The organism is Mesorhizobium album, assembly GCF_033977205.1.
Lineage (GTDB): Bacteria > Pseudomonadota > Alphaproteobacteria > Rhizobiales > Rhizobiaceae > Mesorhizobium > Mesorhizobium album.
On record NZ_JAVIIW010000016.1, the window covers coordinates 1 to 57671 of the forward strand.

Here is a 57671-nt window from a genome sequence, read left to right on the forward strand (position 1 = left end):
TCGCCTCTCATTACGACTCCTCAGGCGGCCAAAACAGCGCGCTGGCACAAGAGCTCGCCGCAAAGCTGGGCGCCCGCCTGAAGCCGGTGCTGATGGCCCAGCAGGACAACACCTATGATTGCGGCGTCTTCGTCCTCGACGCCACCCGGGCGCTGACCGCACGCCTGGCTGAAGCCGAACCGCCCACCGGCCGGCCGCTCCACCTCGACACCCTCGTCGCCGACCGCCAGGCCTTGCTGGACCGCCTCAGGTCGCTTATCGGCTCCGGTCCATGAAGCGACTCGGATCTGCAGCGGCGGCACGACGATGAAGATCAGCATGCCCCACAGGAAGACGATGGCCACGGCTACCGCGGCAATCGCACCGGGCTTGGTAAAGACGACAAACAGCAGGGCCATGGCGAGGAGCGTGGCGATCACACGTCGGCATCAGCTTCCAGTCTGCCGCCGATGATGTTGCCGATGGTCATGCCGGCGCCGAACAAGAGCAGCACCCAGGTCACGGTCGCCGTCGACAGGCCGGAAACGTCGATCCGATACGGCTTGATGTAGGTGAAGACGGCGAAGAGGCTGGCCGAGGCCAGCGAGGCGATCGCGCTGACGAAATGTTGGCGAGAACTTCGGCGGTTTTTTTCGCCACTAGCCGTTGGCCACGGCCTCACATGCCTGCGCCCGCGAGCGCCAATGGCCGGCACGCGGCTGAGCGATCTCATACGCATCGCATGTCTGCGCCACATGCTGGCCTCTGATGCCATACTGCCTTGCGATTTCGGTCATCGGTTTCGACCAGACCAGATCGTAGGGCTCGGCCCGCGTCATTCTCAGCACGTATCTTCCTCTCGTATCAATCGCCAGCAACGTGAGCCAGCCTCTCGGCAATTTAGACGCGCTTGGCCTTACCTCCGCCTAAATGAAGATTTCGTGGATGCGCTCGGGCCGCGCCATTCATCCAAACGGAACGACACGACGTAGAGGAATATCCGCCCTAATTTTTCTTACCCCAGGTAGCCGGGAAAGGACTTCCCGGTGGATCTCTTCGTAGCCCCGGATGTCTTTTACGCAGACGTATAGAAGGTAATCCGTCTTGCCGCTCACCGCATAGCATTCTTCGATTTCAGGGTGCTTTCGAAGAGAATTTTCGAAGCGCTCGACCGTGTGTGAGCTAACGGCCTCCAACTCGATCCGGACCGGGATTTTGCTACCGGTTGTCAAATTTCTCTCTCCGGTTTTTCCAACTTAAACACCTCATGGAGTCAGCCGCGGTTTCAGCGGGATCGAGCCGCGGGGAGAAAACCGCTGTGCGGGGTTGACCCACGCTTTCTATTCGAACCCAAACTGCCGACGACAGTATGTCTCCCTTTGAAGTTGCGCGAAGACCTCTCGTATAGCCAGGCCTACACCTGGCTTGCAAGTCGCCCGACGATCGCCCGCGCAAACATGTCGTACCTGGCATAGTCACGATCCGATGAATTCACGTCGAATGACGACGTTGTCGCCGGGGGAGGGCGAATATCCTCTTTGGCCATCGGGGCAGTACGGTGCCACAGATGACGGCCCGGATTGCTGGCATGGGGGCGCGATTTCATCCCGCGCCTGGCTGCAACCTCGTCGGATCATGAATACGATCGCTTTATTGAGAAGGAGGGGCCAAAAGCGTAGCGATGGATGACCAGCCAGGGGCAACTCCAAGAAAGTTGAGCAAGGTTTTCCGTCCGCGGCGTTCTGCCGAAGGCGTGACGTGGTCATGAAATAACCTTCTGACCACCTCGACATCAGCGTACCGCGGTTGAAGTAGATAGCGAGCCGATCGCCGGCATCGCCAGAGGCGACCAGCGGTCCCGTCCGATCCGAGCGGCTCGCAGCGTCGGGGACAAAGGCCTTGGCACAGATTGCCAAATGTTTGGTTTGGCCAGCAATGTTGCCGCGTGTCTTGGTTTTGCCATTGGCCCGGCTTCGGGGCGGTCGCGCTTCGCCAATCCTGTCGACGTCGGCAAGCCATCGGCCATACTTCGCAGCCCCACTGGCGTCATCAGATTGCCCGCGATTGCCACCACGCCGCAGCGGCCCGGGGAGGGGGCCTTGTTGCAGTAAGCGGGCTTCGTCGTGCCGCGCTCCTCCTTCAATCGCCACCTTCTCATCGCACCGAACTCGATGCTGCCAGAGGTAAAATCGTGCGGCTCTGACATGGATCAGGGCAAACAGGCCGCGACTGCGTAATTGATGCGACGCGGATTGGCGTCCGCCGGAATTTCCAGATCGGGACTTGCGATGAAATTTGGCACAGAGATCGTCCTTCTAGGCCTTTTTGCTTTTGGCGCCCTCGTAGCCGCCGGCTTCGGTGTGGATGAACCATTTCGCCAGCACATGTGGGTTTTGTTCTTCGCCGTGGCTGGCTTCAACGCGATGCTGATGCGCAACACCGAGTTCAAGCCCGCGGCGCCGATCGACCCTTCCGCCTACATGGATGGACCGATCCGCTACGGGGCCATCGCAACGGTGTTCTGGGGTGTCATCGGCATGCTGGTCGGCGTGGTCATTGCGCTCCAGCTTGCATTCCCTCACCTCAATATCGAGCCCTGGTTCAATTTCGGCCGGTTGCGGCCGCTTCATACCTCCGGCGTCATCTTCGCCTTCGGCGGCAACGCGCTGCTTTGCACGTCCTTGTATGTGGTCCAGCGTACGTGCCGCGCGCGCCTCTTCGGCGGCAACCTCGCCTGGTTCGTCTTCTGGGGTTACCAGCTCTTCATCGTCATGGCCGCGACCGGCTATCTGCTGGGCATCACGGAGAGCCGCGAATATGCCGAGCCGGAATGGTACGTCGACATCTGGCTGACAATCGTGTGGGTCGCGTACCTGATCCTTTTCCTTGGCACCATCCTGAAGCGCAAGGAACCGCATATCTACGTCGCCAACTGGTTCTACCTCTCCTTCATCGTCACCATTGCGATGCTGCATGTGGTCAACAACCTGTCGATGCCGGTCTCTTTCCTGGGGTCCAAGAGCTACTCCGCCTTCTCAGGTGTTCAGGATGCGCTGACGCAGTGGTGGTACGGGCACAATGCCGTCGGCTTCTTCCTGACGGCCGGCTTCCTCGGCATGATGTATTACTTCGTGCCCAAGCAGGCGAACCGGCCGGTCTACTCCTACCGCCTGTCCATCATCCATTTCTGGGCGCTGATCTTCCTCTATATCTGGGCCGGGCCGCACCATCTCCACTACACCGCCCTGCCAGACTGGGCACAGACGCTGGGCATGGTGTTCTCGATCATGCTTTGGATGCCGTCCTGGGGCGGCATGATCAACGGCCTGATGACGCTCTCCGGTGCCTGGGACAAGCTGCGCACCGATCCCATCATCCGCATGATGGTCGCGGCCGTCGCCTTCTACGGCATGTCGACCTTTGAAGGGCCGATTATGTCGATCAAGACCGTCAACTCGCTCTCGCACTACACGGACTGGACCATCGGCCACGTCCATTCGGGCGCGCTTGGCTGGGTCGGCATGATCTCGTTCGGCGCGATCTACTACATGGTGCCCAAGCTCTGGAACCGCGAGCGTCTCTACTCGCTGCGCCTCGTCACCTGGCACTTCTGGCTGGCGACCCTTGGCATCGTCGTCTACGCGGCCGTGATGTGGGTTTCCGGCATCATGCAGGGCCTGATGTGGCGCGAGTACGACGAGCAGGGCTTCCTCGTCTATTCCTTCGCCGAAACGGTCGCCGCCATGCATCCCTACTACGTCATGCGCGCCGCAGGCGGCGCCATGTACCTCTCCGGTGCACTGATCATGGCTTGGAACATCACAATGACCATCTTTGGCCACCAACGAGAAGAGGATCCGATGCCGGGCTCTGTCGCCGCCCTCCAGCCTGCGCGATCAGGAGCCAGAAAATGGGCTTGATGGACAAGCACGCGCTGATCGAGAAGAACGCCACGCTACTTCTCGTCGGGTCCCTGCTGGTCGTGACCGTCGGCGGCATCGTCGAGATCGCGCCGCTTTTCTATCTCGAGAACACGATCGAGAAGGTGGAGGGCATGCGCCCCTACACCCCGCTCGAGCTCGCCGGCCGCAACATCTATGTGCGCGAGGGATGCTACCTCTGCCACAGCCAGATGATCAGGCCGTTCCGTGACGAAGTGGAGCGCTACGGCCATTACAGCCTGGCGGCCGAGTCGATGTACGACCATCCGTTCCAGTGGGGATCCAAGCGCACCGGGCCGGACCTGGCACGGGTCGGCGACCGCTACTCCAACAGCTGGCACGTTCAGCACCTCACCGATCCGCGTTCCGTCGTGCCGGAATCCATCATGCCGAGCTATGGCTTCCTGAAGGATACACCGATCGAGGTGAAGGACTTCTCCATGCACCTCGTCGCCAACCGGCGCGTCGGTGTCCCCTACACCCACGACCTGGTCGTGCAAGCCAACGCCGATCTGATGGCGCAGGCCGATCCCAACGCCGACACGTCCGGACTGGAAAGCCGCTATCCGAAAGCCAAGGTCGGCGACTTCGACGGCAATCCGCAACAGGTCACCGAGATGGACGCCCTGGTCGCCTATCTGCAGATGCTCGGCACGCTCGTCGACTTCAAGAACTACGACGAAGCCGCCGGCTACCGCTGAGGAGAACAAACCGATGGAATACAACCTGATGCGCGAGTTTGCCGACAGCTGTGGCCTGCTTGCCATGGTGCTCTTCTTTGCTGGATGCGTTGCCTTCGCGCTCAGACCGGGCGGTCGCAGTCAGGCTCATGAAGCCGCACACATCCCCTTCAAAGACGACTGATCATGAGCACGCAGTATATCGATGATATGTCGGGCATCTCAACCACCGGTCATGAGTGGGACGGCATCAGGGAACTCAACAACCCCCTGCCGCGGTGGTGGGTGGTCACCTTCTACGTCACCATCGCCTGGGCGATCGGCTACACCATCGCTTATCCGGCTTGGCCGATGCTGACCTTTGCAACAAAAGGTGCGCTCGGCTATTCAAGCCGCAATGACGTCAAGAACAAGATGGCTGCGGCCGAAGCCGCCAAGGCCAAATATGTCGCGGCGATCCAGTCCAAGAGCGTCTCCGAAATCGCCGGCGACGACGCGCTGCGCGAGTTTGCCGTCTCGGCCGGCGGCGCGGCATTCAAGGTCAACTGCGTGCAATGCCACGGATCCGGCGCGCAAGGTTCGAAAGGATTTCCGAACCTTAACGATGACGATTGGCTGTGGGGAGGCAAGACGGGAGAGATCCAGCAAACGATCACGCACGGCATTCGTTTCACCGCGGATGGTGACACCCGCCAGTCGGAGATGCCTGCCTTCGTCGATGTGCTCAAGCCCGAACAGATCGCCCAGGTCAGCGCTTTCGTTGCCAGCCTCTCGGGGACCATCAAGGACAAGAGCCTGATTGAGCCCGGCGCCAAGGTCTTCGCGGAAAACTGCGCTGTCTGCCATGGTGAGAACGCAAAGGGCAACAGGGAATTCGGCGCACCCGATCTGACCGATGCCATCTGGCTCTATGGACCAGGCGAGACGGCGATAGCCGCCCAGGTGCGCACCCCGAAACAAGGCGTGATGCCAGCGTGGATCGAGCGCCTCGGCGAGATCAAGGTCAAGGAACTTGCAGTCTATGTCCATTCGCTTGGCGGCGGAGAGTAGGCGGCGGCCTATTCTCGGCCCTCCCCCCGCCAAGCGACGAGGCCCGGCGCGAGCCGGGCCTCGACCGTGTTGCGGCAGTCCGCGATTGAACTTCCTCAACGCGACGCTGCCCGCCATGCGGCAAGGGTCGCCCGACCATCGGCCAGAACCCGTGGCCGAGTGTCGGGCGCGAACATCGTCGCTGGTCACCGGAGCTTCTCGTGCTTGATAACAAGCAGATAAAATGGCTCGAAGCCGAAGCGGTCAACTCCGCCACGACACGCCAGCCGCTCTATGCCGCGCGCAAGAAGGTCTTCCCCAAGCGCGCCTCCGGCCGTTTCCGCCAGTTCAAATGGCTGGTCATGGCGATCACGCTCGGCATCTATTATCTCACGCCCTGGCTGCGCTGGGATCGTGGCGCCTTCGCCCCCGACCAGGCCGTTCTCATCGATCTGGCGAACCGTCGTTTCTACTTCTTCTTCATCGAGATCTGGCCGCAGGAATTCTACTACGTCGCCGGCCTGCTGGTCATGGCCGGCGTCGGCCTGTTCCTCCTTACATCGACGATCGGGCGGGCCTGGTGCGGCTATACCTGCCCGCAGACGGTCTGGGTCGACCTGTTCCTTGTCGTCGAGCGCGCCGTCGAAGGCGACCGCAATGCCCGCATGAAACTGGACGCCGCACCATGGACCGCACGCAAGCTGGTCCTGCGAGCATCGAAGCACGCGATCTGGCTGGTCATAGCGGTGGCCACCGGCGGCGCCTGGATCTTTTACTTCGCCGACGCGCCTAGGTTGCTCGGCGAAGTCGCCACCGGAACCGCCGCGCCCGTCGCTTATGTCACCATCGGCGTTCTGACCGGAACCACCTATCTGTTCGGCGGGCTGATGCGCGAGCAGGTCTGCACCTACATGTGCCCGTGGCCGCGCATCCAGGCCGCCATGCTCGACGAAAATTCGTTGACTGTGACTTACAACGACTGGCGTGGCGAGCCGCGGTCACGCCATGCCAAGAAGGCATTGGCGGCCGGCCTGCCGGTCGGCGACTGCGTCGACTGCAAGGCCTGTGTCGCCGTCTGCCCGATGGGGGTCGACATTCGCGACGGCCAGCAGCTCGAATGCATCACCTGCGCGCTGTGCATAGACGCCTGCGACAACATCATGGATAAGCTCGGCCGTGAACGCGGGCTGATCTCCTACGCGACGCTTTCCGACTACAACACCAACATGGCCATAGCGACGGCAGGCGGCACCCACCCGATCGATCCCACTCTCGTTCGGACCGCCGGCGGCGCTTTCTCCGACAAACTGACGCATTTCCACGTTCACAAGATCTCTCGTCCGCGCACCTTTGTCTACATGGGCTTGTGGTCACTGGTCGGCATCGGACTGCTCTTTTCACTGATGACCCGCAACCGGCTCCAGGTGAACGTGCTTCACGACCGCAACCCGCAATTCGTGACGCTGTCCGATGGATCCATCCGCAACGGCTACACTGTGAAGCTGCTAAACATGACCCCTGAGCCGCGAACCATAGTCGTCACGATGCAGGGACTGGAAGGCGCGCAAATGAACCTCGTTGGCTCTGACCTGCCCGCAGGCCGTTCCTTCGCTATCCCCGTCGAACCCGACCGCCTCAAAACGTTGAAAATCTTCGTGCGCCAGCCCGCCAATCAGCTCCGGGGCCAGACACAGACCTTCACGTTCGTCGCAAACGACCAGGCCGGTTTGGAATCGGACCGATACATCGCCACCTTCAACGCGCCGGAGACGACCAGGTGAGCACCAAAACAGAGCAACCTCGCGAATTCACCGGCCGGCACATGCTTCTCATCATCTCGGCCTTTTTCAGCGTGGTCGTCAGCGTCAATGCATTGATGGCGACGCTTGCCACTACAAGCTGGACCGGGCTCATCGTCGAAAACGCCTACGTGGCGAGCCAGCAATTCAACAAGAACGCGGATGAAGGCCGCGCTCAAGCGGCACTTGGCTGGAAGAGCCAGTTGACCATTGTCGGTGGCGAGGTTCGCTACAGCCTCGCGGATGCGGCTGGCAAGCCTGTCGCATTGCATGGCGTCAAGGTGCTCTTTCGTCATCCCGCCTACGAAGCCGAGGACTACTCCATCACTTTAGCCCTTGCCTCCGGTCAGGAATACGCGGCCCGGCATACGCCCCGCAATGGCGTCTGGATCGCTGAGGTGGACGCGGACGCAGGTCTTGCGAAGCCCTATCGGGAAGTCCGCCGAGTCATCGTTTCCAATGGGGCGTTGCAATGAGTTGCTGTGCACCTGGCGCCGAGATGGTTCCGGATCCAGGCAGCGTGACGCCGGACCTGCCCTCAAACCAGGAAATCAGGCTGGCAAGCCGCCGTCTTGGCGACGGCATCATTCAGTCGGACTTGTCGGTCCCGACGGTCCACTGCGGAGCCTGCATCCAGGCGATCGAGGCAGCACTCGCAAAACTCGACCGCGTCGAGGGCGCGCGCGTCAACCTATCGACGAAACGGGTGTCGGTGCAATGGCGCGAAGGTGAGGTGCCGCCGATCATGGCCACGCTCGAAGGACTGGGTCATCCGGCGCACCTCTTCGAAACCGACGGCGACGAGAAGGACGGGATGCTTTCGGGATTGGTCCGGGCAGTCGCGGTCGCAGGCTTCGCTGCGGGCAATATCATGCTTCTGTCGGTCTCTGTCTGGTCGGGCGCTGAAGGGCCGACCCGCGATCTGTTCCACTGGGTCTCGGCGCTGATCGCCATTCCCGCGCTTGCATTCGGCGGCGGCATCTTCTTCCGGTCGGCCTGGAATGCGCTGCGACATGGCCGCATGAACATGGACGTCCCGATCGCTGTCGGAGTTTCGCTCGGCTATGCGATGAGCCTCTACGAGACAGTCATTCATGGCGAGCACGCCTATTTCGACGCGTCGGTATCGCTGCTGTTCTTTCTGCTGATCGGCCGCACGCTCGACCACCTGCTGCGCGAACGGGCCCGAACCGCCGTCAAGGGCCTGTCCCGGCTGGCTGCCCGCGGTGCCATGGTCTTGCGCGATAACGGCGCACGCGACTATCTGCCGGTCGGCGAGATCGAACCGGGCATGCGTGTGTTGATCGCCGCTGGCGAACGGGTACCCGTCGACGGCAGGATCGTTCAAGGCACGTCGGACATTGATTGCTCACTAGTCTCGGGCGAGAGCACACCACTAGACGCCGACGCGGGAGAACTGGTCCAGGCCGGCATGCTCAACCTGACCGGCCCGCTGACTGTCGAGGCGATCGCGGCCGCCAAGGATTCCTTTCTGGCGGAAACGGTCCGTCTGCTGGAGGCCGCCGAGGGCGGCCGCGCCCACTATCGCCGGATCGCAGACCGCGTTGCCGTGCTTTATGCGCCGGTGGTACACCTGACGGCGTTCGCGACGTTTCTTGGCTGGATGGCCGCCAGTGGAGACTGGCACAAGGCGATGACGATCGCCATCGCCGTCCTGATCATAACCTGCCCCTGCGCACTCGGCCTTGCCGTGCCCATCGTCCAGGTTGTCGCCGCGCGACGACTGTTCGACAACGGCATCATGGTCAAGGACGGGTCGGCCCTGGAACGCCTGGCGGCGATCGACACGGTGGTCTTCGACAAGACGGGCACTCTGACGCTGGGAAAACCCCGGCTCGTCAACAGGTCGTCTATCGATCCGGCCATGCTGGCCATCGCCGCCGCGATGGGCGCGCATTCCCGCCATCCGCTTTCGCAGGCGCTCGCCGGCCTCGCGAGCCCGGCCGGGCAGCCGACGTTCAATGAAGTGAGAGAGCATCCGGGTTTTGGCATCGAAGCGACTGCCGCGGGCGGCACCTGGCGCTTGGGCAGGCGGGGATGGGCCGGCAGCAAGGGTCGGATCGGTGCCGAAGGAAAAACCGGTGTGACGGTGCTGACCCGAAACGGAAGGCTCGTCGCATCCTTCGAATTCGAGGACGCCTTGCGGGCGGACGCGGACACGGCCATTGCGCAGTTGAAACATGCCGGACTTACGGTGGAAATGTTGTCCGGCGATACGGTCGCCGCATGCGCCGTAGTCGCCGACGCGCTAAAGCTCGACCGTTTTACCCCCGCTCTCGTGCCCTCGGGAAAGGTCCAGCGGATCAGGCAGCTGACCAATGATGGTCACCGGGTCTTGATGGTCGGCGATGGCCTGAACGACACGCCCGCGCTGGGCGCGGCGCATGTCTCGATCGCTCCGGCCAGCGCCGCCGACATTAGCCGCAACGCTGCGGATTTCGTATTCCTTCGCGAGAGCCTATGGGCGGTACCCCTTGCCTTGGACGTCTCGCGGAGGGCGGGACGGTTGGTCCGCCAGAACATCGCCATCGCGATCGTCTATAATGCGATTGCCGTGCCGATCGCTATTCTTGGACACGTCACTCCGCTGATCGCCGCCATCGCCATGTCCGCCTCGTCGCTGCTTGTCATTGGAAACGCGCTGCGCCTGCAAGGCTTTGCACCTACCACGACGGCTCCTTCGGCAACGCGCGCGGGCATTCGCGCATGGGTGCAGCCCTCATGACGACGCTCGTCTACCTATTGCCAGCAGCGCTGTTCCTTGGCGCGCTTGGGCTATCCGGCTTTCTATGGGCGTTAAGGAGTGGTCAATACGAGGATCTCCACGGGGCCGCCGAGCGCGTCCTCATCGACTGGGACGACAAGCTGGAACGCTGACCCGATCACTGTGCCGGCGATTGTACGGATGGCGGTGGTCAGCCGGGTCGACTTGGTCGGGGCCAGACTACCAAGGCTCCCACAGCTCGCCAAGCGACGTTCAATTAGCCCTACCGCTCGAAGGACTTGTCTTCCGTTCCTCCGTGCAGGCGGCTGACGTGACAAAATACCTCGCATGGCAGACGGGAGCGTCCGATGTTTGCTTAGAAATGCTGCCGAGCCGATGCGACGGGCGCGAAAAACGGATCAGCCAAGGTTAAGTTTGTCGAACGTACGCCGGAGGGGTGCCCGTCATTCCAGGATGACGTGACCACATGGCCGACATTTTCTTGGGCCGTTGACCAGTCGAGCATAAAACCCGCCGCTGTCGGCTTTGCCGCGTCTGGCTGATCCAGATCAAGGTTATCTTCTGACCGGCGTGGTTACGTCGACCAATCCTTCAAGGGAGAATGCATGTCTAACGGACAGTGTGGTCGTTACCTTCAGCGAATCGCCGTAGTGAGAATCCCCCTTGCTGGCTGGCAATCTGCCTGGCTCGGCCCGCGATCCTATCGGCTGCGTTGCTGGCTGCATCCTTCATTGCGGATTTATGCGCATTCTTGTGTCCAGTGGCTTGAGGCAATGCGGCGCACACTGGCAGCCAGGGCAACCGGTCCACGGATTGCGGCTCGATGCAACCAGCACCTCACCCAGATAGCCGACGCGATGGCAGCGCGCTGATGGCCAGCAGCGATGACAGTTTCGACATCATCGTCGCCGGAGCCGGGCCGGTCGGACTTTCCTTCGCCGCATCGCTTGCAAAGAGCGATCTCAAAGTGGCGGTGGTTGAGCAGCAGGCCCTCGAAAGCCTGGCGAAGCCGCCTTTCGATGGTCGCGAGATCGCGCTGACCTTCGCCTCGATCAGCATCCTTCGCGAGCTCGGCGCCTGGGACGCCATCTCCGCTGGTCACAAGTCACCAGTGCAAGGCGCGCGCGTGCTCAACGGATCGAGCCCTTTCGCTCTGTGTTTCGATCCTCCAAGAGGATCTGCAGAACCACTCGGATTTCTGGTCCCAAATTGTCGGATCCGCGATGCCCTGTTCAAGATCATCCGCTCGCACCACCGTGTCCAGCTGCTATGCGGCCACTCGGTCGTTGATGTAACCAACAGCCGCAAAGGGGCGGTCGTAAAGCTTTCCGACGGCAGGCGGTTGACCGCTCGGCTTTTCGTTGCAGCAGATTCGCGTCTGTCGCGAACGCGCGACCTGCTCGGCATCGCCGCCGACATCAATCGGCTTGGCAGCTCGATGGTGATTTGCCGGGTCAGGCACGAGCGCGCCCACCATCAGCTCGCAACCGAATGGTTCGATCACCATCAGACCATAGCGATCTTGCCGCTGATGGAAGGCGAATCGTCATTGCTTGTCACATTGCGCGCAAACGAGGCCAATAGACTTCTTGCTTTAGACGACGATCTGTTCCTGATCGAATTGACGGACCGGTGTCGAGGGCGCCTCGGAAAAATGACCCTTGCAAGCAAACGCCATATCTATCCGTTGGTCACGACCTGGGCGCACAGCTTCTGGGCTCCAAGCGCCGCACTCGTCGGCGACGCTGCCGTCGGCATGCACCCGGTGACCGCCCATGGCTTCAACATCGGCCTCGGCGGCCAAAAGCAACTCGCCCGTAGAATCCTGACAGCACGTCGCGACCGTCGCGACATTGCCGATCCCGACATGCTCCACAGATATGATAGCTGTCTTCGGCTGTCGGCGGCACCGCTCTATCATGCTACGAATCTACTCGTCGGACTCTACTCAGGCGAGCACGCGGCGACACGGCTTGCAAGGCATGTCGGGCTTCGCCTTGCCCAATATTTTCCCTTTGTCCGCCGTGGCATTTCGGCCGTGCTGAGGCGGTGAAACACAGGCATGGGTAGCTCCCCCCTGGCACGACGCCTTCTGCATCGCCGCTCGGTGGTGACGAAGCCGCCCGCGAGCGGGCCCTCAACGGCACTGAAGCGAGCGGTACGGCAGCGGAGGCCGGGTTGCCGAACACCTCGCCTGGTTCGAAAAAGCACCGATGACCACCGATCTATCCAGCTGCACCAGGTTCTGGACGTCACCTTCGCGTGCCCCGGCTCGAGCGGCCCCAGCCGATTTCCCTGCTACCGATCCTCACCAGGTACCGCGTCGCGCTCCTGCACGGTCCTGACAATTCCCATTTCTCTGAGACGAAGGACAACGACATGCTGCATTCTCAAAAGTCCATGAAGGCTGGGACATGGTCTTTTTCGCCGCTGCGAAGCGCACCTAATCGGCCAACAGCAGCCGCCCGCAGTTCAGCGGCGAAGAAGTCAAGGCCCCACACTGATGTGCCAAATGAAAAAGCCAGTGAGCGTGCAAAGCGCGTCACCTTCAAGGCCGTCATCACTTCTTGTGTCCTGTTGTCGGCGCCATCGTTCGCTGCGGAGGGGAAGGGCCCATTTTACATCGACAATGGGAACATCGTGGTTTCCGGCGAAATCGGTCTTGCCGACATCAGGGCCCAGGAATTTGTCTACTGGAAGCACGACGACTGGCACAATCACAAGGTCAGCCAGCTGGATTGGAAGAGCATAGAGGTCACTCTGCTGACGGTTGGGGTCAGTGCACCCATCGATAAGGAATGGAGCTTAAAGAGTAGATTCGATGTCGGTATTGGCGGCGACGGGCACCTGCTCGATCGCGATTGGGTCAGCAAGCTCCACGACAGCTGGAGCGGCCGCGCGGTTATGCCCGATACCGACCTCGATCACTATTTCGCCGGTTCGATCGAGGTTGACCGGATCGTCGGCAGCAATGAGACCGGCAGTCTCGCGGTCGGTGCGGGCTTGCGCTATACTGATGTTATGTGGACAGCCTTTGGGGGATACGGCATCGAATCCAGCGGGGATCCGCTCTTTCGCGACCGACACGAAATCTGGTCGGGAAACCATAAAGTCATCAGCAATCGGCAAAAAATTCCGGTTGGCTTCGTGACCCTGAGCGGCGAACAAGCCCTCGGCGACCTTAGTATCAGTGGCGGCATTCGAGCTGGCCTGAGCATCGGCTTCCAGGACATAGACGACCACTGGGGCGAGCATCGCTTTTACAGTGACCTATACACAGCACCGACGATGGGAGCCGATATCGCGGTTAGTTACGCGGTAACGCCATGCGCCTCCCTGTATCTGCGGGGGTCCTTCGATCGGGTGTTTCACACCCGCGGCGACGAACAAAGCTTAGACACGGCCAAAGGGCAGTTCGAGGGCCAGTGGAAAGATAATGTCGCGGCGACGTTCCAAGCCATGTCAGTCTCCCTTGGTCTCAAGGCCACTTTTTGAGGATGCTGAGACATGCACCTTTGCCGAAGCGCCGAAGGAGGCCGAGACTGCTATGGGCGCTCGATCGCTTCCAGCCATTGCCTCAGCCGAAGCGGCACGCTCACCGAGTGACGTGTTCACGATCGTTGGGCGCCGGTGCGCTTACGTTCTTGATTGTCGGACCGTGATTTATCCATGGTCGCGCCAGCGCCGACAACCTTGGTAAAACCCGCTCCCGACGTACGATGATAGCGGGGTCGTTCACAAAACCTGTCTGGATTGCGCACGCTTCAGATCAGCTCGGGCCGCCATCAGGCATGCCAGACATTGTGTCTGGCGGGCCAAATAAGCTGGCGCATCGCCGTAAACCCGCTTCGTCGCGAGGACGCGCTTTTCCAGGGCGCTGCTAAGATTGGATTTTGCCGCGATATGCGGCGCGGGGCGGTACCCGCCGCGGATCGTCATCTACTCAAACGAGCACCGGGCGGCCCGATTTGCAAGACATGTGGGGCTTCGCTTGGGTCAATATCTTCCGTTCGTCCGGCACGGCATTGCGAACATGCTTGAGCGATGAAAAAGCTGCCAGTAGATTTTCGGGCCATTGCGGCGGATGGATTGCCAGGTGCGCTGCGAAGTTCCCCCGAGCAAGTTGCTGTCCCTGGCGCGCAATTCGGCAGGGATTTCCGGCTGGAGGTCCTTCGTTCCCGAGTTCCTGGGTGACATTTTCGTCGGCCCCGGGGTCGCGTCGGCTGAGGAAACGGAGCCTCCGCCGGATCTTGCCTGAGCCCGCATCGCCTATGCTGGCACAAATGCTCCCGTCCGCAGGATGAGGCGAAGCGCCCCGATCCATATCTCGCCACTGGCACCGCCCCCGGTGTCGGGCTGCCGTCTTTTTTCTTGTCGGAACGCCAGTCAGCCGGCGAACAATTCCCTGTAGCCTGTCGTCACCATCCAGTTCGCCCGATCGAGATGGCTGCGGGCCGCATTGCGGGCCCGTTCCGGTTCGCGTTCGGGATCGATGCCGAGGATCAGCTGCGCCATTTCCTCGTAACTGGCACTGTCGGCGGCGGCGTCCAGGAACCGCATATAGGTCGTAAAATGCTCTTTGTCGTAAGCCGTGAGGCTATCCGACCAGGGAACTTCGTCTCGCATTTCGATGTCCAGTGGCTTTGTGCGAGTTCGGCTTCCGGGCGCGTCTTCCACGATCCCAGATGTGGTTTGAGCGGCTCACTATAACGAATAGGAACGATCGTTCCTAGAACGATAGTTCCGGTTCTGGTCCGTATATCGCCATGGACCTCAAAGAGGTGATGGCGATCAACATGCGTCGCGTGCGCCATCATCAGGACCTGACGCAGGAGGAATTGGCGGCGCTCGCGCAGCTCAGCATGCGTTATGTGGGCTCAATCGAGCGCGGCCGCGTCTCCGCGAGCGTAAGTGTCCTGGGTCGGCTCGCAAAAGCTCTTAATGTTGATCCTTGCGAATTGATCAAGCCGCCCCGGTGATCAAGGAATCACCGTCGGCATGACTCGTTAGATGGCGGCGTTCAACCCCTTGAACTGAGCGGCGCCTGCGCGCAGACGGCGCTCATCGGACGCTCGGGAAATCGAGCCTGCTCGGCGGGCAAAAGTCTTTCGGTCGTTCGCTCGATGCCGATAATCAACGTCACATCTCGTCCCGACATACTCCCCACCTGGCTGAGAGGGATGAATCTGACATCAAGGGATATCAAGTCGGGCGCGCGATACGATCACAACTACCTTGCGCTGCCTGCCGTCATGACAGGAAAAAGCCTTCTTGTAGCGCCCGAGATCATCGTCAGTGACCTGGTGCGCACTGGCGCTTTGAATGTGGTGCCCGGATCGCTTACGCCAAGCGGCATGCAATACCGGGCCTATGCGGTCGATCGCTCTGACAATCCCGAACTCGCTCGCGCCTTTTGCCGGTGGTTGGCTCGACTGTGTAAGAAGGCGGCGATTTCGGAGGCGCGTTAATATCGCATTCGGCTATGGAAAGGTCTCAAAAATCGATCAATCCGTTTGATTGCCAACGACGTCGCTGGATACAGGTGGCAGTAATTCGATCATTCGTCGATTCCAGAGGCGCGCAAGATGCTGCAAACTGGTCAAAGCCCCAAGCACATCTCCGGAGCCTCCACGCTGACGAGCAGGGCATCTCTGCGAGCCCATATCTGCGCCGGCCGTCTGGCCCACGTCATGGCGGCGCACAGTCCCTTGTCGGCAATCCTGGCCGAGGAGGCAGGCTTCGATGGCGTCTGGGCCTCCGGTTTCGAACTTTCCGCTCTATATGGACTGCCCGATGTAAGCCTTGTCTCCATGACGCGGCACCTCGATATGGTCCGTTCGATGGCCGAGCAATCATCGCTGCCGATCATAGCTGATATCGACACCGGCTTCGGCAACGCCATCAACGTGATCTACGCCATCGAGCAATACGAGCGTGCGGGCGCCGCCGCGGTCGTCATTGAAGACAAGGCTTTTCCAAAGGTGACGAGCCTCCTGGCAGATGGTCGCCAGGAACTCATCCGGACCGAGGAATTCGCGGGAAAAATTCGGGCGGCCGTTGCCACGCGCGCAGACGCGGACTTCCTCGTCATTGCGCGCACCGAAGCGCTGATCGCCGGACTGGGTGAAGCCGAGGCCCTGAAGCGGGCCAGGGCGTATGAAGAAGCTGGCGCCGACATGATCTTGATCCACTCCAAGCGGAAGACGCCCGACGAGGTGGAAAGTTTTGTACGAGCATGGCGCGGCGAAGTTCCGATAGTCATCGTGCCGACGGCCTACCCGGAAATGAACGAGTCGCGCATCCGCGCGCTCGGCAAGATTGCGATGGTGATCTATGGCAATCATGCCATTCGGGCAGCGGTCACCGCCATGAAGGACGTCTTTGCCCGCATCCGCGCCGACGGCGGTATTCACCGCATCGACCCCGAAATCGTGCCCGTGGAGGAAATCTTCCGACTGCAGAAAATGGACGCCCTCAAAGCGAACGAGAATCGGTTTCTGTGGTGACGTCACCAGGGCTACTTTCAAAACCCGGACCATCGAAAATAGGCCTGAGGATGACCTCCTGATGCAGCCAAGTTCGTCCGTTTCTGCATCTTCGGTGTCGGGTTCGAGGTGCCGAGCTCATTTCGGTTTTCAGTTCGCAATGGGGGCACTGGGCCTCAGGCGCCCGCGTGTCTCGTGGCAACGGATTTTCGATGCTATGGCGTGCGGCCGAGTTTTGTTGTTCTTCCATCCACGGAGCTCAGGCTGCTGCATGGTTCGCGCCACAACCGTGCGAGCAGGCGCCGCTTGGCCAGCTACTTTTCGCGCAAGGTATGCTTCGCAGGGTGCCTTATGGCAATGATGCAATGGAGGTTTCGCCGAATTGGAAATTTTCGAAAGGCTTGAAGCGTTGATCGATGCGCCGGGCGCGGAAACGGTCAATGAGGCACGCTCGATGCTGCGTCAATTCGAGGCGGTCGTGACTGCCGACGCGATCCACCAATTCTTGCTGGATCTGATGACCTTGGTGTTTGTGGTGGACGCTGCTCCTCAAAATTATCACGCGCCGGTGCGCAAGCTCGTCAAGGTTCGGCTGGCAATGCTCAAGATGCTTGGCGAAGCCTCGGCGTGAGCATCGGCCAAGCAAGCCTGTCGCGTGGCGCAAGCACTATCAGCCGGATGGCGAAACGGCTGAAAATCTGTCGCGGCTGCACGTTAAATGGCGCGTGCCGCGGATCCGGTGTCGCCGCTCGTCGGTTCGAATTGGATGCTGAAGAGACTCGAATCGGCATTCTGCCATCGTTGGAACGCCAGCCGGAAGGTGACGAACTGGCGATCGCGTAACACTCCGTGCCGGCGAACTTGGCCATGTCCACCTTGGCAAGCTGCCCGCCGGCTTCCGCGACTCCGAATGCCGTGCGGCGGAAGGGCCTGGGGACGACTAGGCATGCAATTTGTCTTCGAGACCTTCCTGGAGCAGCTTTCGGAAAGCGTCGATGAGACGGATTTCCGTGACGCGATGGCGCGTGCTGCCGCGGCATTCGATCTCGTCAAATTCGCCTATCTGTGCCTGCCGCCACGGGCGCCGGGAAAGCCAAGGCTGATCTCGAACTATCCGCCACGCTGGACCGCTCATTACCTGAGCAACCATTATCACGCCATCGATCCGGTGATCGCGCGGGCGCAGGGCGGCCAATGCCCGTTTCTGTGGGGGCTTCACTACAGCCGAACCGGGCTGTCGGATTTCGAGCAGAAGCTCTTCGACGAGGCGGCCGCATTCGGCATCCGCTGCGGTTTGACCATCCCGATCCTCGACAAGCGGGGCAACGTCGCCGCCATGAGCTTTGCCGCCGACGGGCTCAATCCGGCCCTCCTGCGGGTGACCGAGCGCTACCAAGAGGCATTTCGCTTCATGGCGACCTGCTTTCATATCTGCGTCCGCCGCAAGCTCTCGGCCGATCGGGTGGTCAACGGCGTGCAGCTGACGCCGCGCGAATATGAATGCCTGGAATGGGCCGCGCAGGGCAAATCCGCACGCGACATTGCCTCGATTGTTGGCATCAGGCGCCGCACCGCCTCCTTTCACCTGGAAAACGCCAGGAAGAAGCTTGGGCTGCGCACCCGCATGCAGGCCGTGGCGCAATTCTCAGCCGCCAGAACGGGTCTCGGCTGACCAGGCACCTGTACCGCTGTACAGGCTGCTTCGGCCTGACGCCTGGCCTCCAATGGCAGGGTCAATCCTGCCAGGAGGCCGATAATCATGCTGCAGCTCATTGCTCCCGAATGGTACGGCGACTTCGCCGACGAGCTCCACGAAATGCACCGTCTGCGCCACCGTGTCTTCAAGCAGCGGCTGGACTGGGACGTCGACACCAGCGGCGGCTACGAGATCGATCGCTTCGACGCGCTGAAACCACACTATCTGCTGCTGCGCGGCTCAATTGGCAGCGTCGACGGCTGCGTCCGCCTGCTTGCCTCGACCGGGCCGACCATGCTTGGCGATATCTTTCCGACCCTACTGGACGGACAGCCGACGCGGCAGGATCCAAGGATCTGGGAAAGCAGTCGTTTCGCGCTCGACCTGCCGCCGTCGGCCGCCAAGGGGGCAGGCGGCATCGCCGCCGGCACCTACGCGCTCTTCGCAGGCATGATCGAGTTCGGCCTGTGGCGAGGTCTGAGCCGCATCGTCACCGTCACCGACCTGCGCATGGAGCGCATCCTGCGCCGGGCCGATTGGCCGCTCGAGCGGCTCGGCGAGCCGCGCGCGATCGGCCCCACCAAAGCCCTGGCCGGCTACCTCGAGGTCTCAAGCGAACGCCTCGATGCCGTCCGCCGCAATGGCGGTCTTGCCGGTCCGGTGCTGTGGGCGCCGGTCAATCCACGGGGCCGCATGATGGCTTCGCTTCATGCTTCGGGCGGAGATACTTGATGAGCCCGGCAGAACCTGAAGCCGACCGGCCGGACTGGCGCGATGAGCGGTGCTATGACTACACCCTTGAGCTGACGCGGCGCGGCTGGGCCTGGGAATTCCTGCGGCGCAATCCGGCCTTCCGGCATGATCTGTCCCACGCATTGGAACGGGCCAGGTCTGTCGATCAGCGGCCGTCGCTCGACGTCATTTTATCCTCCGCCGACCTGTCGCGCTGGGGGCTTTTGTTTCGCGTCCTCGATCCACCATGACGCAGCCACGTTCTGGTGCCCGAGCCGATGCCCTCAGGTGTTGCCGGTCGTCGCCGAACAGGTGTCCTCCTCGCCGGCGATGCCGGCGTTCGAACCGGCGAGTCTTCCCTGCCGTGCGAGTGTGCTCAGGCTGGTTGACGGCACCCAGCATCTCCTGCTGCACAGCGCCAGCCGGCAGCTTCAGCTCGCCGTTTCGGGGTCGAGTATCCTCGGCCCCGTTCGGCTGCGCGCCGATGCGGTCTGGCCGGCCGGTGAGTGGCGGCAACGCCTCTGGGCGCTCAAATGCCTCAATAGTCTCGTTGCAGGGGGACGCTTGCCGAAAAGACTGTTTGCGCCGGAAGCGCGCGGTCGTCGCCTGCGCTTTGTTCTGCGGGCTCTTGACGGCTCAGTTGCGGGCGCCTCGTACCGAGACATCGCCGAAGCCCTGATTGGTCAGACGCGTGTGCGGGCCGACTGGACGGATCCGCGCGACCATCTGCGCGATCGCATCCGACGTGCCGTGGCACGGGCTCGCGTGCTCATGAATGGCGGATATCTCGACTTTCTTGCCTGACGTGTCTTGCGCCGTATAAGTGCGTCAGCTGGTGAACAGCTCCCTGTAGCCCGTCGTTACCATCCAGTTCGCCCGGTCGAGATGGCTGCGGGCCGCATTGCGGGCCCGTTCTGGTTCGCGCTCCGGATCGATGCCGAGGATCAGATCGGCCATCTCCTCGTAGCTGGCGTCATCGGCGGCGGCATCCAGCAAGCGCATATATATGGTGAAGTGCTCCTTGTCGTAAGCCGTGAGGCTGTCCGACCATGGCGCTTCATCCGCTACCGGCACGGTCGAGTGAGGCTGCAACATCGCTGGTTCCATCTCCAAGAGCGGTCTCGCAAAACCCGTCCGCGAGTGGATTGAGACGCTTGGTGTGGAATACATATTATAGTTGATAAACTCAAGGAGCCTGATCCGCTGACTTCTCACGCATGGACATGCGTCAGATGGTCGGTCGGAATGTGATAAGGATCAGACTGAAGAAAGGTCTGACGCAGGAACAGCTCGCCGAAGTTTCCGGCTTCAGCCAGCAGTATATCAGCGGTCTGGAGAAGGGCCGCCGCAATCCGACGATCGTCACCATCTATGAACTGGCATTGGCGCTTGGCGTCAGCCACATGGATCTGGTTCGTCCCGACAACTAATCGATCTTGGCGTGCAAATTGCTGGGCACCTGCGCGCCTGAAGGCGCGCATCGGGTGCTCGTGAACCGAGCCCGCTTGTCTTCGCGTCGCTCAGGCGGTCTCGGCCATTCGGCTTCGCCCCCTGGCGCGGGCAGCCCTTGCGGGCTGTGCCGGTCGCCGCCCCAGGGCGGCGTTGTTTTTTGATTTGCCTTCCCGGCGGCGCGGTGTGGGCGGCTCTCCCTTCTAGGCCCGCCGCGGCGGCCCGCAACCCTTCGCTCGCGCTCCGGGTCCTCCACTTGCGTTCCGGTCCTTCGGATGCAGGCCACCTCTGACGGCGGGCCTTTCCGGTCGTTTTTCGCCGCCCACCCCGCTTTGCGGGGAAGGGCGCGGCGAGATTGGCGAGCGGAGATTTAATTATGCGCAAGACCGGCAAACATAGTGCTAGCGGAGAAGTTGGCGGCAAGAAGGGCGAGCCGCTTAAGCGCAGCCTTTATTCCGAGATCACAGACCGCATCATCGCCGATCTGGAGCGGGGTTGCGTGCCTTGGGTGAAGCCTTGGGGCAGCGCCAAGGCCAGCCTTGGCCTGCCGAAGAATGCCGCCACGGGACGCGGCTATTCCGGCATCAACATCCTGATCCTGTGGGGCGCGGTCATCGAACACGGCTATGCCGGCCAGAACTGGCTCACGTTCCGGCAGGCACTTTCCCTTGGCGGCAATGTCCGCAAAGGCGAGCACGGCACGACCATCGTGCATGCCGATCGCTTCATCCCGAAAAACGAGAAGGAACGCGCCAAGGCGGAAGATACCGAGCCGCAGGCGGTGCCGTTTCTCAAGCGCTTCACCGTCTTCAATGTCGCGCAGTGCGAGGGCCTGCCCGACGCGCTTTACAGCCAGCCCGAGCCGCTGCCCGAACGCCAGATCATCCCGCATGCCGAGGCGCTTGTTCGCAAAACCGGTGCCGATATCCGCATCGGCGGCGACCGCGCCTTTTACATGCCGTCTGCCGATTTTGTTCAACTGCCGCCGCAACCGGCGTTCTTCGAGCAGATCAACTATTACCGAACCTGCTTCCACGAGCTTGGCCACTGGACCGGGCACCCAACACGGCTTGCCCGTGACCTCTCCGGCTCGTTCGGCACCAAGGCCTATGCCCGCGAGGAACTGGTGGCCGAGATCACGGCTGCCTTTACCTGCTCGAGCCTCGGCATCGCGCCGACCGTACGTCACGCCGATTATATCGCTTCATGGCTCGAGGTGCTGCGCGAGGACAACCGCGCCATTTTCCGCGCTGCCAGCCTTGCCTCGAAAGCCGCCGATTTCCTGCTGGCCTTCCAGACGGATGCCGAAACCAAGATGCGGGGAGCGATCGCGGCATGAGCGCTCCCGATCCCGTTGCGCTGCACAGCGAGCCGACGCCGGACGCCGAGCAGATGCCCGTTCCCGATGTCCGTCCGGCCGACCTTCCTTCGCCCGCCGAAGCGGGCGTCGCGAAGGTGGGTCACCACCCGCGACCGGCTTGACCTTTTGATAGACGCGCCGATGCGCCCGCGCGCGGCGCAGGAAGACGCTCGATTTCGACCTCGTCGATGAAGCCAAACGAAACCAGCTCGACCTGTTCCGAGCCAGTGCGACCTGTTCTTACAAGGAGGCTTTGCCATGATCCTGATCACCGACGAATTGCGCGCCCGCCTGCTTGCCAATGGTGCCGCCAAAATCGAAACCGACCATGTTCCGGTCGTCAAACTGTTCAATCCGGTCGGCGCCGCGACTTGGCTTCTGAGCGAACTCGACGCCGACGGCGACACGCTGTTCGGGCTTTGCGATCTCGGCTTCGGTTACCCGGAACTCGGCAGCGTCAGCCTCGCCGAACTGCAAGCCGTCAAGGGACCGCTTGGCCTCGGCATCGAGCGCGATCTCTGTTTTCGTGCGCGATTTCCGCTCTCAGTCTATTCCGAAGCCGCGCGCCTTGCCGGGCACATTACCGAGGCCGAGCGGCTTTTGCGGCAGGCCGCCGCCGCTCTCGAAATCCCCACTCCCGAGCTTCCGCCAGACCGGGCGGAATGACCGCGCCGCCAGGCGCAAACGTCCCGCCGCTCGGCCTGCTGGCCTCGCGGTGGGGCTTTTAAAAGCCCAGACAAAGGAGAAAGACCCATGCAGCTTGCCCATATTTCCATCGACCAGTTGAGCGTTTCCGCCATCAACATGCGTCATTCAAGGCGCGCGCCAGACATATCCGACATCCTGCCGTCGGTCAGGGCGCGCGGCGTGCTCGTGCCGCTTCTGATCCGGCCCAATGGCACGCCGGACAGCTTCGAAATCGTCGCCGGGCGGCGGCGCTATTTCGCAGCCAAAACGGTCGCCGACGAGCGCGGCGAGGCCGAACCGCTGCCCTGCGCCATCATGGAAGAAGGCGACGATGCCGATGCGCTGGAGGCCTCGCTCATCGAGAACATCGCCCGCCTCGACCCTGATGAAGTCTCGCAGTGGGAGACCTTTACGCGGCTGATCAAGGAGGGGAGGGGCATCGCCGACATTGCCGCCACCTTCGGCCTCACCGAGCCTCAGGTGAAGCGCATTCTGGCGCTCGGCGACCTGTTGCCGAAGATACGCGAAGCCTATCGCCGCGAGGAGATCGACACCGAAACGGTGCGGCATCTCACCATGGCTTCCAAGGCGCAGCAGAAGGACTGGCTCGCGCTTTATGCCGACCCCGATCAATATGCGCCACGCGGCTGGCAATTGAAGCAATGGCTGTTCGGCGGCCAGTCGATTTCGACCAAGGTGGCGCTGTTTCCAATCGAGGACTATCCCGGCCTGATCGTCTCCGACCTGTTCGGCGAGGACAGCTATTTCGCCGATGCCGACCTGTTCTGGCAAAAGCAGAACGAGGGCATTGCCGCCAGGCGCGAGGCCTATCTGGAAGCCGGTTGGATCGACGTGGTCGCGCTCGAACCGGGCCAGTATTTCCATTCGTGGGACTACGAAAAGACGCCGAAGAAGAAGGGCGGCAAGGTGATCATCACCGTCTCGCAGCGCGGCGAGGTGGAATGTCATGAGGGCTACCTGTCGCGCAAGGAAGCCCGCCGCGTCCGCGCAGAAGGCGACTTTGGTGAGGAAGCCGAACCGCGTGCCAAACCGTCGCGTCCCGAGTTGAGCGGGCCGATGCAGAACTATGTCGATCTCCATCGTCACGCCGCCGTGCGCGCCAGTCTGCTCGATCATCCGGGCATCGCTCTGCGCCTGATGGTGGCGCATGCGATTGTCGGCTCGAGCCTGTGGGCGGTACGCCCCGAACCGCAGCGCGCGGCCAACGAAACGGTGGCCGCCAGCATCGCCGCTTGCAAGGCCGAAGCGGCGTTTGCCGAGAAGCAACGCGAGGTTCTGACCCTGCTCGGTTGTGTCGATGAGGATGGTCCGGTGACCAGTGGCAATGGCGACGACTTTGCGCTGGCCAGCGTCTTCGCCCGTCTGCTGGCACTCCCACACGACGATGTCCTGCGCGTTCTGGCGCTGGTCATGGCCGAGACGCTTTGCGCGGGCAGCGCGATTGTCGAAGCGCTCGGCAATCATCTTGGCCTCGATATGCGCGGCCATTGGCAGGCCGACGATGCCTTCTTCGAGCTGTTGCGCGACAGGCAAGTCGCCACCGAAATCCTCGCCGATGTCGGCGGCAGGCTCGTCGCCGATGGCAATTCTTCGCAGAAGCTGAAGACGCAAAAGAAGATCATTCGCGACTTCCTTTGCGGCGAGAACGGCAGGCAAAAAGTCGACGACTGGCTGCCGCGCTGGATGGCATTCCCGGTGTCGAGCTACACGGACCGTGGTGGTTTCCGCACCGCCGATCAGTGGGCGAAGGTCCAGACGCTGTTCATGTCGGAATGATCCTCGCATGGCGGGCGGCGACGTTTTCTGGCGTCGCCGCTCGTGCGCCAACCGGGCAGCATTTATCGCTCGGCAAAGTCTCCTGTAGACCGCAGCGCCGGTCCGGTTTCAGCCGCGCGCACCGGTCGACGGGCTTTCGAAAACACCCGGCCCGCTGGTGGCAATCTGGCGCTTTGTGCCTGGTACGATAGCGCTGGCACGGCGCTGGAGCGTCCGCAAACCTGTCCTCGGCCAACTTCTGCCTGGCTACCGCGACCGCGTCTTCGCGACATCTCCTTTTGCTCGTGCGAGCACCATTCCCCTGCCGCTGGCTTGATGACCTATGGGCGGATCCGGCCCGCCCGAAACCCTCGGCCAGCAGCTTTTTTCCCCGCCGCCTGCGGCGGCTCCTCGCGCCCGCTTCGCTTCAAAAAAGCTGCCCGCTCGGGTCCTCCGCTGCCGCTGCGGCCCTCCGGGTTCAGCCGGCCCGGACGCGCCCATCACGGTCCGCCATCGCAGGGGAATGGTCCCCGGCGACAAGCAAAAAGGAGACTTTCAGATGACCGCGATCGGATACGTTACCAAGCAGGACAATGGCGGCTACAAAGGCCAGCTCAAGACGCTCAGCGTCCGCGCCGACATCGCCATCGTGCCCAACCAGTCAAAGAGCGCCGACACCCATCCCGACTTTAGGGTGCTGACCCAAGGCGTCGAGGTCGGTGCCGGCTGGATCAGGATCGGCGAGGCATCCGGCAAGGACTATGTGAGCCTGTCGATCGCAGCACCGGAGTTCGGCCCGAGAAAACTCTACGCCAATCTCGGCCGCGCCGCCGGCCAGGATGACGACGACACCTTCGCCATCATCTGGAACCCGGCCGACTGACGCAACAGGCCCCCGCGCCACCGGCGCGGGGGCTCTTTCAGCCGAACTGAGCCAGCCCGAGGGGCGGCGAAAACTCGCCGTTGACTCTTCGCCCGTCCCGCAAGCGCTTTTCCTTGCCGATCCTCCCACCGTCTTCAGCCGACGAAACGAGGATCATCATGGACGACGAAAACGAACGCGCCGCCCGCGCCAAGAAGGGCAGTCCGTTCCTCAACACCGCGCAGGCCGCTTTCTATGTCGGGCTCTCTCAGCGGACTTTGGAAAAGATGCGGCTCAAGGGCGGCGGCCCGCAATTTCGCAAGCACGGCCGCTTCGTCCGCTACCACATCGACGAGCTCGACGCCTGGTCGAAAGGCCAGCCGAAGGGCTTTGACGCCGATGACAATCGCGCAGGCCAGCCATGATCGCGCGGCCTTCTCTTCATCTGATCGGCAGCCGGTTGCGGCGCGTTCGCGCGCGCAAGATGCTTGCCGCGGCATGCATCGGCCTTGGCCTGATCGGCTTCACCGCTTTCGTCAAGCCGACGCCCGTACTGGTCTGGAATGCCTCGGCCAGCGCGCCAATTGGGCTCTATGGCCTTGGCCTTGGTGCCGCTCGCGCCGGCGATTTCGTGCTTGTCCGCTTGCCCAAAATGGCCGCTCACCTCGCCGACCAACGCGGCTATCTGCCTCGCAACGTGCCGCTGGTGAAGCGTATCGCCGCACTGCCGCACGAGCATGTCTGCGCCTTCAATGACGCCATCATCATCGGCGGCGAGATCGTGGCACGCCGCGTTCCGGTCGACACGCAAGGCCGAACCTTGCCTTGGTGGAACGAATGCCGGGCACTCGCCGGCGACGAAGTTTTCCTGATCAATGGCGAGGCTCCCGGCTCCTTCGACAGCCGGTATTTCGGGCCGGTGCCGGCCGCCAATATCGTTGGGAGGCTCGTGCCGCTATGGACCGAGTGACCCTCCTGATTTTGGGCATGGTGTCGATTGCACCATGCGCCTGTTCCGCCGCGACCGGCGCACAGCCGGCCGCCATCTCCCAAGGTCCGCTACTGGCAAGATGGCAAGAGTTCGTTGCCGAGGCAAGCCAGCGCTTCAGTGTTCCACAGTCCTGGATTTATGCCGTCATGGATGCCGAAAGCCGTGGGCAGACCATGCTCAACGGTCGGCCGATCACTTCACGAGCCGGTGCGATTGGGCTGATGCAGGTGATGCCCGACACCTATGAGGAACTGCACGTCGAGCATGATCTCGGAGCCGACCCGCACGATCCGCGCGACAATATTCTGGCCGGTACAGCCTATCTGCGCGCCATGTATGATCGCTTCGGCTTTCCTGGGCTGTTCGCAGCCTACAACGCCGGGCCGGATCGATATAAGGCGCATCTGGAACGCGGCAAGCCGCTGCCGAGAGAGACAGTTTTGTATCTCGAACAGCTTAAGGCGGCGGGTGTTTCGGCGGCCGACATGGATCAGTTCAAGCGCAAATCTCGACCGCCAAAAGCGCCGAAAATCTCCTTAGGGCGCGAATTGTTTTTCCTGAGGGACGGCGTTTCGGCGGGCGGTTCGAGTGGCGGAATTCTGGTGCCGCTCGGGTCTCAGCCAAGTGGGTCAGCGCGGCCGGACGGCAGATGAGGGCAAGGTGCTGGGCGGGGCGGGTGGGGGCACGCTATTGGCCCCGGTCGGGGCGGTAGGTTATCTCTCTCTGACTGCCCATTGTGGCACCGCCTCTGCGGCGTCAAGGACGAGCGGTCCCCCCAATTTTGCCGCCGGACGCTGAAGCGTCCGACGACCAAATCGGCTCCGGCCGCACGCCGCCTTGCGGTCGCTAAAGCGATCCTTGACCCCCTCGATGCGCCGGTGCGGGCCCCTTCCGTCAGAGAACGAAAGGAGATTTTCATGACACATCGCAAAATCGTCAGCATCGACGGCGGCAGTGCAGAATATTGGCGGCAGCGCAAGCTGGGCTTCCTGCTCATCCATGAGGCCGAGTGGGCGCTTTCGCGCCTGAATCGGGCGCCGATGTACCTCCACGGCGGCTATGACGAGAACGGCGACGTCATCGCCATCGAAAACCTGCGGCCATATGCCGACATGGAGGACGCGATCCGGGCGATCGAGGCGAACGAGACGGCCCTCAGCATCCTGGTCGCGCAACGCCGCACCAAGATCGGCGACCATGAGGTCAAGGCAATGATCCGGGAGCTTAAGGATCGGGACCGCGACTAAAGTCGAGACGAGAGACGGCATCCGCCGCCTCTCGTCCTATGTCGCCACCGCGAAATTCCGATCGCGCGGCCGCATCTCGGCGGCCCGTCGCCCGCCGTTAGGCGCCGAGCTCGAAGTAGCGCATGGACCACCGGAGGCAACAATCCGCCCGTGAGCTTGGCTTATGTACGACTGAAATGAATCATGCCGTCTTTACTACGATGGAGTTGGAATTGAGCAATTGATATTGATGAATTATTGCAGGTTGATGGGGTGTCTAATTGGTAGGCAAGATAAAGGTACCGCCTCCATGAGGCGGTCAAGTGTTTGTCTGCACATTGTTTTCCCAGGAGGCACCCTGCGGCGCCAAGAGGCCGCGGGGCGCAAGTCTGGTGATTTTGCTGCAGTGTTTCGGGAGGCTGGCGTGAAAGACGACGAGTTCAAGCCAAGGCTCGGCAAAATCGGGTCGCGAGGCTCGAGAGCATGGCAGCGGTTCGCCAATCAACTTCGGGCCGCTATCAACCGAGCCGGTGGCAAGTCTTGGCGCGGCAGTCATTTCACTGGAAGCCGGGAAGGGCGCGGCGGAGCGGCCGCCGCGCTGCTGAAATCCCGTGATCGCTATGCCGCCTTTCGCCAGCGACGGGTTGTGATCAAGGCGCGGGTGGTCAAGCTGGCCGGCAAGGGTGTTGACGGCGCGCGCGCACACCTGCGCTACCTCCAGCGCGACGGCGTTACCCGGCAAGGCGAGCCTGGCCAACTCTATGGTGCCGACAAAGATCGGGTCGATGGCAAGGCGTTCATCAATGGTGCCGACGGTGACCGGCATCAGTTCCGCTTCATCGTCGCAGCCGAAGACGGCTTCGAGTATGACGATCTAAAGCCGCTCACGCGGCGCCTCATGGCGCAGATGGAGGAAGATCTCGGCACGAAGCTCGACTGGGTTGCCGTCGACCATTTCAACACCGGCCATCCGCATACGCATATCATCGTCCGAGGGAAGGACGACCGCGGCGAGAATCTTGTCATCGCACCCGACTACATCTCCTCTGGTTTGCGAGAGCGCGCGGCTGAGCTGGTCAGCCTCGACCTCGGTCCACGCACCGACCGGGAGATCGAGCAGCGCCTGCGCCATGAGATGGAACAGGAGCGTTTCACCAGCATCGACCGGCAGCTGCTTCGAATGCGCGATGACGATGGGCTTGTTTCGGCGGCCAGCGGCGACGCTTTTCGCCAGACGTTGCACCAAGGCCGCCTGCGAAAGCTCGAGCGGATGGATCTTGCAGCGGAGATCGGCTCCGGCCGCTGGCGCCTGGACGATGAGCTCGAAGCAACGCTGCGTCGGTTGGGCGAGCGCGGCGATATCATCAAGACCATGCATCGCGCGCTGGCGAGCAAGGGACTCGCGCGCAGTGCAGCCGATTGTTTGGTCTACGATGCGGGACAGAATGCCAAACCTGTGGTCGGCCGCATTGTCGCACGAGGGCTGAGCGACGAGATCAATGACAGGCACTATCTCATCGTCGACGGCGTGGACGGCAAAAGCCACTACATCGACATCGGCAAAGGCGAGGCCACCGAGCCGATGCCTGACGGCTGCATCGTTCGTGTCATGCCGCGAAGCACGGAGCCCAGACAAGTTGACCGGAGCATTGTCGGGATCGCTGCAGCGAATGGCGGGCGCTACAACGTCGATATTCATCTGAGGCAGGACCCTTCCGCTACCGAACGCTTTGCCGAGACGCATGTCCGGCGGCTGGAAGCGATCCGGCGAGCCGCCGGCGGCTTGGAGCGCCAGCCGGACGGAACCTGGATCATCGCGCCGGATCATCTCGATCGTGTTGCGGAATACGAGCGCGATCGCGCGAAGGCGGAGCCAGTCCTGGTCGATAAGGTCTCATCGCTGCCGCTGGAGAAGCAAGTCAGTTTCGACGGTGCCACCTGGCTCGACCGGGAACTGGTTTCCGACAAACTCGAAGGGTCGCGCAACTCTGGATTTGGCCGCGAGTTACGAGAGGCGCAAGCCCGCCGGCGGCAGTGGCTGATTGCTCAAGGACTCGCGCACGAAGAGCAGGACCGGATCGTCTATCGCGCCAACATGATTTCTATATTGCGCCAGCGTGAGCTGAACCGCGTTGCTGGTCAGCTCTCGGACGAACTCGGGCTCTCCTATTTCGAAGCAAAGCCTGGAGATCGACTGGAAGGCAAGATGCTCCGATCGATCGAGCTCGCTAGCGGGAAATACGCCGTCATCGAAAAGTCGCGTGAGTTCACTCTCGTGCCGTGGCGGCCAGTGCTTGACCGACATGTAGGCAAGGAGGTCTCCGGGATCATGAGCGGGGAGGGGATTTCATGGACCATCGGTCGACAAAGGAGCGGACCGAGTGTTTCGTGACTTGGTTGGACGGAGTCGCCGCTGGCGTTTGGTCCAAGAGGTTGCAGTCGACGACAGAAGTTAGCCGACAAATCTAATTAGGCCGAAGCTTATGGTGAGGTAAGCGACTGATAAGGCAACATTATCATTCGTTTTAGTCGCGCGACAGGCTGTGCGTTTTGATGCGAAAATCATGGCGAAAAGCGCACGTGAGCTTTACCCTCCAAACACATGATTCGCCTCGATCCCGCGACCGCCAATCCCGCTCCGCCGCCGACTATCCCGGCCTGGGCGCTCGCGGCCAATGGTGCCATGCATGACGCAGACGCCGCCTTCCGGGCCGGCGCCGCGCTGGCTTCGCTCGACAGCCTCGCCCGCGCGCAGCCTGCCTGGTCCGGCGCCTGGCGCCAGCGGCTGGCGCTTCGCTGTGCTGCCGCGAGCATGCGGCTCACAGGCCGAGCCGAGGACGCGGCCGCCTTGCGCGATGCTTGGCAGCTTTGCCCGCCCGGCGCCGATCCCGGTCCCGCAGGCGCCATTTTTGGGACCTGGCGCCAGCTGGCGCTGCAGCCGCCGGCGGTCAGCGCCGATCGGCTGGCAAAGGTGGCCGAGATGCTCGGGCTCGCCTGGGATGAAGAGGCGCTCGCCGACCTCTGCACGCAGATCGAGGACGTGGCGGCCGCGGGGCGGCCTGCGCCGTTCGCCGCGGCGGCAATCGCCACCCGAGTCGTCTCCATCCGGCCGGATGCCGAGCTTCTTGCCTGGTGGCTCGCCGACTTGGTGCTGGCGCAAAGTCTGCGCTGGCCACAATCGCTGCCGCTGTTGATGGCGCAAGCTTTTGGCCCGGCCTTCCGAACCGAGGCCGGCGGCGGCAAGCGCATTCGACCCGGGGACAAAGGTTTTGAACGCTCGGTGTGCGTCGCCCTGGTTCAAGCAACAATCGATGCCTGCCGGCTGGCGGCGGAGCTGTCGCGCCGCGCTGAAAAACTCCTGGCGGTGGCGCCAAAGCTGCGCGCCAAGGCCGCCGGCGACGTGATCTTTTTGCTGCTCAATGAAGATGCCGTTAGGGGCTCGCTGACGACCAAAAAACTGTCGCGTTTTGCGGCGCGACGGCTGTTCGAACGGCTGCAGCAACTGGATGCCGTGCGCGAGCTGTCGGGCCGCACCAGCTTCCGGCTGTTTGGGCTGTAGCGATGAGCCAAGCTTCCGTTCGCCGCAAGCCAAACGAGCAGCCGGCGCTGCTGGACACCGAGCTCGAGCACCTGCCGCCGGAACTGCGCTGGCGCGAGTGGATGGGGCGCGTCGAAGCGGTGATCTTCGCGGCCAGCGAACCGGTGCCGCGCGACGTTCTGGCGCGCGTCGTCGGCAAAAGCTGCAATCTCGACCTGGTCATCGACGACATTCGAGCCGAGCTCGCCGGCCGCCCTTATGAGCTGGTGTCAGTCGCCGGCGGCTGGCAGCACCGACCAAGAAGGTTTTTGGCGACGCCATCCGTTCCGCCTTCGGCGCACCCGCGGGGCAGGGGACAAAAGAACTGTCGCAGTCGGAGGCTCTTGTCCTCATGTGCATCGCCTATTTCCAGCCGATCACGCGCGGCGAGCTTGTCTTCCTTCTTCGGCAAGGAGGTTTCGCGCGATCTGATCGGCGTGCTCCGCGCGCAGGATCTGATCGCCTCGGGCCCGCGCAGCCCGCAGCCGGGCGCGCCCTACACCTATGTGACGACCAAAACCTTCCTGTCGCAGTTCGGGCTCGACACGCTGCGCCAGCTGCCGGATTTCGAGGCGCTCGAGGACGCAGGGCTGCTGTCGAAGGACAAGCTGCTGGCCGGTGGTATTCCAGCCGGGTTGGCTGACGGGGAGGGCGAGGACGATGTCGTTGAGGAGCAGGTGCCGTAAGCGGGGCGTTTTCGCCTTGCGGCCAGAGAGAGGGGCGATCACTCAGGACCAGGAGGACTGGTCGTGCGGCAGCCGGTGATCGGGGTCGTGAACCGTGACATGATCGCCGTCGACAAGATTGGCCGGAAAGATCACTAGGTTGGTGCCGCCGGCATGACGCAGCGACGGGAACAGGATGCCGCGAAGCCCGGCCGTGATGATCAGGTCGGCGAGCTTCCACGATGGCGGGATTTTCTTGTCGATGCGGGCGATCTGCCGCCAGGCGCAATCCCATTCCTGCCAGGCGCCGTCCCAGCTGTCCGGGTCGAATCCCTGCGAAAGGTCGGCCACTTCGGCGAGCGTGATCTCGTAAGCCGCAAGGGTGGCCGGCGGGGTGATGCTGGCGCCCTGCCTGTATTCATCGAGCGCCGCCTGGGCCGAACTGGGACAGGTAAAGCGCTTCGACGCCGGGCCGATTGAAGCGCCCGCCGTCAATCGCCGCGCCTGCACCACTGGTGGGCAGGAAGGCCCATTTCGGTGTCAGATAGCGATGGAAGATCTCGTCCGGCCCGACGCGGGTGACCTTCACCCGCGCGCCCCGTTCTCGAGATCCCGAATGAAGGCCAGGACTGCTTCGGCCTTACCGTCGGCGACGAGCTCGGCCGCCGTGCGATGGCCATAGTCGGCGATCGGTTCGTTGCGATACCAGTAGATCGCCTTGTCGACGTCGCCGGTGAGCTCGGTCGCAGCCGAGATTACTTTCACCAGCTCGCGCATCCGGCCCTGCAGGCGTTCCGATGCGGGGTTGCTAAGCGTGTTGCGGTGGACGCCGGTCAACTGCGCCAGATTGGCCACTTTCACGCCAAGCGCCTGCGACAGGCGCTTCGGCGAAATATAGGGCGTACGTGGCTCCTGCAGACTATCGACAAAGCCGGAGACCATCGCATTGTGAGTTAGCAGCGTCATGACGAAACCTCGGAATTCATCATGCACAATATATGCACACAAAAACGCATATCAAGCGCCTCTCAGTTCGGCGTATTTTTCTAGGGGTGTGGCGGAAAGTCGGTTTTGGGGCCGTCAAGCAACCGGCAGCTTTCGCGCGAGACAGGTCAGTGCGGGCATTCCTAGTGCTGCCTGGCGACGGCATTTCTCGTATACAACTGCAGCGACCAAGCCATCATCGCCACGCGTTAGCAACTCGTGGACATGAAATGGACGTGATCGCCTAGTCCGCGAAAGGATGATCCGTTGTGTGTCACTCCAGTAGCGATTCTGGGCCAGACGGCCGATGAGGAGCGCGCCGCTACGATCCTCCACCATCATCTCTGTCGCCGCCGTGGCATCGGCAAAAGCGAGCAGCCCTTCCCAATCCTGTTCGACACCAACGTCAGGCGCCTTAGTCCCCGTATGCAACAGAAGTCCCAGCCAAGGTGACGTCGGACGATCAGACGTTGCATCGCTGCGCGCCAAGCAGCAAGACCGTCTGCACTGCGGTCGGCCACCATGCCGAAATGTTCCAGCACGATCATCGTGTCCGGAAACGCCCTCGCGAGTGCCAGCGCCATGTCCATCTGCGGCCAGTAGAGCTGAAGGTCGAAACTCAAGCCGAGGGGCGCAAGGCGGGCAAAGCCTCGTCGCCATTGCGCGCTTTCCATCAGATCGGGGGCCGGCGCGCTGCAAAGGTGTGGCTCGTCGTGCCAATTCAAGATCTGGCGGATACCGCGCACGCGCGGAAAGCCGGCATGGGCTTCCAGAAGGCGTTCGACACCAGGTGTAGACAGATCGGCATAGGCAACGATTGCGTCCGGCATGCCCTCCTGCCTGGCCAATGCGCTGAGCCAGCGTGTCTCATCGAGCGGATCGTGCGGATTGCGGCCATTCTGGACGTGGACTGTCTTGACGATACCGAGGTCTTCCATATCGCGACGGTAGTCGGCCGGAAGGTAGTCGCGGCGGATTGGTCCGAGGTCCCCTTCCAATGGCTGGGGCCGGTCGGAATCGAGCCAAGGATAGGCGGCATCGGAGAGGCTTTGGAAATGCTGGTGCGTATCGACGATCGCCCAGCTTTCTTCGATGGATGTCATCCGCGCTTTCTTGTCCACTGGTCGGCGAAGACAGCGAGGATAACGACCGCCCCCGACGCCACGTATTGCCAGAACGATGGCACGTTCATCAGTGTCAGCCCGTTCTGCAGGGCGCCCAGCGTCAGCGCGCCGATAAGCGATCCCAGCGGATTGCCCACCCCGCCGAACAGGCTCGCGCCGCCGATGACCGCCGATCCAATCGCCTGCAGTTCGAAGCCGCTGCCGCCGATCGGCTCGGCGGCGCCGATGCGCGCGATCAGCACAAAGCCGGCAAGGCTCGAAAGCACTCCGGAGATCGTATAGACCGTGACCTTCACCCTCTCGACGTTGACGCCCGACAGTCTCGCCGCCTCCTCGTTGCCGCCGATGGCGATGATCTGTTCGCCGAGCGCGGTGTAGCGGACGAGCAGAAAGGCGAGCGCGGCAACCGCCAGCGCCAGCAGTACGGGAGTCGGGATATCGAGCAGCCGTCCGGCGAAGATGGCGCGGAACTCCTTGGATAGTCCATAAATCGGCTGGCCATCGGTGTAGATCAGCGCGGCGCCCCTGTAGATGCTGAGCGTGCCGAGCGTGACGATGAAGTCGGGCAGTTTGACCTTGGCAATCAGCAGCCCGTTAAGAAGGCCGCAAATAAGCCCGACCAGGAGTCCCGCGCCGACACCCACCAGAAGTCCATGCGAGAGCATGTCCGCCGCCACCATGCTGGACAGCCCGACCACCGATCCCACCGATAGATCAATGCCCTTGGTCATGATGACGAGCGTCATGCCCACCGCGATCACGGCGTTGATCGACGACTGGAGCATGATGTCGATGAGGTTCGACGGCTGGTAGAAGGTGGTGTTCAGCACCGAGAACACCACGAACAGCGTCACGCAGCCGATCGCCACACTCGCCTTGCGCAACGCATCGCCACGCCTCGAGCTCGCGAGGGGCTTTTTCTCGGCCGCATCCGTCCGGGGCAGGGAACTCAGTTCGGTCACGAATTGTCCTCTCTGGCAGCGAGCTCGATCAGCCGCTCCTCGGTCAGGGCGGCGTCGTTGGCAACAATGGTGTGCAGGCGCCCGCCACTCACGATGCCGATGCGGTGGCAGATAAGCAGGAGCTCAGGCAGCTCAGAAGACACCACCAGCAGCGCCGCCCCATCGGCTGCAAGACGGCGCAGCAGCGCATAGATCTCCGCCTTGGCGCCGACATCAATCCCGCGCGTCGGTTCATCGAAGAGGAACACGCGCGCGCCGGTCGCGAGCCAGCGGGCGATGACAACCTTCTGCTGATTGCCGCCCGACAGGTTGCGCATCTCGGTGCTGATCGAGGCCGGACGGACGTGCAGCTCATCGACATAGCGTTTGACCGAGCGCCGCCGTTCCGAGCCCTTGATCACGCCAAGGGACGTGAAGCGGTCATGGTTGCCAAGGCCGAAATTGCGCTCGACATCCATCATGGGAACGATCGCATGACCTCTTCGGTCCTCGGGGATCAAGGCGATGCCGGCCCGCATGGCATCCGCTGGGGTGCCTGGCGTGACAGGTGCGCCAGCGACGACGATTTCTCCAGCCGACACTTCGTCGATGCCGAAACAGGCGCGCAGAATAGCGGAGCGCCCGGAGCCGACGAGGCCCGACAACCCGACGATCTCTCCTGCTTTGATGGATAGGTTGACATCGCGCACGCGGGAGCTCGATAGGCCGCGCAATTCCAGCAACGCGTTGGTTTGAACCTGCGCCGGTTTTTCGGCGCTCATTTCGCGCGACAGCTCGCGGCCGGCGATCAACTCGTTCAGCCTGGCTTCGGAATAGTCGCCGATCGGACCGGAGGCAACGACCTCGCCGTCGCGCAGGATCGTCACATGATCGGCTATGGCCCGGATTTCTTTCATCCGATGCGAGATGTAGACGATCGCCTTGCCTGCCGCCTTAAGGCGCCGAATTACGCCGAACAAGCTGTCCTGCTCCGCCGGCGTCAGGCTGGACGTTGGCTCGTCGAAGGCGATGATGCGCCCGCCACGGGCGAGTGTGCGGCTGATCTCCACCAATTGTCTGTCGGCCATGCCGAGTGCGGAAACGGGCGTGGCGATGTCGAGGTGGGGAGCGAGATCGTCGAGGATCGCTCGCGCCTCGCGACGGAAATCGGCGCGAGGAACAAGCTTCAAACCTCGTGTCCGGCCGAGGAAAATGTTCTGGGCAACGTCGAGCTGCGGCACCAGGCTGAGCTCCTGACTGACGAGGCCGATGCCCATGGCCAGCGCACTGCGCGGCCCATCGATACGCACGACACCAAGCGGGTCTAGCGCGATTTCGCCTTGGTCCGGCTGCACGATGCCGAACATGACCTTCATCAGCGTTGACTTACCGGCGCCGTTCTCTCCCAGAAGGGCGTGAACCTCACCTCCGCGCAGATCGAGATCGACGCCTTTCAGCGCCTGGACGCCGGCGAAGCGCTTGGCGATGCCGGTCATCCGAAGTGCGGGAGGACGGCTTTCGCCGTCCTCTGCCTGGGAGAATGCTTTAAGCAACGCCAGTGCCTCAGTTGGTCTTGGGATCGGGAAAATCTTTGACGTTGTCCTTGGTGATGACAGCCTGGGGCGACAGGATCCACTGCGGAATAGGCTGGCAGCCGAGAAGACGGAGCGCCATCTGCACGCCAAGCTGGCCTTCCTCAAAGGGGAACTCCGCGACCGTGGCGCGCATCTCGCCGGCGCCGACCGACTTCTTGGCTTCGCGGATACCGTCAGTGCCGACCACCGCGACCTTTTCGAGACTACTGCCACCGGTCACGGCTTCAACCACGCCGAGCGCCATGCCGTCATTGTTGGCATAGATGCCGGCCAGGTCGGGCGTTTGACGCAGGATATTCGAGGTCGCGTTAAGCGCCGTTAGCCGGTCCCAATTACCGGGCTGGCTCGCGACGAGTTCAAGATTGGGATATTTCTTGAGCTCTTCCTTGAAGCCCTGGATGCGCAGGCGCGCATTGGGAGAACCAGCGGCGCCCTCGATCTGCGCGACCTTGCCGCCGTTGGGATGAGTCTGGTGCAGGAAGGTAGCCGCCTTGGCGCCGATGGCGACCTGGTCGGTGCCGATATAGGTGCTGGCGCCTTCGGTTCGCGCATCGTCGATGATGATGGTGGGAACGTTGGCGGCGCGTGCCGCTTCGATCACGGGCGCCAGATTGGAATCGGACTGCGGTGAAAGCAGCAGCGCATCAGGCTTCTGCGACAGCACCGTCTGCGCGAGGTTGAGCTGCTCGATCATCGAGCTCTCATCTTTGGCGGCTTGCACGTCGACGCTGATCTTGTATTTCGCGGCCTCCGCCTTCGCGCCGGCTGCGACGTCCTGCCAGAATTCGTTGATGAGCGTCTTGGTCACGTAGGCGAAATGCAGCTCCTTCTTGGGCGCAGGCACCGCGCCGAATTCCTTCTCGAGGGCCGTCGATTCGATCTTGTCCATCTTGGCCGTCGGATAGGCCGGGCAGCTGTCGTCGGCGAATGCAGGGACCGCGCCGAAAAGCGCGATTGCCGTCGAGGCGGCGAATATGCCGCTGATGCGTAACTTCATTGAAATTCCTCCCGTTGGGTGCCGGATCAAATCCGGCGCATCCTCTTGCCTAAGACTCGAGCGCTGAGGGGCGCATCACAGCACGCCTCCACGCGCTCCGGCTGTTCACGACTTCACCGTGTTGCAGCAAGTTGAAAACTAGAGCATGCCATCTGTTAGATACAAATTAGAAGCCCTATTCGATTCTTTAGCCAGGCTTAAAGAAAAATGGTATGGCAAGGGAGATCCTTGCGCGTTGGATAAGAGATGCAGATACCGGTCAAGGCCATTTGGGTCTTTCATGCCGCCGCCCAGGCGGGCAGCATTTCGCGCGCTGCAGAGGAGTTCGGGGTGACGCCTTCGGCCGTCACCCAGCAGATCCAAGCGCTTGAGGTTCAACTCGGCGTCAGCCTGCTGACAAAGATGGGCCGGCGCGTGGTTCTGACAGAAGCGGGTGAGCGCTACTACGCTACCATCACCGACGAGATCGAGCGCATAACCGAGGCCACGAGCACGATCCGCGGCTACCGCTCGGTGACGATGCTGACGGTGCGGGCCACGCCGACGCTCTCCAACAAATGGCTGTTGCCTCGCCTTGCCAATTTTCTCGATCGGAATCCGGAACTTGAGATCCGCCTTGACGGCACGAACGAGCCGACTGACTTCAACCGCGAGCTCGTTGATCTTGAAATAAGGCACGGAGACGGCCGCTGGCCGGGCCTTTTTGTCGAGGGAATGGCCGAGGAGACCTTCATTCCGGCTTGTGCGCCGGCGCTTGCCGCTGAAGCCAGCCTGAAGGTCGAGGACCTGACCCGTTTCAGGCTCATTCATTCCGTGAAGTCGCAGGCGCAATGGCCGGCCTGGTTCAAGCTCGCCGGCGCGCAGCCGGCCAATAGATGGCGACGGGTCCTGTTTGACCGCTCCCACATGGCCATCGACGCGGCGTTGGACGGAATGGGGATAGCTCTGGAGAGCAGCATGATGATGGAGCGGGAGCTGCGCGAAGGTCGGCTTGTCTGTCCCGTACCCGATCCGCCGTCGTTGCGCATTGTGACCCAGTGGATCGTCTGCCCGCGTGATCATCTGCGGCAGAAGAAGGTTCGGATTTTCCTGGATTGGCTACGGGCGGAACGAGACGGGACGAAGGCTCAGTAATCGCCATCGCAAGCTCGGTGATCGGCGATGCGTCAGTTTTTCGATTGCTTGATTACTTCACGGCTTTCTGTATTTGTGTGAAAAATCCTGAAAGCCGGAAGGTCGTCATGCTGTCTCGTTTCGCCACTCGATTGAACTCGTTCGCATCGGCGCCGCACCTTCAATGGCCGGACCTCGTCGGCAAGCCGACGATGATGCAGATGGCGGAGCGCGCCGCGACCGTCAGCGGCCTGACCGACCTCGATCTGAATTTTCCCGACCATGTTTCCGGGGAGCCCGAGAGCATTGCCCGGCGTATCGGCGACCTAGGGCTATCCATCAACGGCCTTGCCATGCGCTACTACACCAATCCGGCGTTCAAGCGCGGAGCCTTCACCAACCCGGAGGCATCGGTAAGGCGCGAGGCCATCGACCTGACCAAGCGCGGCATTGACGCCGTGCGCGCCATGGGGACAGATTTGATGACCATCTGGCTCGGCCAGGATGGGTTCGACTACAATTTCCAGCTGGATTATGGCCAGGTCTGGGATTGGGAGATAGCCGGGATACGGGAAGTTGCCGCGCATGATCCCGATTGCCGCATCAGCATCGAGTATAAGCCTGATGAGCCTCGCGCCCAGTCCTTGCTGCGGGACGCGGCGACGACGCTGCTTGCCATTAGTGAGGTCGGCCTGGCCAATCTCGGGGTGACGATCGATTTCGCGCACGCGCTTTACGCCGGCGAGCAACCCGCGCTCGTCGCCCATCTGATCCACCGCCGCAGCCGGCTACTAGGAGTCCATCTCAACGACGGCTATGCCAAGCGCGATGACGGGTTGATGGTAGGCGCGGTGCATCTGCGCTCCACCCTTGAGCTGCTTCACCAGATTCGCCGGGACGGATTTGACGGCGCACTCTACTTCGATACCTTTCCCGACACGAGCGGCCTCGACCCGGTCGCGGAATGCGAGGCCAACATCGCAACCGTGCGGCGCCTGGTCGAAATCGCCGAAGGCCTGGCAGGCGATAACGGCCTTGCGGATGCGTTGGCCCGCCAGGACGGGGTCGCCAGCCAGAGGATCGTGAACAGGGCCTTGATCGGCGCGTAGGCGGCTTGAATGATGATATCGGAGGAAAACGCATGAGCCTTCCGCTTGCCGATCCAAGAACGATCGGCCCGCGCATCCGCATGATGATGCCCCATCTCACCCCACTGGAGGGACGCGTGGTCGACATGATCCTCGGCCGGCGCGACTTCGACCAGAGCACGTCACTCAAGGCGGTGGCCGAAGACGCCGGTGTGTCTGAGGCCATGATCGTCAAGATCGCCAAGAAACTTGGCTTTGACGGCTTCAAGGATTTTCGGACCGGTCTTGCCGACTATAACCGCCTGCCGACCGCGGAGCTTCACGAGGAACTTTCGCCCGACGACACCGATGCCGAGATCGCCCGCAAGGTCTTCCGGACCTCGGTCCACGCGCTGGAAGAGACGCTTGCCATCCTCGACCCCCAGGCGCTGGAACGGGCTGCCGACCTTATCTTCGGCGCACGCCATCGTGACCTCTATGGAGTCGGCGGCTCGGCGCAGATCGCGCGTGACGTCGCACACAAGCTGCTGCGCATCGGCGTTCGCACCAGCGTGTTTGACGATGCGCACATGATGTTGATGTCCGCTTCGCTCCTAGGAGAGGGGGATGTCGCCATTGCCATTTCACATTCGGGGACAACCACGGCCGTAATCGAGTCCATTGAACTGGCGCGCCGGCGCGGCGCGCGGACCATTGCGCTCACCAACTATGCGACGTCGCCGCTCGCCACGATCGCCGACGTCGTGCTTTGCTCGACGGCCCAGGGCTCCCCGCTGCTTGGGGAGAATGCCGCCGCGCGCATAGCACAACTGATCATATTCGATGCCGTCTTCGCGGCCGTCGCGCGGCGCGACCTCAAGGCGGCTGAGCGCAACCTCGCCGCTACGATGGGCGCGGTCGCAGGCAAGCGGCGTGGCGCATGAATACCGCGCCGTGTCCCGTCGTCGTCGCGGTCGGCAGTCTTCACTACGACATCATGGTCGACGCGCCTGACCGTCCGCGCAAAGGCGAGACGGTGACCGGCTTCGGCTGGCGGCCGAAATTCGGCGGCAAGGGCGGCAATCAAGCCGTCGCGGCGGCGAGAGCCGGCGCCGATGTACGCATGGTCGGCGCCATAGGCGACGACGATTTCGGCCGGTTTCTTCTCGCTAATCTCACCGCCGCCGGCGTCGACGCTTCCCGCATCGCCCACATTGCCGGTCGCGGCTCTGGCATGAGCGTCGCCATATCCGACAGCGGTGGGGATTATGGCGCCGTGATCGTCTCAGGCGCCAACACAGCCCTCGATCCCGGGATCCTCGACGACGCCACGCTTTGGCGAGACGCAGGCGTGCTCATCCTGCAGAACGAAATACCGGATGCGGTAAACCTCGCCGCCGCGAAGGCCGCGAAATCGGCGGGCGTGCCGGTGTGCCTCAACGCCGCGCCGCACCGCTCGCTGACGGACGAATTCATCGCGCTCGTCGACATCATGATGGTCAACGCGATCGAGGCCGAGCAGTTCTGCGGCTGCCCGGTCGGGGATGTCGCCGCGGCGGTCGGAGCGGCCAGGCTGCTCTCCAGTCGTTTTGCCACAGTGGTGGTAACGGCGGGCGGAGACGGCGTGGTCGGCTTGCAGCGCGGCGATGACCCGGTCGTGGTGCCCGCCATTCCCGTCCGGTTGGTCAGCACGCATGGCGCGGGCGATGTCTTCGCCGGAACCTTTGCAGCGGCCATTGCCGCGGGCAGCACTTTCGCGGTGTGTCTCGGTCTCGCCAACCAGGCCGCCGCCAGGCACGTCTCGACCTGACGGCGTGCCGCCCTACGCATCTCAATCTTTAGCGCAGCTAAACGATCAAGCTCACCTTCTAAATTGAGCTAACAGCTCTCCCGCAATACGAATGTAGCGGTTCGGCAAACAGGCCGGACAATCGGCAACAAGGCTTGCCGGGGAGGCAATTGCGCCATTGCGGGAAGGTGTCGAGCGCCTTCGCAGCGTGTCCACGGTGAGCCGGGACACGAAGGCCTTTACGCGCCTCGCCGAAGCCTGAGGTGTGCCGAATTCGGTGATGCGAAGGACACGGACATGAATCTTTATACCCTGCTTGCCGCGCGCGCGGAGCGTGGACGTCCAGTCCGTGTCGGCTTGATCGGCGCCGGAAAATTCGGCTCGATGGTTTTGTCGCAGGCGCAGCGCATCGCCGGATATCATATGGTCGCGGTGGCCGATCTGAACGTTTCCAAGGCGCGAGACTCGCTCGAGCGCGTCGGCTGGCCGGCGGAGCGGTACCGGGCAAAGGATGCTGGCGAGGCGGCGAAGAACGGCACGACCTTCGTCACCGACGACGTCGCGGCGCTGCTTGCCTGTGAGGAGATCGAATGCGTGATCGAGGCAACCGGCCACCCGATTGCCGGAACGCGCCATGCGCTCGCCGCGATCGAGGCAGGCAAGCACGTCGTCATGGTCAATGTCGAGGCCGACGTCATGGTCGGACCGATCCTGGCCGAGAAGGCGCGCCAGAAGGGCGTCATCTATTCCATGGCCTATGGCGACCAGCCGGCGCTGATTTGCGAACTGGTGGACTGGGCGCGGGCGACGGGCTTCGAGGTGACCGCGGCAGGTAAGGGCATGAACTTCGAGCCGCGCTACCGCTATTCCACGCCGGACACCGTCTGGGGTTTCTTTGGATGGACCGAAGAGGAAGTGGCGAAGGGCGACTTCAATCCGAAGATGTACAATTCCTTCACCGACGGGACCAAGGCGGCCATCGAGATGGCGGCGGTCGCCAATGGCACGGGTCTCGACTGTCCCGATGACGGCCTGGCCTTTCCGCCATCCGGCCTGCACGATCTGGCCAAAGTGTTCCGTCCGGCAGCGGACGGCGGGCGCATGGCGCGCTCCGGCCTTGTCGACATCGCCGCCAGTCAGGAGCCGGATGGCCGCGAGGTGTTCAACAACATCCGCTACGGCGTCTTCGTCACCTTCAAGGCGCACAACGAATATGCGCGCGCCTGCTTCAAGCAATATGGGCTACTGACCGATCCGTCGGGCTGGTACGCCTCGATGTGGCGGCCCTTCCACATCATCGGGCTTGAGACATCGGTCAGCGTTCTCTCAGCGGTGCTGCGCAACGAGCCGACCGGATCGTCGAAGGAATTCCGGGGCGACGCGGTCGCGACGGCGAAGAAGGATATGCAGCCCGGGGAGGTGCTTGACGGTGAGGGCGGCTATGCGGTTTGGGCAAACGCAATTCCAGCCTCAATCAGCCTCGAACGCGCAGCGCTTCCGATCGGCCTCGCTCACAATGTGCGGCTCAAGCGCGCCATCAGGAAGGACCAGATCGTCAGCTTCAATGACGTGGAACTGGTCAACGACCTCGACGTCGTGAAGCTGCGCCGCGAGATGGAAGAGCGCTTCCGCCCGACGCCGAGCGTGGCCGCCTGATACAGGAGAGGAATTCATGAACGAGCGCAACGCTTCACGTTTCGTCGTGATCCCCGAATTCCGCGTCAGGCCTGAGGTCAGGTCCGCCTTTCTCGCCGCCGCTCGGGACGACGCCCGCCACTCCGTCGCCGACGAGGCAGGGTGTCACCAGTTCGACGTCGTCTGCCCCGAAGGCGCCAAAGACAGAGTGTTGTTCTACGAGGTCTACGATGACCGCGCCGCGTTCAACGCACATTCGCAAACCCCGCATCTGAAGCGCTTCCAGGTGGCCATGAAGGCGCTCGAGGTCGAAGAGACGGTCGTTCGCTTCGCCGCTCTCGAAAACGGCTGATCCGGCACCGGCCGCCGCAATGAGCGTCACCAGGGTCGGCTTCATCGGAACGGGCATCATGGGCGGCCACATGGCCCGCCGGCTGGCGCAGGCCGGCTTTGCCGTGAGCGCGTGGAACCGCAGTCCAGGAAAAGCCGAAGCGCTCGAGCGCTTCGGCGTCGCTGTCGCAGCCGAGGCAGCAGAGGCAGCGCGGCATGCGGATGTCGTGATCGCAATGCTGAGCTCGGGACAGGTCTGCGATGACGTGCTGTTCGGCGCGAATGCTGTGGCCGGCGCGATGTCGCCGGGGTCGACGCTTGTGGTGATGAGCTCGATCCCGGTCGAGACCGCGCGCCGGCAAGCAGAGCTGGCGGCGTCAAAAGGCATCCGTTACGTCGACGCTCCCGTTTCCGGCGGGGAGAAAGGCGCGGATGAAGGGACGCTTGCCGTTATGGCGGGCGGCGAAGCTGCCACCATAGAGGCGTTGGCGCCCATCCTTGGGCTGTTCGGCCGTGTCACGCATGTCGGCCCGGCCGGTGCAGGCAGCCTTGCAAAACTCGCCAACCAGTTGATCGTCGCCAGCAACATCTGCGCCGTCGCGGAAGCGCTGCTGCTGGCCGAAAGAGGTGGCGCCGACCCGGCACAGGTGCGCGAAGCGCTCCTCGGCGGTTTTGCCGACTCGACAGTGTTTCGCCAGCACGGTCTGCGCATGATCGAGGCCGATTTCGTGCCCGGCGGCCCCGCGAAATATCAGGTCAAGGATACCGGCACGGCGCTTGCGCTTGCCGAGTCGCTCGGACTGACGCTACCGGTTGCGACAGAGGTCGACCGGATTTTTCGCGGCCTCGTCGACAATGGTGGAGGCGATCTCGACCATAGCGCCGCAATCCTCGAGCTGCGGCGCATGAGCGTTAAACGCCGTGCCGGCAAACGCTGACGAGAACCTGACGGATGGCACGGGTCTTGATGACCTTGGATGGGCAACGCCTATGCAACCATGTCAGTCAAGGCGAATGACCGCACAGCCAAGCGGCTCGAGGGAGGGAAAAGATACGAATCCGGACGCCCTCCGTTGTTGGTATGTAGTTCCCGTTTGCCAGTAATTTCGCGTGCGGGATCACACCACTTCTAGCGGTATTCGTCCGGAGTGAGCCCGTAGTGCACTCCTGAGATGCCGCTTCAACGATTTGTGCCCTGCCTCGAGACACAAGGCATGTTGACATAAAGATGTCTTTATGTGACTACTGGCTGAACAGTCGTTGCAAGGACAAAGAATGTCGCAAAGTCCGTCCTCACTGGACGATCTGTTTGGTCCGGCCGGCGAGAAGCGAGACGGGTCGGAAGTCCTGGCTACGCTTCAAGCTACTGCGCGCGAACGCATCCTCATCCTCGACGGTGCCATGGGCACCCAGATCCAGGGCCTCGGTTTCGACGAGGACCATTTCCGCGGCGACAGGTTCGTCGGTTGCGCCTGTCACCAGAAGGGCAATAACGATCTTTTGATCCTGAGCCAGCCCAAGGCGATCGAGGACATTCATTATCAGTACGCTATTGCCGGCGCGGACATCATCGAGACCAACACCTTCTCATCAACCTCCATAGCGCAGGCCGATTACGGCATGGAAAATGCCGTCTACGACCTCAATCGCGACGGCGCTCGGCTTGTGCGCCGTGCTTTGGTCCGGGCACGACAGGAAGACGGCAAGCGGCGGTTTGTCGCCGGCGCTCTCGGGCCGACCAACCGCACTGCCTCGATGTCGCCGGATGTCAACAATCCCGGTTACCGCGCCGTGACGTTCGACAAATTGCGCTGTGCCTATGGCGAGCAGCTGCGTGGGCTGATCGACGGCGGCGCCGACATCATCCTGATCGAGACGATCTTCGACACGCTGAACGCCAAGGCGGCGATCTTCGCCTGCAACGAGATCTTTGTCGAAAAGGGCGTGCATCTGCCGGTCATGATCTCCGGCACGATCACCGACCTGTCCGGCCGCACGCTCTCCGGCCAGACGCCGACGGCTTTCTGGCATTCGGTCCGTCACGCCAGCCCGTTCACGATCGGCCTCAATTGCGCGCTCGGCGCCAACGCCATGCGCGCGCATCTGGATGAGCTTTCGGGCGTCGCAGGCACCTTTGTCTGCGCCTATCCGAATGCCGGCCTGCCCAATGAATTCGGCCGGTATGACGAGAGCCCGGACTTCATGGCTGAGCAGATCGAGGGTTTTGCGCGCGACGGATTGGTCAATGTCGTCGGCGGCTGCTGCGGCTCGACGCCGGACCATATCCGCGCCATCGCGGCGGCGGTGAAGAAATATCCGCCGCGCGCCATCCCGAAGATCGAGCCGAAGATGCGCCTGTCGGGCCTCGAGCCCTTCACGCTGACCGACGAGATTCCGTTCGTCAATGTCGGCGAGCGCACCAATGTCACGGGCTCCGCCAGGTTCAGGAAGCTGATCACGGCGGGCGACTATGTCGCCGCGCTCGATGTCGCGCGCGACCAGGTCGCCAACGGCGCGCAGATCATCGACATCAACATGGACGAAGGGCTGATCGATTCGAAGAAGGCGATGGTTGAATATCTCAACCTGATCGCGGCCGAGCCGGACATTGCCCGCGTTCCCGTGATGATCGACAGTTCCAAGTGGGAGATCATCGAGGCCGGCCTGAAGTGCGTCCAGGGCAAGCCGCTGGTCAACTCCATCTCCATGAAGGAAGGCGAGGAAGCGTTCCTGCATCATGCCAGGCTGGTGCGCGCCTATGGCGCTGCGCTGGTCGTCATGGCCTTCGACGAGGACGGCCAGGCCGACACCAGGGCGCGCAAGGTCGAGATCTGTACCCGTGCCTACAAGCTTCTGACCGAGCAGGCCGGCTTTCCGCCCGAGGATATCGTCTTCGATCCGAACGTGTTCGCCATCGCCACCGGCATCGACGAACACAACAATTACGGTGTCGACTTCATCGAAGCCGCTAGGCAGATCACCGCGACGCTTCCTCATGTCCATATTTCGGGCGGCGTGTCGAACCTCTCCTTTTCGTTCCGCGGCAACGAACCGGTGCGCGAGGCCATGCATGCCGTGTTCCTCTACCACGCCATCCAGGCGGGCATGGACATGGGCATCGTCAATGCCGGGCAGCTTGCCGTCTACGACACCATCGACCCGGAACTGCGCGAAGCCTGCGAGGATGTCGTCAACAACCGTCAGCCGAAGCGCGGCGGCACGGCGACCGAGCGCATGCTGGAACTCGCCGAACGCTTCAAGGCCACGGCGGGCAAGGAGGCGCAGGAACGCGTTCTCGCCTGGCGCGACTGGCCGGTCGAGCAGCGCATTTCGCACGCGCTGGTCAATGGCATCACCGAATTCATCGACGCGGACACGGACGAGGCGCGGCGCGCCGCCGAGCGGCCGCTGCATGTCATCGAAGGCCCGCTGATGGCGGGCATGAACGTCGTCGGCGACCTCTTTGGCGCGGGAAAAATGTTCCTGCCGCAAGTGGTGAAGTCGGCGCGCGTGATGAAGCAGGCGGTGGCCGGCCTGCTGCCGCACATGGAGGCGGAGAAGCTGGCGAACGCCGCCAGCGGGATCGACAATGGCGAGCGCCAGACCGCCGGCAAGATCCTGATGGCGACGGTAAAGGGGGATGTCCACGACATCGGCAAGAACATCGTCGGCGTGGTCCTTGCCTGCAACAATTATGAGATCATCGATCTTGGCGTCATGGTGCCTGCGGCGAAGATCCTGCAGACGGCGCGTGAGCTAAAGGTCGACGTCATCGGCCTGTCCGGCCTGATCACGCCCTCGCTCGACGAGATGGTGCATATGGCGGCCGAGATGGAACGTGAAGGCTTCGACATTCCGCTGCTGATCGGCGGCGCGACGACCAGCCGCGTGCATACGGCGGTCAAGATCCATCCGCGCTATGCGAAAGGCCAGACGGTGTATGTCGCCGACGCCAGCCGCGCCGTCGGCGTGGTATCGGCACTGCTTTCGAACGAGGCCAAGGCCGGCTATGTCGAGAACGTTCGCGCGGAGTACAAGAAGGTTGCCGACGCGCATGCGCGCAGCGAAGCCGACAAGCAGCGGCTGCCGCTCGCCAGGGCGCGGGCCAATGCCCACAAGATCGACTGGGCGGGCTACGAGCCGCCAAAACCGTCCTTCCTTGGCCTGAGGGTCTTCGAAGGCTGGGATCTGGCCGAGCTTGCCCGCTATATCGACTGGACGCCATTCTTCCAAACCTGGGAGTTGAAGGGCCGCTATCCCAAAATCCTCGACGACGAGGACCAGGGGCCGGCGGCACGCCAGCTCTTCGAGGACGCCCAGGCGATGCTGGCGAAGATCATCGCGGAAAAATGGTTTGCGCCCAAGGGCGTGATCGGCTTCTGGCCGGCCAATACCGCCGGCGACGATATCAGACTGTTCACGGATGAGGCCCGCTCGCACGAACTGGCGACATTCTTCACGCTGCGCCAGCAGCTGGCCAGGCGCGACGGCAAGGCCAATGTCGCGCTGTCGGATTTCGTCGCGCCTGCGGACAGCGGCAAGGCCGACTATGTGGGCGGCTTCATAGTCACCGCGGGCATCGAGGAAGTGGCGATCGCCGAGCGCTTCGAGCGGGCGAACGACGACTATTCGTCGATCATGGTCAAGGCGCTGGCGGACCGTTTCGCCGAAGCCTTCGCAGAGCGCATGCACGAGAAGGTGCGCAAGGAGTTCTGGGGTTACGCGCCCGATGAGAACCTGGCCCCGGACGACCTGATCGGCGAGCCCTATCGCGGCATCCGCCCCGCGCCCGGCTATCCGGCGCAACCCGACCACACCGAAAAGGCGACGCTGTTTCGTCTGCTCGACGGCGAACGCAATGCGGCCGTGAGCCTGACCGAAAGCTTCGCCATGTGGCCCGGCTCCTCCGTCTCCGGCATCTACCTGTCGCATCCCGAAAGCTATTATTTCGGCGTCGCTAAGGTCGAGCGCGATCAGGTCGAGGACTATGCGCGGCGCAAGGCCATGCCGCTGGCCGCGGTCGAGCGCTGGCTTGGGCCGATCCTCAACTATGTGCCGGCGCGCTACGCCGAAGCGGCGGAGTAAGTCCCTATTACCGCCAGTCGTCCTTGCCCCTGACCGATCTCGCATTCCTGTGGACCGGTTTGGGCGAATCGATGATTTGATCAGGGTGCTTAAGGTGGCCGTTCGTCTCGCGGATGGGATAATTGGGAAGTCGGTGCCGGCGCTGCCCCCCGCAACGGCAGCGGCGCTTTTCGTCTCGACATGACCACTGGGCCAGGTTCTGGCAAGGTGCCGAGATGCAGGAAGTGTTTTTGATTACCCCTATCTTGATTTCCATTATTTTGGGCGCTCGAGAATTAAGTTTGGCACTTCTATCTAACGAGTGCCAATCGGCCTATATTTGGGCGTGGCCGCCTATACCGGCCCCAGAAAGAAGCTTCCATGAAATTCCGGCCACTCCACGACCGCGTCGTTATCAGGCGCGCGGAAAGTGACGCCAAATCCACGGGCGGCATCATCATTTCCGACAACGCCAAGGAAGAGCCGCAGGAAGGCGAAGTCATCGCCGTGGGCCCGGGCGCACGCGACGAAAACGGCGCGCTGGTCGCGCTCGAGGTCAAGGCGGGGGCTCTCATCCTGTTCGGCAAATGGTCGGGCACCGAGGTCAAGACCGACGGCGAAGACCTTCTGATCATGAAGGAAGCCGACATCATGGACATGATCAAAAAGACCGTGGCTGCCAAGAAGGCCGCCTGACGTGGGCGCCGCGCGTATTCCCGGACGCGCGTAGGACGCTCGCGATTCTGAGTATCGGGGCGACGCCGCCGTCTAGCCCCTCCCAACCGAACTGGAAAAAATCATGCCCGCCAAGGAAATCAAATTCTCCACCGATGCCCGCGACCGCATGCTGCGCGGGGTCGAGCTTCTCAACAACGCAGTCAAGGTGACGCTTGGCCCCAAGGGCCGCAATGTCGTCATCGACAAGGCCTATGGCGCGCCACGCATCACCAAGGACGGCGTTGCCGTCGCCAAGGAAATCGAGCTTGCCGACAAGTTCGAGAACATGGGCGCGCAGATGGTGCGCGAAGTGGCTTCGAAGACCAACGACCTTGCCGGTGACGGCACAACCACCGCCACGGTGCTGGCCGCCTCGATCCTGCGCGAAGGCGCCAAGCTCGTCGCCGCCGGCATGAACCCGATGGACCTGAAGCGCGGCATACATCAGGCCGTTAGCGCCGTGGTCAAGGAAATCCAGGCGCGGTCCAAGAAGGTGAAATCCTCCGCCGAAATCGCGCAGGTCGGCACCATCGCCGCCAATGGCGATGCCACCGTCGGCGACATGATCGCCAAGGCGATGGACAAGGTCGGCAACGACGGCGTCATCACCGTCGAGGAAGCCAAGACCGCCGAGACCGATCTCGACGTCGTCGAGGGCATGCAGTTCGACCGCGGCTATCTCTCGCCCTATTTCGTCACCAATGCCGAGAAGATGCGCGCCGAGCTGGAGGACGCCTACGTCCTCATCCATGAAAAGAAGCTCGGCAACCTGCAGGCATTGCTGCCGATCCTCGAAGCCGTGGTGCAGAGCGGCAAGCCGCTGCTGATCATCGCCGAGGATGTCGAGGGCGAGGCGCTGGCGACGCTTGTCGTCAACAAGCTGCGCGGCGGCCTCAAGGTCGCGGCCGTCAAGGCGCCGGGCTTCGGCGATCGCCGCAAGGCGATGCTGGAAGACATCGCCGTGCTCACTGCCGGCCAGATGATTTCCGAGGATCTCGGCATCAAACTGGAGAACATTGCCATTGACATGCTCGGCCGCGCCAAGCGCGTGCTGATCGAGAAGGACACAACCACGATCATAGACGGCGCCGGCACCAAGGCGACCATTCAGGCGCGCATACAGCAGATCAAAAGTCAGATCGAGGAAACCACTTCCGACTACGACAAGGAAAAGCTGCAGGAGCGACTGGCGAAGCTCGCCGGCGGCGTTGCGGTCATTCGCGTCGGCGGCGCCACCGAGTCCGAAGTCAAGGAAAAGAAGGACCGCATCGACGATGCGCTGAATGCCACGCGCGCCGCCGTGGAAGAAGGCATCGTTGCAGGTGGTGGCGTGGCGCTGCTGCGCGCCAGGTCGTCGCTTGCCGGCTTGAATGGCGCCAATGCCGATGTGACGGCGGGTATCTCGATCGTGCTGAGGGCGCTTGAGGCGCCGGTCCGCCAGATCGCAGAAAATGCAGGCATCGAAGGTTCGATCGTCGTCGGCAAGCTCTCCGAGAGCAAGGATTCCAATCAGGGCTTCGACGCCCAGAACGAGATTTATGTCGATATGATCAAGGCTGGCATCGTCGACCCGGCAAAGGTGGTGCGGACCGCACTCCAGGACGCCGGTTCGATCGCCGCCCTGTTGATCACGGCCGAGGCCATGATTACCGATGTTCCGGCCAAGGATGCCGCGCCATCCCCCGGCGGTGGCATGGGCCATTGACCGACTCCCTGCCGGGAACGCGCTGCGATGCCCGTCGCGCCAAGCGCGAAGCACTGAAGGTCGCCGACAATGAGCGGGTTTTGGCGGAAGCTGCAGCTGCCAAGGCTGAGGAAAAGGGCGGAAGCCGAAGCCCGCCAGACAGAAATCGGCAATCGGGTCTCGCGCGTCGTGGCCGAAGAGACGGCCCGCAAGGCCCGTCAGGCCTAATACTTCAACACCTGCCCCAATCCCACGGGCGCAGCCACTGCCCAGCAGATGATCGCAGGGTGGCGAAAAAAACGGACTGGTTATAATGAGCGCACATGTCTATCCACCCGCTTCACTCGTTGAAGACAATGCCGGAGCGTGGTTGAAGAAGCTGGCGAAATACCGACGGCCGCGTCTAGGGCGTAGTGCCTTCGAACTGTTCATCACTCTTGTCCCTTTCGCCATCTTCTGGGCCGCTGCTTGTCTTTCGCTGACCAACAGCTTCTGGCCCGGTCTCATCGCGATCCTTCCTGCCAGCGGCTTCCTGCTCAGGCTGTTCATGATCCAGCACGATTGCGGCCACGGCTCGTTCTTCGCCTGTCGCGGACTCGATGACTGGACCGGCCGCCTGCTTGGGGTCCTAACTCTGACCCCATATGACTATTGGAGGCGTGCACACGCCGCCCATCATGCGACTGCAGGCAATCTCGACGAACGCGGGGTTGGTGACATCACCACGCTGACGATAGCCGAATACCGTGCCCTTTCGCCGATAAAGCGCGTCGGTTACCGGCTGTACCGGCACCCGCTTGTGATGTTCGGGATCGGGCCAGCTTGGCTATTTCTATTCAAGCAGCGCCTGCCGTTCGGGATGATGGGCTCGGGTGCTCTGCCTTGGATTTCGACCATGCTGACGAATATTGCGATCGTTACACTGGCTGCCTTGATGGTATGGACCGTCGGTTTGGCTACCTTTCTCCTAATCCACCTGCCGGTCGCACTGCTGGCAGGTGCGGCTGGCGTTTGGCTCTTCTATGTACAGCACCAATTCGAGGAGACGCATTGGTCGGGGGGCGAGGATTGGCGGTTTCCCCAAGCGGCGCTGCTTGGCGCCTCGCACTACGATCTTCCGCCGGTGCTGCGGTGGCTCACCGGCAATATCGGCATCCATCACGTCCATCATCTGTCCAGCCGGATTCCCTACTACCGCTTGCCGGAAGTGCTGCGCGACCATCCGCAACTCGCCTGCATTGGCCGTATCACCCTCTGGGACAGCCTCAAATGCGTCAGGCTCGTGCTTTGGGACGACCGGCGCCAGAGGCTGGTTTCATTCCATGACGCTGTTGGCGGGGGCGCTTGCTCCTGAACGGCGTTCCTTCCTATACGACTCTCGGGGTTGCCGTTAGATAAATTGAGTCCTAACGGCAGTTCGCATGCCAAGGAGCTACTCGACTCGGCGCTCCACCTCTGCGGCGGTATATCTTCAGCTCTGACATTGGGAGCATTCCAGTGTCGGCGCCCGCTTCCAAATACTACCTGAGCTTGGAGTTCCTTGGAAGATTTGGCCTCGCCGAAGGCGACGGCCCTGATCACGTTATGCGGGAGGCGGAGAAGGAGGGAGTCGTCGCGTCGGAAATTGGCCGACCCAGGGCTGCTGCACTCACGGACTCTGCGGGTAGGCTGTCAGGTCGACGGTAGTGACAATCGCGGTCGCGCTCTTCGGAGACCACCAGAAGGGGTAACACCCGACTGGAGACGATCACCACCCGCTGGTCGACAGGCATGCGCACTGGGGCCGAGTCGGTCATGCAGACGATGGGCTGATCATATCGCCGACAGGCTGCTTCCCGCCCTTCGTGCAGCGATCGTCCAAGAGCTCGGCGAACCGCAGCACACCGAGTGGTCGCTAGTGATTGATGAAGCCGACGCGCAGACCCTGAACTTCCACTACCCGGTCGCGCTTCCGACGGCTGAGTATCAAGGCATGGCCTACATCACGCCACGGGTTAAGCTTGAGCTTGGCGCCCGCGGCGATCCTTGGCCCGCCGAGGAGAGGATCATTCGCCCCTACGCGGCCGAGGATTTTCCCGATTTCTTCGAAGACTCGGATACGACCGTCACGGTCCTGTCTGCACGGCGCACCTTTTGGGAAAAAGCCACCGCCTTGCATGCCGAAACCCATCGTCCGCCAGAGTCGGCGACGCCGCAATATTTCTCGCGGCACTACTAAGACCTCGCCATGATGCTGGACTCCGATGAGGGGAAGGCCGCCGCCGCTGATCTCGAGATGCTGGCAATCGTGGCAAAGCACAAGGCGACGTTCTTTCGCTCGGGCTGGGCCAACTATGATACGGCGCGCCCAGGCACTTTGCGGCTGATGCCAAGCGAGGCCCGGTTCAACGATCTCAGAGCGGATTATCGGGCAATGGCGCCGATGATGTTCGATGACACCCCGCCGTCATTCGACGACATTCTTTCCAGAATTCAGAAATTCCAGGAGGCCATCAACAGGTAGGCGCGCGACTTGCCGAGAATCATGGGCCACCGCACCTGGCTCGCCTCCCGTTGCCCAACGCTATCGAATTTTGCTACCGAGGCCTGGATCAGATCGCCGGCACAAGCTTTGGGCGACTTGGACTTCGACAGAATTGGCCTGAGCTTCAGTCCTGGCTTGGGGAGCGCCCCAAATGGCATTTCGATTTATCCATACTGCCGACATTCATCTCGATTCGCCACTGCGCTCGCTTGCGTTGCGCAGTCCCGAGCTTGCCGAGCTGGTCGGAGATGCCAGCCGTCAGGCATTCACCGCGATTGTGGATCTTTGCCTGGCGGAGGGTGTCGATGCGCTTGTGATCGCCGGCGATCTTTACGATGGCGACCAGACCTCGATGAAGACGGCACGCTTTCTGGCATCCCAGATGACGCGTCTTCATCAAGCTGGCGTCAGGGTCTACATGATCCGCGGCAATCATGACGCCATGTCGCGGATTGCGAAGCAGCTCGTGTTGCCCGACACGGTGACGATCTTTGGCGGCCGCTGCCAATCCGTGGTGCAGCCTGGCTCCGGGATAGACGTTGCGTTCCATGGGCTGAGCTTCGCCAGCCCCAAGGCGCCCGAAAGCCTGCTGCCCAAATATGCTGGCCCCGAGGAGGGGGTCGCCAACATCGGCATCATGCATACGAGCCTGGCTGGTTCCCCAGGCCATGACGTTTATGCACCTTGCAGCGTCGCCGATCTTCACGGCCACGGCTTCGACTATTGGGCGCTTGGCCATATCCACGTTCGCCAGGTCTATTCCGGCGCGAGCACGCTCGTCATGCCAGGGATTCCTCAGGGGAGGGACATCAATGAGGCGGGCGAGAAATCGGTCACGCTGGTCACCATTCGCGACGATCGCTCCGTCGAGATCGAGGAGAGGCTCACCAGTGTCGCGCAGTTCGAGCGGGTAAGCGTCGATCTGACCGAGGCGTCGGAATGGAGCGAGGCCATCATTCGTATCCGAGCAGGGCTGGAGCAATCCCGGGAGGTTGCCAGATCGCGCTACCTTGTTACCCGCCTCGGCTTGGTCGGCACGTCTGCCCTTTCATGGTCGCTGATCCGCGACCGGGACTTGGCTGTCGCAGAAGCCGAACAGGCAGCCGAGCAGGTGGGCGACACCTGGGTGGAAAAGCTGGAGCTCGATCTTTCGGCCCCCGATGTCGGAGATTCGGGCAATGTTGCCGATCCCACTTTGGAACTCGCACAGTCCATGCGCGCCAATGCGGGCTCTGATGCATTTCGATCCGAAGCGCGCGAATTCGTATTGAAGACGATCGCGGACCTGCCGCCCGATGCGCGGGGCTTCGCCGGCAAGGACGAAGCAGGGCTCGAACAGTTTCTCGACGATGTGCTTGCCGGAAGCGTTGACCTGGTCACGGCCCGGCTCAAGGCAGGTGCGACGCGATGAGATTGCGGCGCCTTGACCTGACCCGCTACGGCAAGTTCACCGAGAAGGCGATCGACTTTGGAGAGAAGCCGGCTTCAGGCCCAGATTTTCACATAGTCTTCGGCCTGAACGAGGCCGGCAAGTCGACCGCGCTTTCCGCGTACCTTGATCTGCTCTTCGGCATCGAAGAGCGCAGCCGCTACAACTTCCTGCACAACTATAGCTCCATGCGCATCGACGGACTGCTCGAATTCGAGGGGCAGGCGCTTGCCGTTTCCCGCACCAAAAGCCGCAGCAACTCACTGCATGATGCCGAAGGCCGGCCACTGAGCGAGATTGCCATTTCGGCGCACCTCGCGGGCTTGTCCCGGGATACCTACAGCAGCATGTTCTCGCTCGATGACGAGACGCTGGAAGCGGGCGGCAAGGCGATCCTCGAATCGCGCGGCGATCTCGGCAAGCTCCTTTTCACCGCCAGCGCTGGGCTCGGACATGCCAGCGATGTCCTCGCCGCGCTTGAGACGGAGGCGGACGGGCTTCACCGAAAACAGGCCCAGACGACCGAAATTGCGCTGCTCAAGAAGCGGTTCGCGGAGCTCAAGTCACGCAAGGAGACGATCGACACCCTGGCCTCGACATTCGAGGCGCTCGAGGCGGAACGGGCGGAGGCCCAGGAGAAGTATGACCGCAGCCTGACTGCGCGCGCGGCGTTGTCGGCCCGGCTCGCCACGATCGAGCGACATGTGCGCGCCGCGCCTGTCCTGGCCGAGATAAAACGCAAGGCAAGCAGGCTGGCTGAGCTGCCTGACATCCCGTCTCCTCCAAGGACCTGGAGTGGCAGCGTCGCGGAATTGATCGATCAGGATGCACGCTTAAGAGCCCGCGTCCAGGCCAATGCCGATGAGATTGATCGGGCGCAGGCAAAGATCGCAGCAATCGCTGTCGATGAGGCTGTGCTGGCGATCTCGGAGCAGGTGCGAGGACTGGCCGACCGCAAGGCGCGCTACTTATCCGCGGGTATGGATTTGCCGACCCGCAAGATGGAAGTCCAGGTGCTCGACCAGACGGTGGCGAATTGTCTGGCTGCGCTTGGAAGGTCGGCCGAACAAGATCCGTCCCGGCTCATCCTGCCGGCCTTTGTGGTTGGCACGCTTCGAACCATCGCCGAACAACGCTCCGGCATCACGACGAGCCTGCGGATGGCCCGTGACGAAGCCGCTGCTGCGCTCGACGGGCTCAACGCTGCACGAGGTCGCATTGGCGAGGGGCGGGCAGTGCCCGAGCCCGCAAGAGCCAGGCTGATCGCAGCCGTGTCGGAGGCGAAGGCCAGTAGTCACGCACGCGAGATAAGAGAAGCGCGCGCGTTGGGGGAGGAGCGGCAAACAAGGCTGGCGGATGCGATGCGGCGCCTCCAGCCGTGGTCGGGAGATGCGGAGGCCCTTTCCAAAATGTCGGTTCCGCCACCGACGCAGATGGCTCAGTGGAAAACACTGGCCGCGGACCTTCAAAGGGACAAAGCAGTCTTGTCGGAGCGTCTGGCTGAGCATGAACAGAGCCGCATATCTGCTTCGTCGCGGCTGGCTGCTGTGCGCGCCTCGGCCGAGATCGCCGACGATGAAACGGCCGCAGCCATACGACGCGAGAGGGACGAGGCTTGGCGAAATCACCGGGCGGACCTCAAGGCCGAAACCGCAGACGTATTCGCCGCGGCATTGGCCAAGGACGATCATGTCGGCCAAGCTCGATTGGACCATGCGGGCGAGCTTGCGGATCTGCGCGCAACCAAGCAAAGAGCGGCCGAGACCGAAGCGGCGATAGAGCGCGTCGGTGCCCAGCTCCGCGAGCTGGAAGACCGCGCTGAAACGGCATCCGCTGGAATCAAGCGGATGGCCAGCGCCTTGCTTGAGAATTGCCAGGCGCAGTCGCTCGACTTGCTGATCGGACTTCTCGAGGAGCGCCTATCTGCGCGCGCTGACGCGCTCGGCGCCTGGGACGACCTTCTGCTTGCACGCGCAAGGATTGAGCGCGCGACAGCCGAAGGAGAGCGGATCCATCTCGGATTGGCCTCGGCTCTTCAAAGCGTTGGAATTCAGCCGGATGCTGACGAGGCCCTGGAGGCCAACGTGGTCGCCGCCGACCGCTTTCTGGACAGGCAGGCGAAGGTCGACGCGGAACGAGCCGAAGCACTGAGGAGCGTCGCCGCGAAGGAAGAGGAACTGGCCGCCAGGCGGCTCGCTGTTGAAATTGCCGAGCGGCGAGAGGGAGCAGGGCAGGCCGAGGTCAAGGAAACGCTGAAGGGCACCTGGCTCGAAGAAGGCATCGCCGGGACTGGGCTTGGCAGCGTGCTCGATCAGCTGTCAGAGCTATCAAAGGCGCTGCAGGATCGTGAGGCCATGCGTATCCGCATCCGCAAGATGGAGGCGGACAGGACTGCATTTGCTGAAGAGGTGGCCCGCCTTGGTGCACAGGTCGGCGAGCGTGCAAGAGACGATGCGCCAGAACAGCTGAGCGTCGGGATGACAGGGCGTCTGGAGCAAGCCGAGCGTGCCCGTGAGGCGCGGGCAAATCTCGTCCTTGACGTTCAGAAGTTGCACGAGGTTCGAGAGGCACTGAACGCTGAGGTCGAGGCAAACGAGACCACAAAGCAAGAGGTGCTCGGTGCCTTTGGGGTGAAGACTCTGCCGGAGGTCGCAGAGCGCGATCAGCAGCTTCGCGAGCGAGACGGCCTCCATGTTGCCGTGGCCGAGCTTGAGCAACGACTGACGAGCGAGCTTGCCCTCGACGACTTCACCCAGGCGCAGTCCTTGGTCGAAGGCCTCGATCTCGATCGGCTCGCAATTGAAAAGGCGGAAATCGAGCGGCGCCTCGCCGACCTCGATGACTCACTGCAACAGCAGCTTGTCCGACGCACCCGTGCGACCGACAAGCTCGACGCGATCGGCGGAGACAGCGCAGTTGCCCGGATCGATGCTGATCGTCGCACCGTCCTTCTCGAAATCGAGGAAAAGGCTGTCCGTTATATCGAATTGAAGCTGGG

General features: G+C 62.4%; 54 protein-coding genes and 5 pseudogenes (1 of these 59 running past the window's edge). 47 read left to right on the top strand and 12 right to left on the bottom strand.

Annotated elements, in window-relative coordinates; genetic code table 11:
* Window positions 1-278: 278 nt before the first annotated feature.
* Together RFN28_RS15035 and RFN28_RS34855 are read right to left on the bottom strand one after the other, a co-directional pair.
* A pseudogene (locus RFN28_RS15035) lies at window positions 279-592 on the bottom strand (MFS transporter); the annotation flags it as partial.
* Window positions 593-944: 352 nt separating this feature from the next.
* The gene (locus tag RFN28_RS34855; RefSeq protein ID WP_430678082.1) at window positions 945-1211 is read right to left on the bottom strand and encodes an Lrp/AsnC ligand binding domain-containing protein; all 267 of its coding nucleotides are present in this window, start codon (window positions 1209-1211) and stop codon (window positions 945-947) included.
* Window positions 1212-2267: 1056 nt separating this feature from the next.
* Between RFN28_RS34855 and ccoN the strand changes: the two genes are divergently transcribed.
* From ccoN to RFN28_RS15085, 10 genes are all read left to right on the top strand, one after another.
* A complete protein-coding gene (gene ccoN / locus RFN28_RS15040; RefSeq protein WP_320288123.1) occupies window positions 2268-3899 on the top strand; it encodes a cytochrome-c oxidase, cbb3-type subunit I in 1632 nt (543 codons plus the stop codon).
* On the top strand, window positions 3890-4621 hold the full coding sequence (gene ccoO, locus RFN28_RS15045) for a cytochrome-c oxidase, cbb3-type subunit II (protein WP_320253015.1): 732 nt from the start codon (window positions 3890-3892) through the stop codon (window positions 4619-4621). Before ccoN ends, ccoO begins: the two co-directional genes overlap by 10 nt.
* 13 nt (window positions 4622-4634) lie before the next feature.
* Window positions 4635-4784, top strand: coding sequence for a cbb3-type cytochrome oxidase subunit 3 (locus RFN28_RS15050; RefSeq protein WP_320253014.1), 150 nt, complete (start codon window positions 4635-4637; stop codon window positions 4782-4784).
* A gap of 2 nt (window positions 4785-4786) precedes the next feature.
* Window positions 4787-5650 carry a cytochrome-c oxidase, cbb3-type subunit III gene (ccoP, locus tag RFN28_RS15055; protein ID WP_320228016.1) on the top strand — a complete coding sequence of 288 codons (864 nt, stop codon included), beginning with the start codon at window positions 4787-4789 and terminating at the stop codon, window positions 5648-5650.
* A 200-nt stretch (window positions 5651-5850) separates the two neighbouring features.
* Window positions 5851-7410 carry a cytochrome c oxidase accessory protein CcoG gene (gene ccoG / locus RFN28_RS15060; protein ID WP_320288124.1) on the top strand — a complete coding sequence of 520 codons (1560 nt, stop codon included), beginning with the start codon at window positions 5851-5853 and terminating at the stop codon, window positions 7408-7410.
* Complete coding sequence (locus tag RFN28_RS15065) at window positions 7407-7904, top strand: FixH family protein (protein WP_320217187.1); 498 nt, start codon at window positions 7407-7409, stop codon at window positions 7902-7904. The genes ccoG and RFN28_RS15065 overlap by 4 nt, the downstream gene beginning before the upstream one ends.
* The gene (locus RFN28_RS15070) at window positions 7901-10174 is read left to right on the top strand and encodes a cation-translocating P-type ATPase (protein ID WP_320288125.1); all 2274 of its coding nucleotides are present in this window, start codon (window positions 7901-7903) and stop codon (window positions 10172-10174) included. The genes RFN28_RS15065 and RFN28_RS15070 overlap by 4 nt, the downstream gene beginning before the upstream one ends.
* A complete protein-coding gene (gene ccoS / locus RFN28_RS15075; protein ID WP_320288126.1) occupies window positions 10171-10326 on the top strand; it encodes a cbb3-type cytochrome oxidase assembly protein CcoS in 156 nt (51 codons plus the stop codon). The genes RFN28_RS15070 and ccoS overlap by 4 nt, the downstream gene beginning before the upstream one ends.
* A 719-nt stretch (window positions 10327-11045) precedes the next feature.
* On the top strand, window positions 11046-12227 hold the full coding sequence (gene ubiM, locus RFN28_RS15080; RefSeq protein ID WP_320217190.1) for a 5-demethoxyubiquinol-8 5-hydroxylase UbiM: 1182 nt from the start codon (window positions 11046-11048) through the stop codon (window positions 12225-12227).
* Window positions 12228-12553: 326 nt separating this feature from the next.
* The gene (locus RFN28_RS15085; protein ID WP_320288127.1) at window positions 12554-13669 is read left to right on the top strand and encodes an omptin family outer membrane protease; all 1116 of its coding nucleotides are present in this window, start codon (window positions 12554-12556) and stop codon (window positions 13667-13669) included.
* A gap of 240 nt (window positions 13670-13909) precedes the next feature.
* On the opposite strand, the gene RFN28_RS15090 is transcribed toward RFN28_RS15085, so the two are convergent.
* A complete protein-coding gene (locus RFN28_RS15090) occupies window positions 13910-14113 on the bottom strand; it encodes a hypothetical protein (RefSeq protein WP_320275748.1) in 204 nt (67 codons plus the stop codon).
* Window positions 14114-14560: 447 nt separating this feature from the next.
* The gene (locus RFN28_RS15095) at window positions 14561-14800 is read right to left on the bottom strand and encodes a DNA -binding domain-containing protein (protein WP_320288128.1); all 240 of its coding nucleotides are present in this window, start codon (window positions 14798-14800) and stop codon (window positions 14561-14563) included.
* Window positions 14801-14940: 140 nt separating this feature from the next.
* Here RFN28_RS15095 and RFN28_RS15100 point away from each other — a divergent pair, with 140 nt between their 5' ends.
* The 9 genes and pseudogenes from RFN28_RS15100 to RFN28_RS15140 all read left to right on the top strand — a co-directional run bounded on the left by RFN28_RS15100 (window position 14941) and on the right by RFN28_RS15140 (window position 19891).
* Window positions 14941-15153: a helix-turn-helix domain-containing protein gene (locus RFN28_RS15100; protein WP_040972957.1), complete on the top strand. Its 213-nt coding sequence runs from the start codon at window positions 14941-14943 to the stop codon at window positions 15151-15153.
* A 114-nt stretch (window positions 15154-15267) separates the two neighbouring features.
* A pseudogene (locus tag RFN28_RS15105) lies at window positions 15268-15642 on the top strand (type 2 periplasmic-binding domain-containing protein); the annotation flags it as partial.
* A 117-nt stretch (window positions 15643-15759) separates the two neighbouring features.
* On the top strand, window positions 15760-16680 hold the full coding sequence (locus RFN28_RS15110) for a phosphonopyruvate hydrolase (RefSeq protein WP_320288129.1): 921 nt from the start codon (window positions 15760-15762) through the stop codon (window positions 16678-16680).
* 361 nt (window positions 16681-17041) lie between these two features.
* Window positions 17042-17290: a hypothetical protein gene (locus tag RFN28_RS15115; RefSeq protein ID WP_320216573.1), complete on the top strand. Its 249-nt coding sequence runs from the start codon at window positions 17042-17044 to the stop codon at window positions 17288-17290.
* Entirely contained in the window at window positions 17287-17502 is a 216-nt protein-coding gene (locus RFN28_RS15120) for a hypothetical protein (protein WP_320288130.1), read from the top strand. Before RFN28_RS15115 ends, RFN28_RS15120 begins: the two co-directional genes overlap by 4 nt.
* 103 nt (window positions 17503-17605) lie before the next feature.
* On the top strand, window positions 17606-18331 hold the full coding sequence (locus tag RFN28_RS15125) for a LuxR family transcriptional regulator (RefSeq protein ID WP_320288131.1): 726 nt from the start codon (window positions 17606-17608) through the stop codon (window positions 18329-18331).
* A gap of 87 nt (window positions 18332-18418) precedes the next feature.
* A complete protein-coding gene (locus tag RFN28_RS15130) occupies window positions 18419-19087 on the top strand; it encodes an acyl-homoserine-lactone synthase (RefSeq protein ID WP_320288132.1) in 669 nt (222 codons plus the stop codon).
* Window positions 19087-19338 (top strand): transcriptional regulator domain-containing protein, encoded by a 252-nt coding sequence (locus RFN28_RS15135; protein ID WP_320288133.1) that lies wholly within the window; start codon window positions 19087-19089, stop codon window positions 19336-19338. The genes RFN28_RS15130 and RFN28_RS15135 overlap by 1 nt, the downstream gene beginning before the upstream one ends.
* Before the next feature lie 37 nt (window positions 19339-19375).
* Window positions 19376-19891, top strand: a complete 516-nt coding sequence (locus tag RFN28_RS15140; RefSeq protein ID WP_320288134.1) for a DNA -binding domain-containing protein — start codon at window positions 19376-19378, stop codon at window positions 19889-19891.
* A gap of 24 nt (window positions 19892-19915) precedes the next feature.
* Here RFN28_RS15140 and RFN28_RS15145 read toward each other — a convergent pair whose 3' ends face one another.
* Window positions 19916-20182, bottom strand: coding sequence for a DNA -binding domain-containing protein (locus RFN28_RS15145; RefSeq protein WP_071073338.1), 267 nt, complete (start codon window positions 20180-20182; stop codon window positions 19916-19918).
* A gap of 122 nt (window positions 20183-20304) precedes the next feature.
* Here RFN28_RS15145 and RFN28_RS15150 point away from each other — a divergent pair, with 122 nt between their 5' ends.
* From RFN28_RS15150 to scpB, 13 genes and pseudogenes are all read left to right on the top strand, one after another.
* Entirely contained in the window at window positions 20305-20517 is a 213-nt protein-coding gene (locus RFN28_RS15150; protein WP_320288135.1) for a helix-turn-helix transcriptional regulator, read from the top strand.
* 395 nt (window positions 20518-20912) lie between these two features.
* Entirely contained in the window at window positions 20913-21875 is a 963-nt protein-coding gene (locus tag RFN28_RS15155) for an ArdC family protein (RefSeq protein WP_320288136.1), read from the top strand.
* Window positions 21872-22018, top strand: a complete 147-nt coding sequence (locus RFN28_RS15160) for a hypothetical protein (protein ID WP_320288137.1) — start codon at window positions 21872-21874, stop codon at window positions 22016-22018. The genes RFN28_RS15155 and RFN28_RS15160 overlap by 4 nt, the downstream gene beginning before the upstream one ends.
* 136 nt (window positions 22019-22154) lie before the next feature.
* On the top strand, window positions 22155-22562 hold the full coding sequence (locus tag RFN28_RS15165) for a DUF2958 domain-containing protein (RefSeq protein ID WP_320288138.1): 408 nt from the start codon (window positions 22155-22157) through the stop codon (window positions 22560-22562).
* A gap of 87 nt (window positions 22563-22649) precedes the next feature.
* Entirely contained in the window at window positions 22650-24380 is a 1731-nt protein-coding gene (locus RFN28_RS15170; protein ID WP_320288139.1) for a ParB/RepB/Spo0J family partition protein, read from the top strand.
* A gap of 538 nt (window positions 24381-24918) precedes the next feature.
* A complete protein-coding gene (locus tag RFN28_RS15175; RefSeq protein WP_320222789.1) occupies window positions 24919-25242 on the top strand; it encodes a DUF736 domain-containing protein in 324 nt (107 codons plus the stop codon).
* Between the two features lie 158 nt (window positions 25243-25400).
* Complete coding sequence (locus RFN28_RS15180) at window positions 25401-25646, top strand: helix-turn-helix transcriptional regulator (protein ID WP_320222788.1); 246 nt, start codon at window positions 25401-25403, stop codon at window positions 25644-25646.
* The gene (locus RFN28_RS15185; protein WP_320222787.1) at window positions 25643-26191 is read left to right on the top strand and encodes a S26 family signal peptidase; all 549 of its coding nucleotides are present in this window, start codon (window positions 25643-25645) and stop codon (window positions 26189-26191) included. The genes RFN28_RS15180 and RFN28_RS15185 overlap by 4 nt, the downstream gene beginning before the upstream one ends.
* Window positions 26179-26865, top strand: a complete 687-nt coding sequence (locus RFN28_RS15190; RefSeq protein ID WP_320222786.1) for a lytic transglycosylase domain-containing protein — start codon at window positions 26179-26181, stop codon at window positions 26863-26865. Before RFN28_RS15185 ends, RFN28_RS15190 begins: the two co-directional genes overlap by 13 nt.
* A gap of 264 nt (window positions 26866-27129) precedes the next feature.
* Entirely contained in the window at window positions 27130-27459 is a 330-nt protein-coding gene (locus RFN28_RS15195; protein WP_320222785.1) for a hypothetical protein, read from the top strand.
* A 403-nt stretch (window positions 27460-27862) separates the two neighbouring features.
* Window positions 27863-29830, top strand: coding sequence for a relaxase/mobilization nuclease RlxS (gene rlxS, locus RFN28_RS15200; protein WP_320222784.1), 1968 nt, complete (start codon window positions 27863-27865; stop codon window positions 29828-29830).
* Window positions 29831-30040: 210 nt separating this feature from the next.
* Complete coding sequence (locus RFN28_RS15205; protein ID WP_320288140.1) at window positions 30041-30997, top strand: DUF1403 family protein; 957 nt, start codon at window positions 30041-30043, stop codon at window positions 30995-30997.
* Between the two features lie 2 nt (window positions 30998-30999).
* A pseudogene (scpB, locus tag RFN28_RS15210) lies at window positions 31000-31701 on the top strand (SMC-Scp complex subunit ScpB).
* Between the two features lie 42 nt (window positions 31702-31743).
* Here scpB and RFN28_RS15215 read toward each other — a convergent pair.
* From RFN28_RS15215 to RFN28_RS15240, 7 genes are all read right to left on the bottom strand, one after another.
* Complete coding sequence (locus RFN28_RS15215; protein WP_320288142.1) at window positions 31744-32175, bottom strand: RES family NAD+ phosphorylase; 432 nt, start codon at window positions 32173-32175, stop codon at window positions 31744-31746.
* Window positions 32099-32269, bottom strand: coding sequence for an RES domain-containing protein (locus RFN28_RS34770; RefSeq protein ID WP_347349858.1), 171 nt, complete (start codon window positions 32267-32269; stop codon window positions 32099-32101). Before RFN28_RS34770 ends, RFN28_RS15215 begins: the two co-directional genes overlap by 77 nt.
* Complete coding sequence (locus RFN28_RS15220; protein WP_320288143.1) at window positions 32266-32646, bottom strand: hypothetical protein; 381 nt, start codon at window positions 32644-32646, stop codon at window positions 32266-32268. The genes RFN28_RS34770 and RFN28_RS15220 overlap by 4 nt, the downstream gene beginning before the upstream one ends.
* Before the next feature lie 356 nt (window positions 32647-33002).
* Window positions 33003-33785 (bottom strand): amidohydrolase family protein, encoded by a 783-nt coding sequence (locus RFN28_RS15225; RefSeq protein ID WP_320288144.1) that lies wholly within the window; start codon window positions 33783-33785, stop codon window positions 33003-33005.
* Window positions 33764-34750: an ABC transporter permease gene (locus RFN28_RS15230; RefSeq protein WP_320288145.1), complete on the bottom strand. Its 987-nt coding sequence runs from the start codon at window positions 34748-34750 to the stop codon at window positions 33764-33766. Before RFN28_RS15230 ends, RFN28_RS15225 begins: the two co-directional genes overlap by 22 nt.
* Window positions 34747-36225, bottom strand: a complete 1479-nt coding sequence (locus RFN28_RS15235; RefSeq protein ID WP_320288146.1) for a sugar ABC transporter ATP-binding protein — start codon at window positions 36223-36225, stop codon at window positions 34747-34749. The genes RFN28_RS15230 and RFN28_RS15235 overlap by 4 nt, the downstream gene beginning before the upstream one ends.
* 67 nt (window positions 36226-36292) lie before the next feature.
* Complete coding sequence (locus RFN28_RS15240) at window positions 36293-37321, bottom strand: sugar ABC transporter substrate-binding protein (protein ID WP_320288147.1); 1029 nt, start codon at window positions 37319-37321, stop codon at window positions 36293-36295.
* A 246-nt stretch (window positions 37322-37567) separates the two neighbouring features.
* On the opposite strand from RFN28_RS15240, the gene RFN28_RS15245 reads away from it, so the two are divergent.
* From RFN28_RS15245 to RFN28_RS15315, 15 genes and pseudogenes are all read left to right on the top strand, one after another.
* On the top strand, window positions 37568-38455 hold the full coding sequence (locus RFN28_RS15245; protein ID WP_320288148.1) for a LysR substrate-binding domain-containing protein: 888 nt from the start codon (window positions 37568-37570) through the stop codon (window positions 38453-38455).
* Between the two features lie 107 nt (window positions 38456-38562).
* The gene (locus tag RFN28_RS15250; protein ID WP_320288224.1) at window positions 38563-39543 is read left to right on the top strand and encodes a sugar phosphate isomerase/epimerase family protein; all 981 of its coding nucleotides are present in this window, start codon (window positions 38563-38565) and stop codon (window positions 39541-39543) included.
* Between the two features lie 32 nt (window positions 39544-39575).
* Window positions 39576-40445, top strand: coding sequence for a MurR/RpiR family transcriptional regulator (locus RFN28_RS15255; protein WP_320288149.1), 870 nt, complete (start codon window positions 39576-39578; stop codon window positions 40443-40445).
* Window positions 40442-41311, top strand: coding sequence for a PfkB family carbohydrate kinase (locus tag RFN28_RS15260; protein WP_320288150.1), 870 nt, complete (start codon window positions 40442-40444; stop codon window positions 41309-41311). Before RFN28_RS15255 ends, RFN28_RS15260 begins: the two co-directional genes overlap by 4 nt.
* Before the next feature lie 276 nt (window positions 41312-41587).
* Window positions 41588-42946 carry an NAD(P)H-dependent oxidoreductase gene (locus RFN28_RS15265; RefSeq protein ID WP_320288151.1) on the top strand — a complete coding sequence of 453 codons (1359 nt, stop codon included), beginning with the start codon at window positions 41588-41590 and terminating at the stop codon, window positions 42944-42946.
* A 16-nt stretch (window positions 42947-42962) separates the two neighbouring features.
* Window positions 42963-43277, top strand: a complete 315-nt coding sequence (locus RFN28_RS15270; protein ID WP_320288152.1) for a putative quinol monooxygenase — start codon at window positions 42963-42965, stop codon at window positions 43275-43277.
* A 19-nt stretch (window positions 43278-43296) separates the two neighbouring features.
* Window positions 43297-44193 (top strand): NAD(P)-dependent oxidoreductase, encoded by an 897-nt coding sequence (locus RFN28_RS15275; RefSeq protein ID WP_320288153.1) that lies wholly within the window; start codon window positions 43297-43299, stop codon window positions 44191-44193.
* Window positions 44194-44530: 337 nt separating this feature from the next.
* Window positions 44531-48340 carry a methionine synthase gene (gene metH / locus RFN28_RS15280; protein WP_320288154.1) on the top strand — a complete coding sequence of 1270 codons (3810 nt, stop codon included), beginning with the start codon at window positions 44531-44533 and terminating at the stop codon, window positions 48338-48340.
* 360 nt (window positions 48341-48700) lie between these two features.
* Complete coding sequence (locus RFN28_RS15285) at window positions 48701-49015, top strand: co-chaperone GroES (RefSeq protein WP_320288155.1); 315 nt, start codon at window positions 48701-48703, stop codon at window positions 49013-49015.
* A 103-nt stretch (window positions 49016-49118) separates the two neighbouring features.
* Window positions 49119-50741, top strand: a complete 1623-nt coding sequence (gene groL / locus RFN28_RS15290; protein WP_320288156.1) for a chaperonin GroEL — start codon at window positions 49119-49121, stop codon at window positions 50739-50741.
* Window positions 50742-50767: 26 nt separating this feature from the next.
* Window positions 50768-50948, top strand: a pseudogene (locus RFN28_RS15295) (DUF6481 family protein); the annotation flags it as partial.
* An 85-nt stretch (window positions 50949-51033) separates the two neighbouring features.
* The gene (locus tag RFN28_RS15300; protein ID WP_320288157.1) at window positions 51034-52074 is read left to right on the top strand and encodes a fatty acid desaturase; all 1041 of its coding nucleotides are present in this window, start codon (window positions 51034-51036) and stop codon (window positions 52072-52074) included.
* Between the two features lie 270 nt (window positions 52075-52344).
* A pseudogene (locus tag RFN28_RS15305) lies at window positions 52345-53223 on the top strand (nucleotidyl transferase AbiEii/AbiGii toxin family protein).
* Between the two features lie 172 nt (window positions 53224-53395).
* Window positions 53396-54655, top strand: coding sequence for a metallophosphoesterase family protein (locus RFN28_RS15310; RefSeq protein ID WP_320288158.1), 1260 nt, complete (start codon window positions 53396-53398; stop codon window positions 54653-54655).
* On the top strand, window positions 54652-57671 hold the 5' portion of the coding sequence (locus RFN28_RS15315) for an ATP-binding protein (protein WP_320288159.1). 451 nt of this gene lie beyond the right edge of the window; 3020 of the gene's 3471 nt are visible here — the first part of the coding sequence; it begins with the start codon at window positions 54652-54654; its stop codon lies off the right edge, out of view. Before RFN28_RS15310 ends, RFN28_RS15315 begins: the two co-directional genes overlap by 4 nt.

Bases quoted from the DNA above. Each gene is read 5' to 3' on its own strand.
- RFN28_RS15195 (WP_320222785.1), top strand. From the start codon at position 27,130: ATGACACATCGCAAAATCGTCAGCATCGACGGCGGCAGTGCAGAATAT.
- RFN28_RS15050 (WP_320253014.1), top strand. From the start codon at position 4,635: ATGGAATACAACCTGATGCGCGAGTTTGCCGACAGCTGTGGCCTGCTT.
- ubiM (WP_320217190.1), top strand. From the start codon at position 11,046: ATGGCCAGCAGCGATGACAGTTTCGACATCATCGTCGCCGGAGCCGGG.
- RFN28_RS15165 (WP_320288138.1), top strand. From the start codon at position 22,155: ATGATCCTGATCACCGACGAATTGCGCGCCCGCCTGCTTGCCAATGGT.
- RFN28_RS15070 (WP_320288125.1), top strand. From the start codon at position 7,901: ATGAGTTGCTGTGCACCTGGCGCCGAGATGGTTCCGGATCCAGGCAGC.
- RFN28_RS15300 (WP_320288157.1), top strand. From the start codon at position 51,034: ATGAGCGCACATGTCTATCCACCCGCTTCACTCGTTGAAGACAATGCC.
- RFN28_RS15310 (WP_320288158.1), top strand. From the start codon at position 53,396: ATGGCATTTCGATTTATCCATACTGCCGACATTCATCTCGATTCGCCA.
- RFN28_RS15100 (WP_040972957.1), top strand. From the start codon at position 14,941: ATGGACCTCAAAGAGGTGATGGCGATCAACATGCGTCGCGTGCGCCAT.
- RFN28_RS15135 (WP_320288133.1), top strand. From the start codon at position 19,087: ATGAGCCCGGCAGAACCTGAAGCCGACCGGCCGGACTGGCGCGATGAG.
- RFN28_RS15150 (WP_320288135.1), top strand. From the start codon at position 20,305: ATGGACATGCGTCAGATGGTCGGTCGGAATGTGATAAGGATCAGACTG.
- RFN28_RS15255 (WP_320288149.1), top strand. From the start codon at position 39,576: ATGAGCCTTCCGCTTGCCGATCCAAGAACGATCGGCCCGCGCATCCGC.
- RFN28_RS15110 (WP_320288129.1), top strand. From the start codon at position 15,760: ATGCTGCAAACTGGTCAAAGCCCCAAGCACATCTCCGGAGCCTCCACG.
- RFN28_RS15250 (WP_320288224.1), top strand. From the start codon at position 38,563: ATGCTGTCTCGTTTCGCCACTCGATTGAACTCGTTCGCATCGGCGCCG.
- RFN28_RS15090 (WP_320275748.1), bottom strand. From the start codon at position 14,113: ATGACGATCCGCGGCGGGTACCGCCCCGCGCCGCATATCGCGGCAAAA.
- RFN28_RS15130 (WP_320288132.1), top strand. From the start codon at position 18,419: ATGCTGCAGCTCATTGCTCCCGAATGGTACGGCGACTTCGCCGACGAG.
- metH (WP_320288154.1), top strand. From the start codon at position 44,531: ATGTCGCAAAGTCCGTCCTCACTGGACGATCTGTTTGGTCCGGCCGGC.
- ccoO (WP_320253015.1), top strand. From the start codon at position 3,890: ATGGGCTTGATGGACAAGCACGCGCTGATCGAGAAGAACGCCACGCTA.
- RFN28_RS15235 (WP_320288146.1), bottom strand. From the start codon at position 36,225: ATGACCGGCATCGCCAAGCGCTTCGCCGGCGTCCAGGCGCTGAAAGGC.
- RFN28_RS15170 (WP_320288139.1), top strand. From the start codon at position 22,650: ATGCAGCTTGCCCATATTTCCATCGACCAGTTGAGCGTTTCCGCCATC.
- groL (WP_320288156.1), top strand. From the start codon at position 49,119: ATGCCCGCCAAGGAAATCAAATTCTCCACCGATGCCCGCGACCGCATG.
- RFN28_RS15265 (WP_320288151.1), top strand. From the start codon at position 41,588: ATGAATCTTTATACCCTGCTTGCCGCGCGCGCGGAGCGTGGACGTCCA.
- RFN28_RS15205 (WP_320288140.1), top strand. From the start codon at position 30,041: ATGATTCGCCTCGATCCCGCGACCGCCAATCCCGCTCCGCCGCCGACT.
- ccoP (WP_320228016.1), top strand. From the start codon at position 4,787: ATGAGCACGCAGTATATCGATGATATGTCGGGCATCTCAACCACCGGT.
- RFN28_RS15125 (WP_320288131.1), top strand. From the start codon at position 17,606: ATGCAATTTGTCTTCGAGACCTTCCTGGAGCAGCTTTCGGAAAGCGTC.
- RFN28_RS15245 (WP_320288148.1), top strand. From the start codon at position 37,568: ATGCAGATACCGGTCAAGGCCATTTGGGTCTTTCATGCCGCCGCCCAG.
- RFN28_RS15285 (WP_320288155.1), top strand. From the start codon at position 48,701: ATGAAATTCCGGCCACTCCACGACCGCGTCGTTATCAGGCGCGCGGAA.
- RFN28_RS15185 (WP_320222787.1), top strand. From the start codon at position 25,643: ATGATCGCGCGGCCTTCTCTTCATCTGATCGGCAGCCGGTTGCGGCGC.
- RFN28_RS15085 (WP_320288127.1), top strand. From the start codon at position 12,554: ATGCTGCATTCTCAAAAGTCCATGAAGGCTGGGACATGGTCTTTTTCG.
- RFN28_RS15220 (WP_320288143.1), bottom strand. From the start codon at position 32,646: ATGACGCTGCTAACTCACAATGCGATGGTCTCCGGCTTTGTCGATAGT.
- RFN28_RS15270 (WP_320288152.1), top strand. From the start codon at position 42,963: ATGAACGAGCGCAACGCTTCACGTTTCGTCGTGATCCCCGAATTCCGC.
- RFN28_RS15180 (WP_320222788.1), top strand. From the start codon at position 25,401: ATGGACGACGAAAACGAACGCGCCGCCCGCGCCAAGAAGGGCAGTCCG.
- RFN28_RS15155 (WP_320288136.1), top strand. From the start codon at position 20,913: ATGCGCAAGACCGGCAAACATAGTGCTAGCGGAGAAGTTGGCGGCAAG.
- RFN28_RS15175 (WP_320222789.1), top strand. From the start codon at position 24,919: ATGACCGCGATCGGATACGTTACCAAGCAGGACAATGGCGGCTACAAA.
- RFN28_RS15160 (WP_320288137.1), top strand. From the start codon at position 21,872: ATGAGCGCTCCCGATCCCGTTGCGCTGCACAGCGAGCCGACGCCGGAC.
- ccoN (WP_320288123.1), top strand. From the start codon at position 2,268: ATGAAATTTGGCACAGAGATCGTCCTTCTAGGCCTTTTTGCTTTTGGC.
- RFN28_RS15260 (WP_320288150.1), top strand. From the start codon at position 40,442: ATGAATACCGCGCCGTGTCCCGTCGTCGTCGCGGTCGGCAGTCTTCAC.
- ccoS (WP_320288126.1), top strand. From the start codon at position 10,171: ATGACGACGCTCGTCTACCTATTGCCAGCAGCGCTGTTCCTTGGCGCG.
- RFN28_RS15095 (WP_320288128.1), bottom strand. From the start codon at position 14,800: ATGCGAGACGAAGTTCCCTGGTCGGATAGCCTCACGGCTTACGACAAA.
- RFN28_RS15145 (WP_071073338.1), bottom strand. From the start codon at position 20,182: ATGTTGCAGCCTCACTCGACCGTGCCGGTAGCGGATGAAGCGCCATGG.
- RFN28_RS15275 (WP_320288153.1), top strand. From the start codon at position 43,297: ATGAGCGTCACCAGGGTCGGCTTCATCGGAACGGGCATCATGGGCGGC.
- RFN28_RS15240 (WP_320288147.1), bottom strand. From the start codon at position 37,321: ATGAAGTTACGCATCAGCGGCATATTCGCCGCCTCGACGGCAATCGCG.
- RFN28_RS15190 (WP_320222786.1), top strand. From the start codon at position 26,179: ATGGACCGAGTGACCCTCCTGATTTTGGGCATGGTGTCGATTGCACCA.